General features: G+C 37.2%; 51 protein-coding genes, 2 pseudogenes and 1 riboswitch (1 of these 54 running past the window's edge). Of the genes and pseudogenes, 12 read left to right on the plus strand and 41 right to left on the minus strand.

Features of this window, described 5'->3' with window-relative positions:
* Window positions 1-251: 251 nt before the first annotated feature.
* Window positions 252-479 (minus strand): hypothetical protein, encoded by a 228-nt coding sequence (locus C7Y47_RS17590; RefSeq protein WP_142509947.1) that lies wholly within the window; start codon window positions 477-479, stop codon window positions 252-254.
* 336 nt (window positions 480-815) lie between these two features.
* Here C7Y47_RS17590 and C7Y47_RS17595 point away from each other — a divergent pair, with 336 nt between their 5' ends.
* Window positions 816-1,376, plus strand: coding sequence for a GNAT family N-acetyltransferase (locus C7Y47_RS17595; RefSeq protein WP_142509948.1), 561 nt, complete (start codon window positions 816-818; stop codon window positions 1,374-1,376).
* Window positions 1,377-1,417: 41 nt separating this feature from the next.
* On the opposite strand, the gene C7Y47_RS17600 is transcribed toward C7Y47_RS17595, so the two are convergent.
* Both C7Y47_RS17600 and C7Y47_RS17605 read right to left on the minus strand, forming a co-directional pair.
* Complete coding sequence (locus C7Y47_RS17600) at window positions 1,418-2,413, minus strand: S66 family peptidase (RefSeq protein ID WP_142509949.1); 996 nt, start codon at window positions 2,411-2,413, stop codon at window positions 1,418-1,420.
* Between the two features lie 18 nt (window positions 2,414-2,431).
* The gene (locus C7Y47_RS17605; protein ID WP_142509950.1) at window positions 2,432-2,929 is read right to left on the minus strand and encodes a GNAT family N-acetyltransferase; all 498 of its coding nucleotides are present in this window, start codon (window positions 2,927-2,929) and stop codon (window positions 2,432-2,434) included.
* Between the two features lie 80 nt (window positions 2,930-3,009).
* Here C7Y47_RS17605 and C7Y47_RS17610 point away from each other — a divergent pair, with 80 nt between their 5' ends.
* The gene (locus tag C7Y47_RS17610) at window positions 3,010-3,372 is read left to right on the plus strand and encodes a hypothetical protein (RefSeq protein ID WP_142509951.1); all 363 of its coding nucleotides are present in this window, start codon (window positions 3,010-3,012) and stop codon (window positions 3,370-3,372) included.
* Between the two features lie 262 nt (window positions 3,373-3,634).
* On the opposite strand, the gene mprF is transcribed toward C7Y47_RS17610, so the two are convergent.
* The 3 genes from mprF to C7Y47_RS17625 all read right to left on the minus strand — a co-directional run bounded on the left by mprF (window position 3,635) and on the right by C7Y47_RS17625 (window position 8,782).
* Entirely contained in the window at window positions 3,635-6,157 is a 2,523-nt protein-coding gene (gene mprF, locus C7Y47_RS17615; protein WP_142509952.1) for a bifunctional lysylphosphatidylglycerol flippase/synthetase MprF, read from the minus strand.
* 318 nt (window positions 6,158-6,475) lie between these two features.
* Complete coding sequence (locus C7Y47_RS17620; protein WP_142509953.1) at window positions 6,476-7,180, minus strand: response regulator; 705 nt, start codon at window positions 7,178-7,180, stop codon at window positions 6,476-6,478.
* Window positions 7,181-8,782, minus strand: coding sequence for an ATP-binding protein (locus C7Y47_RS17625; protein WP_142509954.1), 1,602 nt, complete (start codon window positions 8,780-8,782; stop codon window positions 7,181-7,183). It lies immediately after the preceding gene.
* 416 nt (window positions 8,783-9,198) lie between these two features.
* On the opposite strand from C7Y47_RS17625, the gene C7Y47_RS17630 reads away from it, so the two are divergent.
* Window positions 9,199-10,461, plus strand: a complete 1,263-nt coding sequence (locus tag C7Y47_RS17630; protein ID WP_142509955.1) for a dicarboxylate/amino acid:cation symporter — start codon at window positions 9,199-9,201, stop codon at window positions 10,459-10,461.
* A gap of 324 nt (window positions 10,462-10,785) precedes the next feature.
* Here the strand turns inward: C7Y47_RS17630 and C7Y47_RS17635 are convergent, their stop codons facing one another.
* The 4 genes from C7Y47_RS17635 to C7Y47_RS17650 are packed head-to-tail and all read right to left on the minus strand — an operon-like array spanning window position 10,786 to window position 14,502.
* Window positions 10,786-11,691, minus strand: coding sequence for an ABC transporter substrate-binding protein (locus C7Y47_RS17635; RefSeq protein WP_142509956.1), 906 nt, complete (start codon window positions 11,689-11,691; stop codon window positions 10,786-10,788).
* Between the two features lie 4 nt (window positions 11,692-11,695).
* Complete coding sequence (locus C7Y47_RS17640; RefSeq protein ID WP_142509957.1) at window positions 11,696-12,712, minus strand: FecCD family ABC transporter permease; 1,017 nt, start codon at window positions 12,710-12,712, stop codon at window positions 11,696-11,698.
* A complete protein-coding gene (locus C7Y47_RS17645) occupies window positions 12,713-13,705 on the minus strand; it encodes a FecCD family ABC transporter permease (RefSeq protein ID WP_142509958.1) in 993 nt (330 codons plus the stop codon).
* An 11-nt stretch (window positions 13,706-13,716) separates the two neighbouring features.
* A complete protein-coding gene (locus C7Y47_RS17650) occupies window positions 13,717-14,502 on the minus strand; it encodes an ABC transporter ATP-binding protein (RefSeq protein WP_255505240.1) in 786 nt (261 codons plus the stop codon).
* A 243-nt stretch (window positions 14,503-14,745) separates the two neighbouring features.
* Here C7Y47_RS17650 and C7Y47_RS17655 point away from each other — a divergent pair.
* Window positions 14,746-14,931 (plus strand): annotated as a pseudogene (locus C7Y47_RS17655) (IS1595 family transposase); the annotation flags it as partial.
* Window positions 14,932-15,091: 160 nt separating this feature from the next.
* Here C7Y47_RS17655 and C7Y47_RS25770 read toward each other — a convergent pair.
* The 5 genes and pseudogenes from C7Y47_RS25770 to C7Y47_RS17680 all read right to left on the minus strand — a co-directional run.
* A pseudogene (locus C7Y47_RS25770) lies at window positions 15,092-15,543 on the minus strand (transposase); the annotation flags it as partial.
* A gap of 47 nt (window positions 15,544-15,590) precedes the next feature.
* The gene (locus tag C7Y47_RS17665) at window positions 15,591-16,070 is read right to left on the minus strand and encodes a hypothetical protein (RefSeq protein WP_142509960.1); all 480 of its coding nucleotides are present in this window, start codon (window positions 16,068-16,070) and stop codon (window positions 15,591-15,593) included.
* Between the two features lie 6 nt (window positions 16,071-16,076).
* Window positions 16,077-16,739, minus strand: coding sequence for a potassium channel family protein (locus C7Y47_RS17670; RefSeq protein WP_053483642.1), 663 nt, complete (start codon window positions 16,737-16,739; stop codon window positions 16,077-16,079).
* A 459-nt stretch (window positions 16,740-17,198) separates the two neighbouring features.
* The gene (locus tag C7Y47_RS17675; protein WP_053483465.1) at window positions 17,199-17,651 is read right to left on the minus strand and encodes a TlpA family protein disulfide reductase; all 453 of its coding nucleotides are present in this window, start codon (window positions 17,649-17,651) and stop codon (window positions 17,199-17,201) included.
* Window positions 17,652-18,213: 562 nt separating this feature from the next.
* Window positions 18,214-18,756 carry a peroxiredoxin gene (locus tag C7Y47_RS17680; RefSeq protein WP_142509961.1) on the minus strand — a complete coding sequence of 181 codons (543 nt, stop codon included), beginning with the start codon at window positions 18,754-18,756 and terminating at the stop codon, window positions 18,214-18,216.
* Between the two features lie 406 nt (window positions 18,757-19,162).
* Here C7Y47_RS17680 and C7Y47_RS17685 point away from each other — a divergent pair, with 406 nt between their 5' ends.
* The 7 genes from C7Y47_RS17685 (at window position 19,163) to thiW (ending at window position 25,693) form a co-directional block, all read left to right on the plus strand.
* Window positions 19,163-19,705, plus strand: coding sequence for a helix-turn-helix domain-containing protein (locus C7Y47_RS17685; RefSeq protein WP_132357730.1), 543 nt, complete (start codon window positions 19,163-19,165; stop codon window positions 19,703-19,705).
* 17 nt (window positions 19,706-19,722) lie between these two features.
* Window positions 19,723-20,829, plus strand: a complete 1,107-nt coding sequence (locus tag C7Y47_RS17690) for an ABC transporter ATP-binding protein (RefSeq protein ID WP_142509962.1) — start codon at window positions 19,723-19,725, stop codon at window positions 20,827-20,829.
* The gene (locus C7Y47_RS17695) at window positions 20,819-21,631 is read left to right on the plus strand and encodes an ABC transporter permease (RefSeq protein WP_142509963.1); all 813 of its coding nucleotides are present in this window, start codon (window positions 20,819-20,821) and stop codon (window positions 21,629-21,631) included. Before C7Y47_RS17690 ends, C7Y47_RS17695 begins: the two co-directional genes overlap by 11 nt.
* Window positions 21,628-22,425 carry an ABC transporter permease gene (locus C7Y47_RS17700; protein ID WP_142509964.1) on the plus strand — a complete coding sequence of 266 codons (798 nt, stop codon included), beginning with the start codon at window positions 21,628-21,630 and terminating at the stop codon, window positions 22,423-22,425. The genes C7Y47_RS17695 and C7Y47_RS17700 overlap by 4 nt, the downstream gene beginning before the upstream one ends.
* Window positions 22,422-23,495, plus strand: coding sequence for an ABC transporter substrate-binding protein (locus C7Y47_RS17705; protein WP_142509965.1), 1,074 nt, complete (start codon window positions 22,422-22,424; stop codon window positions 23,493-23,495). Before C7Y47_RS17700 ends, C7Y47_RS17705 begins: the two co-directional genes overlap by 4 nt.
* Before the next feature lie 211 nt (window positions 23,496-23,706).
* The gene (locus C7Y47_RS17710; RefSeq protein ID WP_142509966.1) at window positions 23,707-24,903 is read left to right on the plus strand and encodes an MFS transporter; all 1,197 of its coding nucleotides are present in this window, start codon (window positions 23,707-23,709) and stop codon (window positions 24,901-24,903) included.
* A gap of 64 nt (window positions 24,904-24,967) precedes the next feature.
* Window positions 24,968-25,075: riboswitch (TPP riboswitch) on the plus strand.
* Window positions 25,076-25,192: 117 nt separating this feature from the next.
* On the plus strand, window positions 25,193-25,693 hold the full coding sequence (gene thiW / locus C7Y47_RS17715; RefSeq protein ID WP_142509967.1) for an energy coupling factor transporter S component ThiW: 501 nt from the start codon (window positions 25,193-25,195) through the stop codon (window positions 25,691-25,693).
* Between the two features lie 62 nt (window positions 25,694-25,755).
* Here thiW and C7Y47_RS17720 read toward each other — a convergent pair whose 3' ends face one another.
* From C7Y47_RS17720 to C7Y47_RS17825, 21 genes are all read right to left on the minus strand, one after another.
* The gene (locus tag C7Y47_RS17720) at window positions 25,756-26,235 is read right to left on the minus strand and encodes an EVE domain-containing protein (RefSeq protein ID WP_255505241.1); all 480 of its coding nucleotides are present in this window, start codon (window positions 26,233-26,235) and stop codon (window positions 25,756-25,758) included.
* A gap of 15 nt (window positions 26,236-26,250) precedes the next feature.
* Window positions 26,251-26,574, minus strand: coding sequence for a hypothetical protein (locus C7Y47_RS17725; protein ID WP_142509968.1), 324 nt, complete (start codon window positions 26,572-26,574; stop codon window positions 26,251-26,253).
* Between the two features lie 227 nt (window positions 26,575-26,801).
* On the minus strand, window positions 26,802-27,224 hold the full coding sequence (locus C7Y47_RS17730) for a MarR family winged helix-turn-helix transcriptional regulator (RefSeq protein ID WP_142509969.1): 423 nt from the start codon (window positions 27,222-27,224) through the stop codon (window positions 26,802-26,804).
* Window positions 27,225-27,975: 751 nt separating this feature from the next.
* Complete coding sequence (locus C7Y47_RS17740; RefSeq protein WP_142509971.1) at window positions 27,976-30,573, minus strand: VWA domain-containing protein; 2,598 nt, start codon at window positions 30,571-30,573, stop codon at window positions 27,976-27,978.
* The gene (locus tag C7Y47_RS17745; RefSeq protein WP_142509972.1) at window positions 30,557-32,302 is read right to left on the minus strand and encodes a vWA domain-containing protein; all 1,746 of its coding nucleotides are present in this window, start codon (window positions 32,300-32,302) and stop codon (window positions 30,557-30,559) included. The genes C7Y47_RS17740 and C7Y47_RS17745 overlap by 17 nt, the downstream gene beginning before the upstream one ends.
* An 11-nt stretch (window positions 32,303-32,313) precedes the next feature.
* Window positions 32,314-33,189: a DUF58 domain-containing protein gene (locus C7Y47_RS17750; protein WP_142509973.1), complete on the minus strand. Its 876-nt coding sequence runs from the start codon at window positions 33,187-33,189 to the stop codon at window positions 32,314-32,316.
* Window positions 33,186-34,181: an AAA family ATPase gene (locus C7Y47_RS17755; protein ID WP_142509974.1), complete on the minus strand. Its 996-nt coding sequence runs from the start codon at window positions 34,179-34,181 to the stop codon at window positions 33,186-33,188. The genes C7Y47_RS17750 and C7Y47_RS17755 overlap by 4 nt, the downstream gene beginning before the upstream one ends.
* A gap of 11 nt (window positions 34,182-34,192) precedes the next feature.
* Window positions 34,193-35,653 carry a hypothetical protein gene (locus tag C7Y47_RS17760; RefSeq protein ID WP_142509975.1) on the minus strand — a complete coding sequence of 487 codons (1,461 nt, stop codon included), beginning with the start codon at window positions 35,651-35,653 and terminating at the stop codon, window positions 34,193-34,195.
* A 12-nt stretch (window positions 35,654-35,665) separates the two neighbouring features.
* Window positions 35,666-36,511: an ABC transporter permease gene (locus tag C7Y47_RS17765; protein WP_132357759.1), complete on the minus strand. Its 846-nt coding sequence runs from the start codon at window positions 36,509-36,511 to the stop codon at window positions 35,666-35,668.
* Window positions 36,508-37,443 (minus strand): ABC transporter ATP-binding protein, encoded by a 936-nt coding sequence (locus C7Y47_RS17770; RefSeq protein ID WP_142509976.1) that lies wholly within the window; start codon window positions 37,441-37,443, stop codon window positions 36,508-36,510. Before C7Y47_RS17770 ends, C7Y47_RS17765 begins: the two co-directional genes overlap by 4 nt.
* Entirely contained in the window at window positions 37,443-39,827 is a 2,385-nt protein-coding gene (locus C7Y47_RS17775) for a DUF7408 domain-containing protein (RefSeq protein ID WP_142509977.1), read from the minus strand. The genes C7Y47_RS17770 and C7Y47_RS17775 overlap by 1 nt, the downstream gene beginning before the upstream one ends.
* Window positions 39,828-40,313: 486 nt before the next feature.
* Entirely contained in the window at window positions 40,314-41,207 is an 894-nt protein-coding gene (locus C7Y47_RS17780; RefSeq protein ID WP_132357897.1) for a LysR family transcriptional regulator, read from the minus strand.
* A 70-nt stretch (window positions 41,208-41,277) separates the two neighbouring features.
* Window positions 41,278-41,718, minus strand: a complete 441-nt coding sequence (cbpB, locus tag C7Y47_RS17785) for a cyclic-di-AMP-binding protein CbpB (protein ID WP_142509978.1) — start codon at window positions 41,716-41,718, stop codon at window positions 41,278-41,280.
* Between the two features lie 246 nt (window positions 41,719-41,964).
* Complete coding sequence (locus tag C7Y47_RS17790) at window positions 41,965-42,204, minus strand: hypothetical protein (protein WP_049668244.1); 240 nt, start codon at window positions 42,202-42,204, stop codon at window positions 41,965-41,967.
* A gap of 206 nt (window positions 42,205-42,410) precedes the next feature.
* Window positions 42,411-43,178, minus strand: a complete 768-nt coding sequence (gene fadH / locus C7Y47_RS17795; RefSeq protein ID WP_142509979.1) for a 2,4-dienoyl-CoA reductase — start codon at window positions 43,176-43,178, stop codon at window positions 42,411-42,413.
* Window positions 43,179-43,989: 811 nt separating this feature from the next.
* A complete protein-coding gene (locus tag C7Y47_RS25030) occupies window positions 43,990-44,199 on the minus strand; it encodes a hypothetical protein (protein ID WP_185903526.1) in 210 nt (69 codons plus the stop codon).
* Window positions 44,192-44,473 (minus strand): HIT family protein, encoded by a 282-nt coding sequence (locus C7Y47_RS17805; protein WP_142509980.1) that lies wholly within the window; start codon window positions 44,471-44,473, stop codon window positions 44,192-44,194. The genes C7Y47_RS25030 and C7Y47_RS17805 overlap by 8 nt, the downstream gene beginning before the upstream one ends.
* Window positions 44,474-44,623: 150 nt before the next feature.
* Window positions 44,624-45,808, minus strand: a complete 1,185-nt coding sequence (locus tag C7Y47_RS17810; protein ID WP_142509981.1) for an iron-containing alcohol dehydrogenase — start codon at window positions 45,806-45,808, stop codon at window positions 44,624-44,626.
* A gap of 16 nt (window positions 45,809-45,824) precedes the next feature.
* A complete protein-coding gene (locus C7Y47_RS17815) occupies window positions 45,825-46,586 on the minus strand; it encodes a 3-hydroxybutyrate dehydrogenase (protein ID WP_142509982.1) in 762 nt (253 codons plus the stop codon).
* 82 nt (window positions 46,587-46,668) lie between these two features.
* Window positions 46,669-48,189, minus strand: coding sequence for a CoA-acylating methylmalonate-semialdehyde dehydrogenase (locus C7Y47_RS17820; protein ID WP_142509983.1), 1,521 nt, complete (start codon window positions 48,187-48,189; stop codon window positions 46,669-46,671).
* Window positions 48,190-48,204: 15 nt separating this feature from the next.
* Window positions 48,205-49,128, minus strand: a complete 924-nt coding sequence (locus C7Y47_RS17825; RefSeq protein ID WP_255505242.1) for an NAD(P)-dependent oxidoreductase — start codon at window positions 49,126-49,128, stop codon at window positions 48,205-48,207.
* 568 nt (window positions 49,129-49,696) lie between these two features.
* Here C7Y47_RS17825 and C7Y47_RS17830 point away from each other — a divergent pair.
* Window positions 49,697-50,311, plus strand: a complete 615-nt coding sequence (locus tag C7Y47_RS17830; RefSeq protein WP_142509985.1) for a TetR/AcrR family transcriptional regulator — start codon at window positions 49,697-49,699, stop codon at window positions 50,309-50,311.
* A gap of 478 nt (window positions 50,312-50,789) precedes the next feature.
* Here C7Y47_RS17830 and C7Y47_RS17840 read toward each other — a convergent pair whose 3' ends face one another.
* The 5 genes from C7Y47_RS17840 to C7Y47_RS17860 all read right to left on the minus strand — a co-directional run.
* On the minus strand, window positions 50,790-51,176 hold the full coding sequence (locus C7Y47_RS17840; RefSeq protein WP_142509986.1) for a spore coat protein: 387 nt from the start codon (window positions 51,174-51,176) through the stop codon (window positions 50,790-50,792).
* A 453-nt stretch (window positions 51,177-51,629) separates the two neighbouring features.
* Window positions 51,630-53,633, minus strand: coding sequence for a putative bifunctional diguanylate cyclase/phosphodiesterase (locus C7Y47_RS17845; protein ID WP_142509987.1), 2,004 nt, complete (start codon window positions 53,631-53,633; stop codon window positions 51,630-51,632).
* Between the two features lie 29 nt (window positions 53,634-53,662).
* A complete protein-coding gene (locus C7Y47_RS17850) occupies window positions 53,663-55,819 on the minus strand; it encodes an RNA degradosome polyphosphate kinase (protein ID WP_142509988.1) in 2,157 nt (718 codons plus the stop codon).
* Window positions 55,809-57,362: a Ppx/GppA family phosphatase gene (locus tag C7Y47_RS17855; RefSeq protein WP_142509989.1), complete on the minus strand. Its 1,554-nt coding sequence runs from the start codon at window positions 57,360-57,362 to the stop codon at window positions 55,809-55,811. Before C7Y47_RS17855 ends, C7Y47_RS17850 begins: the two co-directional genes overlap by 11 nt.
* Window positions 57,363-57,656: 294 nt before the next feature.
* Window positions 57,657-57,671, minus strand: the 3' end of a protein-coding gene (locus C7Y47_RS17860; RefSeq protein WP_132357787.1) for a chemotaxis protein. It continues 888 nt past the right edge of the window; 15 of the gene's 903 nt are visible here — the last part of the coding sequence; the start codon falls outside the window, past its right edge — the gene reads right to left on this strand; its stop codon occupies window positions 57,657-57,659.

The raw sequence follows: 57,671 nt of genomic DNA on the forward strand, positions 1-57,671 counted from the left end.
GCACGAAGCGAAGCGTAGGAGGAGGCTCGGCGCTCGCCCGCGGAAAGCGAGCGGAATGCTTCGGAAAACAACAGTAGAGTCACAGTGCCAAATGAAAAAAGCGAGCTATTCAACGATTTAATCGTTGAATACCTCGCAATGTGAAAAGATATAGACTTTTTCAGCCCTCCCATTGAAGGAGGCCCTTTTTTCTATGTTTTGAAGAAACACTATTGTCTATGACTCATTAGCATAACGTAGGTTGATTTCCGTTACGGTTGAGCGCTTTCCTGGTAGCTTCCGATGAGCCGCTCTAGTTGTTGCTGTCGCTTCGCTTTCGCACAGAAAAAACCATGTTGCTGTCGCTTCGCTTTCGCACAGAAAAAACCATGTTGCTGTCGTTTCGCTTTCGCACAGAAAAAACCATGTTGCTGTCGTTTCGCTTTCGCACAGAAAAAACCATGTTGCTGTCGTTTCGCTTTCGCACAGAAAACATCCATTGCGCTCCAGGATTTCGGGCCAACAAATGTTTTTTGCGCGAAAGCGTAGTGCAACGAAGCGACAGCAACAGCACAATGTTGGTCACGAAGGCTTTATCACAGGGCGTGATGGTTTTAGCCTTCATTCCTCTATCGCTTATCCCTAAGGCGTCGCCCAACCTCCACTCCAATCAAATGTAAATCCCCTAATAGTGCATTGCTTTAATTTTTTCATTTTTCTCCCTTTAACCTTAAAATATCCCCTCTCAAACTCTAATGAATAGCTTCACAAGAATTTATAAATCTGGTTATAATTAGATAAACTTTAATGATTACACAAAATGAAGGGGGAGTTTTGTGAGCAATAACATTTTTAAACAAGCGCCACCTGTTTTAAAAACAGCACGATTAACGTTAAGGCCGATTTCATTAAATGATTCAGAAGCAATATTCAACTACACTTCTAGTGAAAATGTAGCACGCTATGTTACATGGGAACCCCACAAGAGTTTAGACGAAACAAAAGAGTTTATTGAATTAGTTTTAAGTGACTATAAACAAGATAATCATCTATTATGGGGCATCGAATTTGAGCAAAATTTAATTGGCACTATCGATTTTGTTTCTATTACTGACAAGCATAAATGTGCGGAGATAGGCTATGTTCTATCTGAAGATAATTGGCATAAAGGGATAACGACTGAAGCAGTTAAAAAACTAATCGACTTTGGCTTTAACGAATTAGGATTAGTGCGAATTCAAGCGCGATGCTTTGAAGGGAATATTGGATCCCAAAAAGTAATGGAGAAATCAGGGATGCTTTTTGAGGGGATTTTACGAAAAAGTATGTTTGTTAAGGGGAATCATCAAAATGTTAAAATGTATGCTATTACAGATAATGACTATGTTAAATCATAATTGGACTAAGCCCTGCAAAAAATCCGCAGGGCTTATTTAATCTATAACCATTGCTCAATACAATAGACTTTTTTAGCCGTTGCATCTAATCTTACTTGTTTTCCTATAGCAATTGGATGCATCGGATGTGTATGACATATATCGAATTCTGCTAAAATCGGAATATCAATGCCGTCTATCTGTTCAAGCAGTATTTCATATGGTTTACGTCCAGTCTCTAAATCATCATAGCGTTCATGCTTGCCTAAAATAATGCCACTTATTTTTTCAAATACTCCGTGTAATTTCAGCATCGCAAAATTTTTCTCAACGATAGCTGTATTTTTAGCGCAATCTTCTATTAATAAGATATCTCCATCATGAATTTCCGGGAAATAAGAAGTACCAATAAATCCATACATAGCATTTACATTGCCACCAATTAATCTACCTTCAGCAACTCCTTCTTGAATCGTCAACCATTCATTCTTATATAACTTTTTTTCCACCGTTTTTTCTAACCAATTGACGGGTTCATCTGACCAATATGTAGGCATTGGAATTTCGTAAGGTAATGATTGTGACTTAAAGAAGTAGTTCTCGAAGAATTGATATGTATCATTGACTAATGGTTCAAATTCCCCAAAGGAAGGAACTAATGCTGGACCGTAATATGTTGTAATTCCTGTTTTTGCGTAAAGTGCCAGTAAAATTGCCGTTGCATCAGAGTAACCAACGACGATTTTTGGATTGCTTCGAAACGCCTCATAATCAATATATGGCAGCATGCTATTTGAATTTGTACCACCGATTGTCGACATGATGATGGGGACGTTTGGATTTCGTAATAATTTATTTAACTCTTCAGCACGCTCTCTAGGAGTACCAGAGCGATAAATATCGGATTTACCAGTTAGACTTCCTTCAATTAAGTTAATATTTCTTTGTTCAAGGAAAGCTTTTGCACGCTTATATCGAGAAAGGGCACTGACGGATGCTGGAGATGATGGTGAAAAAATACCGATATTAATACTTCTAGTGTTTCTTCTAGAATTCATATACACACACCCTTTGTATTACAATAATTTTGACATAAAATATTCATCAATGTACTCACCATCAACATATAAGGAATGTCTCTTGGTTCCCTCAATTTCAAATCCCATTTTTTTATATAAAGCAACACCTACAGTATTGTTCGCCATTACTGTTAGTTCCAAGCGATGCATACCCTTTCCTTTTGCCCAATCGTCAAGGTGACTAAATAATGCCGTACCTATTTTCCGACCTCTATAATCACTATGGATACCTATGACAATATAGGCTCGATGTGAAACTCTAGATGGCATATTATTACCCTGAACAATTAAATAACCAACTACTTTCTTTTCTATTTCAGCTATCAATAAAGCCGAATGGCTGTTATTGTAAATATTCTCAATAAATTTAGTAAATTGTTCAGTCTCTAACTTTCGTTCACCTGGCCCGAATAACATTAAATTAGACTCTTCCGCATTTTTTATGACAGCTATGATCTGTTCAGCATCTTCACGTTTTGCCTCTCTTATTAACATTTTTATCGAACTCCTTTCTATGGCTCGTCATTCTATTTCAGCGGATGTGTGGGGCACCCGCTGAAATAAGTTAAAATTTGATGACATGTCATTTTGAATTTCTATTATTACAAAGCGCTAATGGAAAATCAAATATAAAATTACAATTTTTCCATAAACTTTATTTCATCATGAATCAATCAGCGATTTCGGTTCACTTATCAGCGATGTTTGTTACTTTATCAGCGATTCTGGCTCTTTTATCAGCGATGTTTACTATTTTATCAGCGATTCTGACTCTTTCAAGTTTTAGCGGCGTTCCTTGCTTGGTTAGCGGCGGAATTTCGTGTTTTAGCGGCGTTCTTCCTTTGGTTAGCGGCGCAACTCACACTTTTAGCGGCGAATTCCAACATAACCTGGACAATTTGACAAAACTAAAGTCAGAGTTGAAGAACATTGTATAGAATTTTACACAATATTAAGGACTTGACTCTCTTTCATCAGCGATGTTTGTTACTTTATCAGCGATTCTGACTCTTTTATCAGCGATGCCCTGCGTTCCGGTCCTTATCATTTTTCTGACTATAAAAATTCATAAAAAAGATGCATCGCAAAGTAATTTTGCAATGCATCTTTTTTGTATTGGCTTGCGACGAATGCGTTTCATTATGCTGACAGCACAACTTCTTAAATTCACACTCTTCTTTATAGTAAAAACTTAGTTACTTATTTTCTCTTTTTACCAATTAATAACGTGACCTGTGCCATTGTAAATGGCAGTGAGGATTTCTTTCGATATGCTATATACTTTGGCTCCCAAAAATCTGCATATTTTAATTTAAAGTTTCTTAATCCTTTAAAATGATAGAAGTACTGCCCATGTAAAAATATTTGCGCTGCAATTTTTTCACTTAAAAAGGAATACCTAGACTGTCCGACATTTGACAATGGCGACATCCCCATGTTAAAAACACGGTAGCCTTCTGCTTTTGCCCATTCAAAGAGCGATAGGAATATGAAATCCATCGTTCCAGATGGCGCTCCCGGCTTAAAACGCATGAGATCTACTGAGAGTCTTTCGCCATTATCGTACATTGGCATGAGACTAGCAAAGCCAATAACTCCTTCTGCTCCACGTAAAACGGCAATGTTTGAAGTGTTTAAATAGTGTTCATTAAAAAAGCCAAGAGAAAAGCCTTTTTCTGACCTTCCCTGCAACCATTTCGTTGATACTTCTTGCAATTCATTCATTAATTCCTGTGAGTAAGGAGGGCTTACTATTTCAACTGTAAAATGTTCTCGTTCAAATTTATTTTTTACCGCTCGACGTCCCTTCATTCCCTTACCAGCAAGTGTAAACTTATCCAAATCTACAAAAGCTTCTTCACCAAGCTTAAAAAAACTATACCCATGCTCATGTAAAGAAGGGAAAATTTTATTGTTAATTTCATAAAAGACTGGTGTATAACCATGCTTATCTGCCAATTCTAAAAACTCCTGAATAGCTGATAAAAAATCAGATTCATCTCCCACTGGATCCCCCAGTACAACAATCTTATCGGCATATATTTGATAAGAAAATAAAACTGTACCTTGTTTATTCCAATGTATAAATTTATCATGTAAAAAAATTAAATGTGAATACTCCGTCCCTTTATAGGTCATCAAATGATCTTTAATTCGCTCTTCTTGCTCACTTGATAAAAGCTTTTCCATTTTCTTATGTGCACGGATAAAATAACCTATATAAAAAATGACAATTGCTATTAAAATGCCTATTACTGCACTATAAAATAGGTCTCGGTAATCCGTAATGATATATTCCTGCAAAGCGACTGGAATATGAATTTTGGAAGTAGGTAAATTCACATAACCAATCAATACATACATCGCTGTAATGATTGTCACTGCAGCAAGATCAATCAAAACGATTCCCCATGTGAGAACGTTACTTTCACGGTAAAATTGTTTTTTTGAGGCAATTAACAGCCCTGCGACAACCAGTAAAAAAATAGCTTCTTCATAATCCAAGCCTTTAAAAATTGAAAATAGTGCAGAACTACTTAGCACAATGAGGCAAAGCTGATAGGCCCTTTTCACTTTATATTTAATCCCTCTACATAAACCTAAGAGAATAAAGCCAGCTGCAACAGTCATTTGATGAGAGACATGCATAATCGGCGAAGATAAAAATTCCTGAGCTATTTTTAGTCGACTTAAAATACCCGGCACCGAAGCTGATAGCAATAATACAATGCCAGAGAAAAATACCAATATCGTTAATAGCATGTGACTCAGCTTCTGAAGAACGACATTTGGCAAGTCATCCCATGATTGATTCCAACGTTCCCAATATTCTTTTACAAATAAAAGAGAAGAAACTAAAAATGGAAGCACAAAGTAACCAACTCGGTACAAAATTAATAGAAAAAGCACTTTTTCATCAGCGATTCCTAAACTTTGAGTCCCCCATAAAAAAACAAGGTCAAAAGAGCCCACTCCGCCAGGAATCATACTGACAATACCCGCACAGGAAGCAATTAAAAATATGGGAATTAAATCGGATAATTCTATTGGGATCTTCAAAATAAAAGTTAATATCCAGATAACTAAAAAGACTGCAACCCATTCAGTTACGGAAGTGCCCATCAATTGAAGAGAGATCTTTGGCTTTATAGAACCTGCTTTTTTATTGCGAATGAGAAGCATAGCAATAAAAATCGGAACATATAGGCTGACAAGAATAACTGCTATCTTTAACCACCGTACTTCTTTTAGCAATGGGAAGTCCCAAAAGAATATATACATAATCCAAGCTAACAGCGAAATCCCTGTTAAATAAAAGAGTGTTACGGAGGCAATGCTTTTTAACAAGTCTTCCTTATCCTCTTTATATTTCGAATAGAAATAATTACGTAAAAAAACACCAACTAAACCACCAAAGCCAATAAGATTGGAGAAGGTATTTACAACAAAAGAATGATTCAGTAGAAGACGGTTGTTTATTTTGATCCCTAATATTTTCACTAAAATAACATCATAAAAAATCATCGGTGTAATGGCACAGAAGGTGATAAAAAGAATAAATAAGAGCTCCCATATCTGCAGTTCATTCACTTCTTTCCGAAGTAAATGAACATCTATCCCACTTATCGTTTGTAGAATTTCATAAATTGCTATTGCTAAAAGCGCTATTGGAAATAGAATTTTCAAAAATTTAAATAGCGACTCTTTTCGAACGTTGAACATGTGTGTTAAACCTACTCCCCATTAGCTTTCTAAAATCAATTATTTCTTTAATTCCCATAAAAAATCCTCCGAAAAATAACATACCATTATTGTAACGGATTCTCTGCTATATGTATCGTCAAAACAAGTTTACCTATCGGGATAAAGCATATTTTATTCACTCTATTAAGTCTATTTGCTGCATAATGTATTCATCAACCCTTCATATTCCCAAAATCTAATCCATACTTTGGTGAGAAAGCAAATGATACTTCCATATCCCTTTAGTTTCTAAGCTTTCCCTATAAAAGATGTATTAAACAACTTTATAAGACACTCTTAAATATAATATCGATGGATAGGACGGCCCACATTTCCATATTGTATATCCACCTTTAATAGATCTTGTTTTTCTAAAAAATCCAAGTAACGTCGAGCTGTTACACGAGCCGTTCCAATATACATGGACACTTCTTCCGCTGATACGGCTTCGTTACTCTCTTGAATATAGGTAAGTACCTTGTCTAATGTCGCTCGGTTAAAACCCTTTGGTAGCTCGTCAATTATTATTGTCTCAGTGATCGGAGGAACAACTATTTGCTCAGGGATACGTTTCTGCATTAGATGATCCACATCATGCTGTGTTAGATCATGCATACCACTCATTTTCTTTCTATAAGCTTGATAATTCTTTAAAGTTTGTTCAATTCGTTCAAACGTAAAAGGTTTCATAATATAATCATAGACGCCTAGGTGTAATATTCTCTGTACAGTTGACATATCATTCGCAGCAGTTACGGCAATAACATCAACTGGAATATGTTCTTCGCGAATTTTCCCTAGCGTAATAATGCCATCCTGCTCTGGCATAAAAATATCCATAAAGACAAGTTCCGGATTTAGCTGCTTAATCTTCTCTATCCCTTCTATCCCATTGCCAGCATAGCCTATCAGTGAAAATCCTTTAATTTGCTCAATAAATTGCCTGTTCACTTCTCGTACCATTGGGTCATCTTCAATTAATAACACTTTTATTACATCCATCTACTCTTCTCCTATCTCAAATAAGATTAAGAAACTTGTCCCTTTCATAAATTCACTCACTACCTCAATATCACCATTACCTTTTCTTACTATTTCATGTATTAAATGCAAGCCGATACCACGATTCTCACTTGCCTTTGTAGAAAATCCACTTTCAAACATACGAGCTTGCACCCCTTCAGACATCCCAATTCCATTATCAGAAACAGCAATTGCTAGCACACCGTCATGCTCATCTACAGAAATAGCTACATATTTATCATGCTTTGAAAGAACATTTAGTGCTTCAAAGGAATTTTCAATTAAATTTCCTAACAAGACGACAAAATCGTGGTGATCTAATAATGGTGGAAAGCGTTTAAAATGACTTTTTCGATCGATTTCTACTTGTATGCCTAATTCCTTACCATAACTAACTTTACTTAGCAATAATCCTGAAATATTTTCATTATGAAAGCGTTCATTCAAAAACTTCGTTAAAGAAGCTTCATTTTCGGTAGTAGCTGTCACGTATTCAAGTGCCTGCTTTGTATGTCCCAATTGCAGAAGTCCTGCAATAGTATGAAGCTTATTTTTATGCTCATGTGTTTGTACACGCAGTGCTTGAACAAATGCTTTAACACCTGTTACTTCTTCCGCAAGTTTTTTAACTGCTGTTAAATCTTTAAACATAGCAACTGCTCCAACTAGCTCGCCATTTACAATAATCGGGACACGATTACTCAAAATACTATGATGATTGATGTAGAGCTCTTGATTGTATACTGGTGTTGCTGTTTCAACAATTTCAGGCAATCGTGTGTCAGGCAAAACATCATAAATCTTTTCTCCGATACAATCCTCTATCTTTCTAGTAACCCCTAATATATCAGCTGCTTTTTCATTAAAAATTGTAATATTCATTCCTTTATCGACCGCTATAATGCCTTCATGCATAGCATTGAACGTTTCTGTTCGTTCCACATACATCTTGGCAATCTCATGGGGCTCAAGCCCAAACATTTGCTTTTTAATATGTCGGCCAAGTGTATATGCCCCCCAAATACTAAAAACAAGAGATATAAGAATAGTAATAAAAATTTCATGCTCATAATTTTGCAACATTTCTATAAAAGTTGGCATCGAATACCCTACAATGACAATGCCTACTTGTACTTTTTTGTCGTCAATAATAGGGACAAAAGCTCGAATCATTACACCCGTTTCCCCTTGCGCCTTCGTTACATAATAATGCTCACTAAAGGAAGCATTTAAATCCTGTGATTCACTACGCTTCCCTATTTCTTTATTAACTGGGTGAGATAGTTTAATACGATTCATATTCATTACAACGATATACTCTGCTTTATTAACAACACGAATTCCATCTACAATTTTGTTGACATTTTTCGCTGCATCTTTAATATTGTCATTTTTCAAATGCATACTGATTTCTGGCACATTTGATACAGTCCGCGCAACGAGCATAGCACGCTGACCAAACTCCTTTTCTTGCTCAGTTAAGAGGTTTCCAAGTACAAAAATGCCACCAAGTAAAAAGGAGAATGCAATGATTAAAAATGTCACTAGCAGGATTTTGCCGTTTACAGGCATTTTTATCATTTAATATTCCTTCCTTTCCAAATCTGAATGGGACATTTTTTACTCATGCTAAGAATGTCACTTCTATCAATGATATGCTTTTAAGATTATCTTCAAAAAAATCTTTTGACAACAGTTTTAGTTGACATAAGGAGGAGAAAGTCATGAACTTAATGAACAATATTACGAAAAATTGACATAAAACGAAATTTTCTAACATTATTTATTTTTGTATTATAACAATAGTAAGTTATTCACCGAGTATCATAACAGTTTGAGTTATTGAAAACACTACGTTTTATTTAAAATATGGATGAATGTACTTAATGAACGATATGTTTCTTATTTTCTAAATCTCTTTTTCCTTAAAGGATTCGCTATGATAATTCTAGTAAAAACGATATCAAAGAGAAAATTTAGAAAAGAGGTAGCATAAAGTGAAATTACTGAAAAATCTGACCGTTCAAGTTATAGCTGCAATTATTCTAGGGGTGATTGTTGGGGCTATCTTCCCTGAGTTTGGGGCAAGCCTTAAAATCCTGGCTGATTTATTCATTAAGCTAATTAAAATGTTAATCGCTCCTATTATCTTCTTAACAGTTGTAATCGGAATCGGTAGTATGGGAGATATGAAAAAAGTTGGAAAAATCGGTGGAAAAGCGTTACTGTATTTCGAAATTGTCTCTACCATTGCCTTAGCAATCGGTATTGCTGTTGCATTAATCGTTAGCCCTGGGACAGGTTTAGATACTTCAGGTGCTTCCGAAGCCGATATCTCAAAATATACAACTGCTGCAGCAGAGTCTGAGCAAGGCTTAGGTGCTTTCATCTCTAGCATTATTCCTGAAAACGTTGTAGGTGCACTTGCAACAGGACAATTACTTCCTGTGTTATTCTCTGCCATCTTGTTCGGCTTAGCTGCTGCTTCTATTGGCGCACCTGCAAAACCTGTCATCACATTTTTTGAACAAGTGGCAGAAATTTTCTTCAAAATCGTAAATATGGTGATGAAAATATCTCCAATAGGTGCTTTTGGTGCAATGGCCTATACAATTGGTAATTTTGGGTTGAAATCGTTAGCCAACTTAGGTCTATTAATGGCTGCAGTATATATTACAATGTTCATATTCGTAGTCCTTGTTTTAGGAATGATCGCAAAATTCTTCGGCTTCAACATTTTTAAATTTATCGCTTATATAAAAGAGGAGATTTTCTTAGTAATTGGTACTTCATCATCTGAATCTGCCTTGCCATCTATGATGCGTAAATTAGAAAACTTTGGTTGCTCTAAACAAGTTGTTGGATTAGTAGTACCAACCGGTTATTCCTTCAATCTTGATGGGACGTCCATCTACCTATCAATGGCTGCCTTATTTATTGCACAAGCATACGGAATGGAATTGACATGGATTCAAATCATTACACTTCTTGGGATTTTAATGATTACATCTAAAGGAGCCGCTGGTGTAACAGGTTCTGGTTTTATCACATTAGCAGCAACACTTGCTGCTTTCCCAATGATTCCAGTCGAAGGGATTGCGCTATTAATCGGTGTTGACCGTTTCATGTCTGAGGCACGTGCCGTAACAAATTTAATTGGTAACGGTGTAGCTTGTGTAGTCGTATCGAAATCGGAAAAGGAATTTGATGTAGAAATGCAAGAACGTGCACTTCAAGGAAAAAATACTATTGTGTCCTAAGAACAAATGCGCTAAAGCGATGGAGAGCCCGAAGTAAAAGTAAAAGTAAACGCTCCACTACTTCGCCCGAGGGATAGAAGCGACCTCGAAGATGTAGCACTTTAGCCTAGACGCTTACGATGTTCTAGTTTGTCCACAGGCAAAAAATCTAATTTTTCTTAACTACATGGAAGGGTAGTGATCGCAGCTAGGCTGTTTTCACTACCCTTTTTTATTAAAAGTAAAAAAGTAAATTCCCCTAAAACCATTGAAACATTATGGTTTTAGGGGGAAAAGTGAAGGATTTCGCATTGTAAGATGTATTCTTATAAATAGACTATATTTTTATTTTTTTAATTGGTCATATAGTTGATCCATTGCCATTGAGTTCCCAAGAGCTGAATAGTCTAACCAAGGTTGATCTGAAACAACAAAAATTTGGCCCTTTTGAACAGCTTTTAGAGATTTCCATATAGATGATTCAGCAAGTTCTTTGTATACTTTTTCAGCTTCTTCGTTGCTATTTACTACAACAAATATAATATCTGCATCGTAATCACCAATAACTTCTTTTGATATCACTTGATAAGGCTCTTCTGTACCCATTTCTGTAATTCCTGTAGCAGGTTCAAGATTTAAGTCTTTAAATAATATTGGGCCCATTGGTCGTGCTGTTGAGAAAACACGTAATTCTTTATCTGTAACACGGATTGCCATTGCTGTTGCATCTTCACCATATTGTTTAGCAAGTAAAGATTTTACTTCCTCCGTTTTCTTTTCGTAATCTGCAATAAATTGTTTCGCTGATTCTTCTTTTTTGAATTTTTCTCCAAGTAATGTTAAATGATCACGCCATGTTCCTTCATCTAAGTTATATAGTTGAACGGGTGCAATTTTTTTGTAGTGTTCTAAATTCGCTGCTGCAAATTCTTCATCTGCAACGATAACATCTGGTTCGGAGGAAAGTAATGATTCCATATCAACATCTTTTGCAGGGCCATATTTTGTAGCTTCTGTTAAGTATGGAGCTGCTTGTGGTAAAAAATCACCTAATGTACCGCCAACTACAGAACCAACGGGGGTAATATCTAGGGCAATTAAGTCATTTGTTAAGTGAATTGATAAAGAGCCAATACGTTGTTCTTCAACTACTTTCGTTGTTGAATTAGATGTTGTTGATTCTTCCTTTCCACAAGCACCTAAAACTGCTGTTAATAGAGCTAAAGTTACTGGTAAATACCATTTTTTCATATTGTTATACACTCCTGTTGTTTTTTAATAGTAAATAAATAAAATAAGGTCCTCCAATGAAGGATACCAATATACCTGCTGGGATTGGGTTTGCTTCAAATAGAGAACGACCAATCGTATCAGAAAGTAGTAAAATGCCAGCGCCAATCAATGCAGATAAAGGTAGGTTGAGGCGATAGTCACTGCCAACTAATTGACGTGCCAAATGTGGCGCTAAAAGTCCTAAAAAGCTAATATTACCTACGATGGCTACTGAAACGCTTGATAACACCACAGCGAATATCAATGCGCTATTTTTTGTGCGCTTTACATTAATTCCCGTTGTTTGAGCGAATGCCTCTCCAACTTGTAAAAGGTTTAATCGATGCGCTAAGTGATAGGCAAGAAAACTAAATAGAGCAACCCATGGAATTAAAATAGAAACATGAATCCAATGACGCCCCCAAATATTCCCAAGTAACCAACTAGCTGCAAAAGAATAAGTATCTTTACTTAAACGTAATGATAAAAATAGCGTTATTGCATTAAAAAGTGCCGATACAGCAATACCAATTAAAATCAATTTATTTGTATTGATACCGCCATTTTTTGATTTTGCTAAATAAACAATCAAAACGGCGGCCAAAGCACCACCTGAAAAGGCGAATAAAGGTATTAAAATTTCAGCATATAAAAATTTTTGACTGAAAAAGCTCATGAATATAATTAATCCACATGAAGCACCCGCATGGAGACCTAATAAACCAGTATCCGCTAAATGGTTGCCCGTATAGGATTGGAGTAATGATCCTGCCACAGCGATACCAGCACCACCGACTAATGCCATCAAGATGCGGGGTAATCGATACTCAAATAATACGAGTATACTATTATCCTGCCCTTGACCAAATAGGTTATTCACCACTTCTGGTAAAGAAAGTTGATAGCTTCCTGTGTTAATTGAAAAGAAAAATGTTAGAAAAATGAATATCAAAGTGATCGAGATGTATAAAAGAAATGGAATTCTTCGCTTTGGTGCCATTTAAGTTCCCTCCAGTTTCTTCGCTACAACTAGAAAAAATGGCACACCAATAAAGGCAATTAATATTCCTAATGCAAGCTCTTTAGGTGCAAAAATTATTCGAGCTGATAAATCAGCGATTACTACAAGTGTACTCCCTAATAAAGCACTTACTGGAATATTCCAACGGTAATCATGTCCAACAAATTTACGTGAAAGATGAGGGATAATTAGTCCAACAAAACTAATAGAACCACCGACTGCAACTCCAACACCACCAAGTAAAACGATAACACCCATACTTGTGAATAGTAAGAACTTAATGTTAATACCTAAACTCGATGCCATTTCTTGGCCTGTACTTAAAATCGTTAATTGCTTACCAAGTAATGTTGCAATAATGATGGATACGATAACGATAGTAATCAATAAAGGAAGTTGCTTCCACGTAACACCTGCAACTCCACCTGCATACCAAAAAGCCAATTCTTGATTCAAATCAAAATAAATGGCAATACCAGAACTAATTGCATGTAGAAATGCAGCAATCACTGCCCCAGCAATTGTAAATGTAAAAAGGGAAAGATTCCTACGAGCGACTATACCGATTGAAAAGACAAGGAAGGTCGATAGTGCGGCCCCGATGAATGAAAAGAACGTAAGCCAACCGTAGGAAATCGCTGGATAAAATGCAAAACAGATAGTCACAAGAAGTACTGCCCCACCGTTGATTCCTAAAATGCCTATATCAGCAAGGGGATTACGTGTGATTGCTTGAATTACTGTACCAGCGACTGCGAAAGCAGCTCCAACAAATACGGCCCCTAGCACTCGTGGTAATCGAACTTCATAAATGATCTGATGTAAGTTATCCTCTGAGTTGTATTGGAAAATGGATGTCCACACTGTGATAAAGGGAATATTTTTAGCCCCTATACTGATTGCAAAAATAATGGAAGCAAAACAGATAATTAAAAGTACGAATATCGTGATCCATTTGTGCCAAATTGTCATCACATCACCTCTTATAAACTAGTGTCATAAGATAGACAAATTGGTTTTTTAGTATAAGGATCTTCACTAATGACAGCATCTATTTGAAAAACCCGCTTTAAATTATTAGTAGTCATCACTTCATCAACGGTTCCAGCTTTTACGATTTGACCAGAATTCATTGAAATCATATAGTCTGAATATCTAGCTGCTAAATTTAAATCATGTAGTACCATAATAATGGTACGATTTTCTTCCACATTCAATTGTTTAAGAAGTTTCATTAAATCAAGTTGATGTGCAAGGTCCAAATAGGTTGTGGGCTCATCTAAATAAATAATGTCCGTTTGCTGAGCTAATGCTAAAGCAACCCAAACGCGTTGACGTTGCCCACCCGACAATGAATCAACAATAGAATTTTCTACGTCATTTAACTTGGTCTTGGAGATTGCCCAGTTAATAATTTCTTGATCTTGAGAGCTTAAAATACCGAAATTCCCTTGATGGGGATACCTTCCGTAAGCAATAAGTTCACGTACTGAAATGTTAGAAGGTGCAATCTGAGACTGCGGAAGTAATGCCATTTTTTTCGCCAAATCTTTTGTTTTATATGAGGTTAAAGCTTGTCCATCTAATAAAATTTGACCTTTGGAATAAGGCAATATTTTTGTTAGAACCTTTAATAAAGTTGATTTCCCACAACCATTCGGTCCAATAATTGTTGAAATACTATTATCTGGAATATGTAATAATAGGTCTCTAAGAATAATATTTTTATCATATTTTACTTCGATGTCGTGTGCAGAAATTCGAAACAATTTGTTAGTCTCCTTTTGATGAGAATGATTATCATTATCGAATTGTATTCTATTTGCATTTTAAAGTCAATATAGCATTAAAAAATAAGTTATTTAAATATAAGTTAAATTAAACATCGTTTATTCATTTTCATCCACTTATAAAAGCGTTTAAATAAGCTAAGAAAGGTACATTCAGTTTATTCTGCTCTGAACTCTATTCTATTCTTTTCCTTCTAGAACCCCAAAAAACACCATTCCCTAAGTGGAATGGTGTTCACTGATACGGCAACGAATTATAAAAAGTTCGCTAAGATAAAAGGATTACAACACGAAACAGTCAATGAGCGACAAAAGCAGCGTGTAAAGGAGGGAATTTACCACATTCAACACGTTAATAACTTTCATAATCGCTCGAAAAAGTGGATGGAGCGTTTTCAAGGAGTTGCGCAATGTTGGGGTGCTGTACTCTTTCAGCACCTTAATCCAGATGAACTCCAATTTCTTTATACTTTAAATTTAATAAGATTTTTGCTCGAAAGTGATCGAAGCGTCGAAAGCCATATGCATTCCGTTTCATCACTTTTGTTTATTATTAATGCCTTCTAGAGCGCTGTAAATACCACTGTTGTTTCGGTGATAATTTAGATGCACGTTTATAAAATATATGACGCATACGATTACACTTTGTGCGATTGTATTTATCCCATTCTTTTTGTACTTGTCGGCGCACTTCATCCATTGCCCAATAAATATAACGGCTAAAATGAAAGCGGTCTGCCACAATAACAGGTCGACCTAGCGCTTGACGAACAGCTGCTTTAAAACTTGGATTCATATCCATAACCACTATTTCAACATCGGCTCCATGCTGACTTAAGTAATTTTTTATTGTTTCTTTTTTACGATTCGGTAAAATATCGATTGGTTCGCGCGTCTCCGCATTGCAATGATTAGCTGATACGTACCTGCATCTGTATCGCCTTTATACTCATCAATCGCAATCACTTTTGGTAAACGTACACCCTCTACTAATTGTTTATTCGCTACCTTTTTAAAACGGTGCTTAAAATTGTGTGATTACCCCAACAAATATTATAGAACCTTTTTTATTTAACATATTGTTCAAGCAAACGTTGCGTATTTGTTGATTGTTCAAGTGCTTTTTTCTCTTTTGCCCAATAAATCAAATATTGCTGATCCCCAACATTAAAAACCATCTGCTGTAATTCTTCACTGAGCTCAGAGCTAATCGCAACTTTTAAAATATCTACCTCATATAAAGGCTCTCCTTTAATTTCGTAGACAATATGATAAAGTGGTTTTTCTTCAAATATAGCTCGTTCTTTTTTGCTTAGTTTCTTTACATGGCTAAGCGGATAGTTTTCAATATAGGCTTTTGCATCTTGACCTGTTGCACTAAATAAAGATTGCTCCCCTTTAAATAGCTCGATTGCATCAATTTCTGCAGTGTGATCTAAAATACGAGAAATAGCCTCTTGCTCATTTTTGTCGCGAGATTGCCATGTAAAAGCGCCAATAAGAATAATTGCTGCAAATATAACTAGTTTCCATCTTCGTTTATTCATTTTTCATTACCCATTCAATGCCTTTTTGACAAAGCGGTTAATATCTACATCAGCCCCAATGACAAGCATAATATCTCCTAGCAAAATTTTATCACTCGCCTGCGGAGATACGATGATATCTGCACCACGCTTAAGACCTACAATATTAATCCCGTACTTTGCACGAATATCTAGATCCATAACAGAGTAACCTGCAATCGCATCATTGGCTTTAAGCTCCATAATCGAATGTTCATCCGAAAGCTCTAAGTAATCGAGCACTGTATTAGACAACATATTATTGGCAATACGTATCCCCATATCTCGCTCAGGATGCACGACAAAATCTGCGCCAATTTTACGCAGTACTTTTTCATGGTAATCATTCTGAGCTTTTACAGTAATCTGCTGAACACCAATTTCTTTTAAAATAATAGTCGTCAAAATACTAGCCTGAATATCTTCACCAATCGCTACGATAACATGCTCAAAATTACGAATACCTAATGAATTTAATACCGATTCATCCGTCGAATCTGCGATAACGGCCTGTGTGGCAATCGAAGCAAACTCGTCCACCCGCTCTGAGGAATGATCTATCGCCATAACTTGTGCGCCTTGACTCATTAGTTCGCGAACAATGCTTCCTCCAAAACGTCCAAGTCCAATGACAGCAAACTCTTTTTTCATCATTAAAAATCCCTCCGAAAACTACTATACCCTTATTGTAACGTATTCTTTGCTATATGTATCGTCAAAACAAGAGACTATTCTTCAATAAAAGACATCTCTAAGATAATCATTGTAGGAATCCCCTGCTCCTATTCAAGAACACTAGGTTCTTTTTTATACTTGAGGTACTTCTTTGGACGTACGGTTTGATAACTTTTTCGTTCGGGTACTTCGAGAAGTGATCAGGTGAGAGACGAAACTGCTCTCAGCTTGCCCTAAAATGTGATCAGGGTAACCTCTTTTTCGCTCGGATCACGCCTTGATTTGATCGGATTACTCCCTTTTTCGCTCGGGTCGGATTAGGAACGTTACACCCGATTTTTTCCCCAGTAACTAGGATACTCTCCGATTCCCCTCCCGTATTTTTTCAATAAAAAAGACGGGGAATACAATATCCCCGCCTCGTAATCTGCTCTTTTATGCGTTGCGCATTTCATCTAAAACACGATTCACACGTTTTTCTAGCATTTTCATACCGCTACCACCAGCTTGCATGTGACGAAGCTGACCATCTTTATCGAACACAAAATACGCTGGTACGTATTGGTTTTCAAAAGCATCCGTTAGCTTTAATTCGCTATCCACAAAGATTGGTTGAACAATGTCATGCTCTGCTGCTACCGATTTGATGGTTTCTAAATTTGTATCTTCCTCAGAGCGTGGCATATGCACTGCAATAACGTTTAACTCATCTTTGTATTGATCACGGAAATTGTTCACATCTGGCATTGCCTCTTTACATAAATGGCAACTAACTGACCAGAAGTGGATTAATGTTGGTTTTTCGCCTACTAAATCCGCTTTTGTTACTTCACCATTTAACCAAGTCGTTGCGCCTACAAGTTCAGGCATTTGTTCACGAAGTTTCATAAAACATTCTCCTTTTTCCTTTTTCTAGGATCATTATCAAAACGTGTGGTTGATTTCCGTTCCGGCTGGGCGCTTTGTTGCTGACGCTTCGCTTTCGCACAGAAAAAACATTTGTTGCTGACGCTTCGCTTTCGCACAGAAAAAACATTTGTTGCTGACGCTTCGCTTTCGCTACAGAAAACATTTGTTGCTGACGATTCGCTTTCGCTACAGAACACATTTGGTGCTGCCGCTACGTTAACACTAAAAACATCCGCTGCGCTGCAGGGTCTCGGGCCAACACGACGTTGGTCACGAAGACGTTATCACAGGATGTGATGCTCTTAGCCTTCGTTCCCCTATCGCTAATCCACGAGGAGTCGCCCAGTCTCCACTCCAATCAACTTATTTACATAGTAGCGTTTTAACAAAAGTCATCCGCAATTTTTGGTGATGAACCTTTTTCTATATCAAGTTTAAAAAAATCCCCACAAACTTGCTGTGGGGACTCTTTATTTTTAAATGATCAATTTCGCCAAACCTCGAATTCAGTTCAATGCCTGACATAAAAACTCTACTTAAATTATAGAGTTGCTTGACCTGGGCGCCAGTTTGCTGGGCAAAGACCACCAGTTTGTAAAGCTTGAAGTACACGTAAAGTTTCGTCTACATCACGACCGATGTTGTTATCGAATACTGTTTGGTATTTTAATTCACCTTCTGGGTTGATGATGAATAAGCCGCGTAGTGCGATACCTTCTTCTTCAATTAATACACCATATTCTTGTGAAATTTGGTGATTTGTATCTGCTGCTAATGGGTATTTTAACTCACCAAGACCATTTTTAGTGCGGTCAGTGTTAATCCAAGCTAAGTGAGTGTGGATTGTATCAGTAGAAACACCGATTACTTCTGCATCTAAGTCTTCGAACTCATCGTAACGATCGCTCATTGCAGTGATTTCTGTTGGACATACGAAAGTGAAGTCCATTGGATAGAAGAAAAGAACTGTCCATTTGTCTTGTGCTTTAATGTCTTGTAACGATACTTTACCAAATGATTTGTCTGGAAGTACTGCTTCCATTGTAAAGTCAGGTGCTTGTTTACCTACCATGCGTTCTGCCATTATAAATCCCTCCGATTAAATATGTAGTGTATATATTCCATCCGCACCAGCGAACTCGTCTTCTACGATAACAGAGTAATCGTAGTTTTTCAAACAAGTAAACTTCACAAAAGTGCACATATTAAATTGTCTGACAAATTTCCGTCAAATCCCCAAATGGAATAGTTGCTACAGCCTATTTATTAGCTATTTTTAACATTTTTATTCTAGTTTAAACGAAATTTTTCTACGCTACATTTATGTATAATTTCTAAAAATTTCATCTACTTTTTTTTGCTAAAAAACGATTGCAAATTCTTTATTATTATGTATAATTGTAATGGTTTTAGTAAACTAAAAGTTTCGTTAAAGTAAACTTTGTATTTCAAAAGTTTATGATTGCTAAACTTCTTCTAGGAGGGAAAAGATGCAAATTGGAGCAAAAATCAAAGCGCTTCGTTTAAAAAAAGGTCTTACCCAAGAGGAACTTGGAGAACGCACAGATTTAAGTAAAGGGTATATCTCTCAATTAGAACGTGATCTAAATTCACCTTCCATTGAAACTCTTTTTTCATTATTAGAAGTTTTAGGGTCAACACCTAAAGAATTTTTCGATGATGAAGCACCTGAACAAAAGGTTGTATATACAGAAGAAGATCAATCCACTTATACAGACGAAGAAAAAAAATATGAAATTCAGTGGCTCATTCCTACTTCAAATGAAAAAGAAATGGAGCCTATTTTCTTGACACTTGCTGCTGATGGGGAATTCAAACAGTTTGAGCCCTCACTTTCAGAAACATTTATTTTTGTTGTTGAAGGGCGTATTCGTCTCGTTTTAGGAGATGAACAGTACATAGCGAGTAAAGGCAATGCTCTCTATTTTGACGCGACAGATCATCACCAAATTTTTAATGCACATGCTGATGAAACAAAAATTTTACTTGTCGCAACGGATTCATATTTATAGCTTAAGGAGGCGCATCTATGACAACGAATTCGATTATCCGCTTTGAAAATGTTTCAAAGTCCTATAATGACGGCACTGTCGTCTTAAAAAACATTAACTTGGAGCTAGAAAAGGGTAAATTCTATACACTGCTAGGTCCTTCTGGTTGTGGTAAAACAACTATTTTACGTATGATTGCTGGATTCACAGAACCGACTACAGGAGATATCTATTTTCATGATAAAAAAATCAACTCCGTGCCAGCAAATGAACGCCAAGTAAATACTGTTTTTCAGGATTATGCGTTGTTCCCTCATTTAAACGTCTTTGAAAACGTCGCATTTGGACTTCGCATTAAAAAGCTTCCTGAAAGTGAAATTAAAAAACGTGTTGCTGAAGCATTAAAATTTGTTAACTTAGCGGGTTATAGCAATCGTGAAATTTCTGAGATGTCAGGTGGTCAACGTCAACGTGTTGCTATTGCTCGTGCGATTGTAAATGATCCTGAAGTAATCTTACTAGATGAGCCTCTTTCTGCTTTAGATTTAAAACTGCGAACAGAAATGCAGTATGAGCTACGAGAGTTACAACAACGCCTCGGGAAAACATTTGTATTTGTCACACACGATCAAGAAGAAGCACTTGCCATGAGTGATGAAATATTTGTTTTAAGTGAAGGTGAAATTCAACAATCTGGTACACCAGTAGATATTTATGATGAGCCAATTAACCGCTTCGTTGCCGATTTTATTGGTGAATCAAATATTGTACCTGGCGTGATGATTGAAGATTTCAAAGTTGAATTTGCTAGTAAAGTTTTTGAATGTGTTGACCAAGGTATGAGACCAAACGAAAAAATTGATATTGTCATTCGACCAGAGGATTTAGAAATGACAACAATCGATAAAGGCAAACTTGTCGTAAAAGTTGATACTCAATTGTTCCGCGGGGTCCATTATGAATTATCCACTTACGACAAAGATGGAAATGAATGGCTCGTGCATTCATTGAAAAAAGCTGAAGTAGGGACAGAAATTGGCTTAGACTTCGATCCAGAAGCAATTCATGTAATGCGCTTAAATGAAACAGAAGAAGAATTCGATAAACGTTTAGAGGCGTACGGGGACGACGAAGATGCAAACTAAGACTTCGAAATCAGCTTTATTTCCTTATGTTTTATGGATTGCACTTTTTGTTATCATGCCGATTGCACTCGTTGTTTACTATTCCCTACTAGATATACATGGCAATTTCACGCTCGATAACTATAAAGCATTCTTTACTTCTGTCTATTTAAAAATGACATTAAGTTCATTCTGGTATGCGTTTTTAATTACGTTCTTTACGTTACTTGTTTCGTATCCAACAGCCTATTTTTTAACGAAGACGAAACATAAACAGCTTTGGCTTTTACTAATTATTATTCCTTCTTGGATTAATCTTTTGTTAAAAACATATGCCTTTATCGGGATTTTCGGCTTGTACGGCCCAATAAATGCATTTATCGAAGTACTTGGTTTTGATCCAAAGCAAATGCTATTCACTGACCTTAGCTTTGTGTTCGTATCCGTTTATATTTTTATTCCATTTATGATTTTACCGATTTTCAACTCATTGGATCGTTTAAATCCGGCTCTTGTTTATGCCGCACGTGATTTAGGGGCATCGGCCTTTACTACGTTCCGTCGCGTTATATTGCCGTTAACAATGGACGGTGTTAAATCAGGTATTCAAGTTGTATTTATTCCTGCATTATCACTCTTCATGATCACTCGTTTAATTGCAGGAAACCGTGTCATTACACTTGGTACAGCTATTGAACAACAATTCCTTGTGACTCAAAACTGGGGAATGGGTTCAACAATTGCTGTGTTCTTAATTTTATTCATGGTCATCGTTATGTTAATTACAGGACAGAAAAAGGATAAAGGAGGTCGCGTACGATGAAAAAACTATCTGCTACAGCAAGAGTGTATTTAGCGATTGTTTTTATCGTTTTGTATGCACCTATCTTCTATTTAGTCTTCTATTCGTTCAATAGTGGCGGATCGATGAATAATTTTGAGTCCTTTACGTTAGAACATTATAAAGCGGTCTTTGAGGATTCACGTTTACTCGTCATTCTAATTAATACAGTGATCGTGGCATTACTCTCTGCATTGATTTCGACAATCATTGGGACACTAGGAGCAATTGGCATTGTCACTGTTAAAGATTCAAAAATGCGCAACACACTACTTTCTTTAAACAATGTGTTAATTGTGAGCCCGGATGTCATTATTGGAGCAAGCTTTTTAATTTTATTCACAATGGTTGGTATTAAATTAGGTTTTTCTTCTGTGTTAATAGCACATGTAGCGTTCAGTGTCCCAATTGTTGTACTAATGGTTTTACCGAAACTATTAGAAATGAATAAATCATTAATCGATGCTGCATTAGATTTAGGGGCAACGAAAAAAGATGTCATGATGCGTGTTATTTTACCGTATATTCAACCTGGTATTTTTGCAGGGTTCTTCCTTGCCTTAACATATTCTTTAGATGATTTTGCGGTAACGTTTTTCGTGACAGGTAACGGCTTTAGTACTTTATCTGTTGAAATTTATTCGATGGCACGTGCAGGTATTTCCTTAACAGTTAACGCTATTTCAGGGTTAGTATTCTTTGTAACAGTTATCGTCGTAGTTGGCTATTACTTCATTACAAGCCGCGCTAGTAAAAGAACGGGGGGAACTCAATGAAGCAATTAATTCAAGCAACAATCGCAATCCTTGTCGTTTCCGCCCTATTATTCTATACTGCTGACGCCCTAAGTGCCGGTGGTGGAAAAAGTGGTAAAGATACATTAACCATCTTTAACTGGGGAGAATATATTGACCCGGATTTGCTGAAGCAATTTGAAAAAGAAACAGGCATTCACGTCATCTATGAAACGTTTGATTCCAATGAAGCGATGATGACAAAAATTCAACAAGGTGGTACAGCTTACGATATCGCCGTACCTTCTGAATATATGATTGAAAAAATGAAGGAAGAAAACTTACTTATTCCTTTAGATAAAACGAAAATCCCTAATTTAAAAAATATTGATCCTTATTTTTTAGATTTACCATTTGATAAGAACAATAAATACTCTGTCCCATATTTCTGGGGAACAGTCGGCATTGTCTATAATCCAAAGCTCGTTGGAAATTTAGACTTCTCATCTTGGAAGGACTTATGGGATCCTTCATTAAAGCGTAAAGTCTTTTTAGTAGACGGTGCACGTGAGGTGATTGGTATGGGCTTAAACAGTCTTGGCTACTCTCTCAACTCTTTAGATAACCAGGAGCTACGTAAAGCTACTGATAAACTAATCACATTGGCGCCAAATGTTAAAGCCATTATCGGGGATGAAATTACACCGCTGATGGTTAATAATGAAGCCGCTGTGGCACTCACTTGGTCTGGTCAAGCAGCAGATATGTTGTCAGAAAATGAAGATTTGGACTTCGCTGTACCAAAAGAAGGCTCAAACTTATGGTTTGACAATATGGTTATCCCAAAAACATCAAAAAATATTGATGGCGCACATGCTTTCATTAATTTTATGTTGAAAGCTGAATCGGGTGCTAAAAACGCTGATTATGTAGGCTATTCTACTCCTAATATTGCAGCGATGAAGTTAATGGATAAAGAAGTTGTATCTGATAAGCGCTTCTATCCTTCTGAAGAACAACGTAAAACATTAGAAGTTTATAAAAACTTAGGTCCTGATTACTTAGGCAAATACAATGAGCTGTTCTTAGAATTTAAAATGAGTATTCGATAAACTATTTTACCCATTCAAAGCTGTTCTCACGTTACAAACGTTGAGAACAGCTTTTTTTCTTTTATCTGGAAGTAAGCTTCTGTGGAAAAACTAGCCGGCCGTATTTGAGAATCCGCATATCTTTCTAGTAAATCTCAGACTTATAGTCAATAGCAAACGTATAAGTCTTATGGTAGACTGTAGTATATTTGATTAAAGGAAGGGGTATTCGATGACCCAGCAGAAGTCTAATAAGGCGGCTTTGTATATTTTAATGTTTAATATGTTTATCGCAATGGGGAGTATCGGAATTATTATTCCTGTCATGCCTGAGTATTTAAAATTGTTTGGTGCCGCAGGACAAGTACTTGGCATGTTGATTGCAACGTTCGCCTTCGCACAATTCATATTTTCTCCAATTGCTGGGAATCTCTCCGATCAATATGGTCGTAAAAATCTCATTATTTTCGGTCTTATCGTAACAGGACTTGCACAAATTTGTTTCGGGCTTTCTACAGATGTGTGGATGCTCTTCCTGGCACGCTTTTTTGGTGGCCTTGGTTCCGCATTTGTGGCACCTCCTATAATGGCTTTTGTGGCAGACGTCACAACGTATGAGGAACGAGGAAAAGGTATGGGGATGATAGGGGCAGCAATGTCCTTTGGTTTTATGATCGGACCAGGTATCGGTGGATTCCTCTCAAAAGTTAGTTTGCATTTTCCATTTTATACCGCTGGGTTTGCAGCTATCTTAGCAGCTATTTTATCGTTCTTTTTATTGCCTGCTACAAAACCGAATGCAGCGAAAAAAGCGCAGAAGCAGGATAATCTTGCAAAGCAGATGGCCCGTTCAGTCCGAATGCCTTATTTTGTCATGCTAATTATCATGCTTGTATTCTCTTTCGGGATTGCTAACTTCCAAACAACATTATCATTATTTGTTACAGATAAGTTTAATTACACACCTACTGATATCGCCATTATATTAGTTATGGGTGGCGCTTTTGGTGTTGTTGTACAGATGTTTGTTATTACACCGCTGTTTAATCGCTTCGGCGAAATGAAAGTAGTGTTAGTCAATTTATTTATTGCATCCGTTTCGATTTTCTTAATATTATTCGCATCTGGATTTGCACTTATTTTGATTGTAGCGACCATCTTCTCTACAGCTACGACATTGATTCGTCCAGCTGTCAACACACTGATTTCAAAACTTGCTGAAAATGAACAAGGCTTTGCAGCTGGTCTGAACAATGCGTATATGAGTCTTGGTAATATGATTGGTCCAGCTCTAGCAGGTATATTATTCGATTGGAATATGAACAGTCCTTATATATTCGGGGCTATTATTTTAATGGCTTGCTTCTTCCTTGCCCTTATTTGGACAATGAAAAAAGCGCCACACCTTATGCATCCTGATACAAAATAGTCTGAAAAGTTATTGACTATTTTTAATAGTATGCTACATTATTAGGAGAAAAAATTAATTAAATTCTTACCACTAGGGGAGTCTTTAAAAGGCTGAGACGTATATGGTCATATACGGACCCTTTGAACCTGATCTAGTTCACACTAGCGGAGGGAAGTGTCGACACTTGCTTTTTTATTTGTAGATGCAAGGCCGCTTCCTGTTGTTTTTAGGAAGCGGCTTTTTGACGCTTTAGCGGCGATTCTCTCTGTTTTTGCGGCGGTATTAACATTTCAAAGGAGTGGAAATTATGTCAATTCGAAAATTAACAATCATGGCCATATTAGTAGCAATTGCCGTAGCTGGTTCTACCTTCGTTTCAATACCAACGGGAATTGCTCGTGCCTACCCTGTCCAGCATGCCATTAATGTAATCAGTGCTATCATTCTTGGACCAGTGCCTACTGTTATGGTCGCCTTTGTCACAGCTATTATTCGTATTTTAACAGGCACAGGCTCATTACTAGCTATACCTGGCAGTGTTATTGGCGCTCTATGTGCAGCTCTTGCCTATAAATACAGCGGCAAGCAATGGCTTGCAGGTGTCGGTGAAATGTTTGGGACAGGTATCATTGCCTCACTTATCGCAGTACCTTACGCACATTTATTAATGGGGACATCCGTTGCTGCTTTATTTTTCATGCCAGCCTTTTTAACCTCAAGTACTATTGGTGCTGTCTTAGGTATAGTCGTTGCTAGGTATTTGCGTAAGACAGTATTTGTAACTAACCTAAACACACTGCTTAAATAATATTTAATAACGTTACTTTCTTAATGACAATTAAGAAAGTAACGTTTTTTGGCCAATCAAAGTCACCCATACTTCAATGGTAATCCCATTTCATGAGCAATTAATAAAAAGTCCTTTTTGCTTATTTCAAAATGACCAAATCTAAATTTATAGCCATATTTCGATTTGTCTTCTACAAATTCTAAGTAATCTAAGATCCTTTTTATTGGCACAGCTTTTGCATCTTTATAAAAGTCTATATCTCTTCTAAAAGGAATAAAACTTTCTGACATTTGGAACTCGTATATTCGCTCGTCCTTTATTCTTCCTATTGCGGTAAATGCTCTCACAAGCTCATTACTATCTAGACTTTTTTTAGGAGAATAGTAAATAATCCAATCTCCTTTTACCATTCGTTTCAAAGGTCTTTCTTTACCATGACATAACTGACCGAATCCTCCCTCAACCCCTTTTTGCACATGATTAAGAGATACCACGCCAATCCAATATTTCATGTCCCTTTCAGGCGTAGGAAGAGGATTTTTATTAGGATATAATGACATAGTTTCCGTCCCCTTTTATTTTGGAATCATTGCTAACGATTTTATTTTTTCACTTTCTAGAATTAACCTTTCTTCTAAAATCACTGGCTTTGGCAAACCATCCCAAGTAGTTGAAACTGTAGCAATACATTCTGTATCATCACCTTCAATATTCTGGATAGTTAATTTAAAGCCTTTCGGCATAGGCGACGTGTAAAAGTTTTGTATTTCTTTTCTTCTTTTAAAAATTTCACCTTTAAAATTTTTTAATTCTCCATGATCCGCATACATTTCAGATAAATCCTGACCCTCTACTTGCGCTCTTTTCAAATACTCCTTCATAACCTCTACTGCTTTCATATGTCATCACTCTTTCTTTTTTATTGATATGGTTATCAATTATGCCTCGGCATAATTGCGTCCGGATTCGGCTTTATGCTTAGGCCTGCGTGATGCAGGTCAGTTAGCCGTTATCGCATGGATGCGATGATTTTAGGCTAACATCCTAAGTGGACTCCTTTCCGAATCCGTGACATCCGCCGGAGGTTTAACTCCTTTCAGCAGATTGCTAAAAAAGGAGTTAAACCCTATTGACGATTTTCATATACTTTTTTCAATATGCTTTTCAACAGTTCTTTTTCTTCCAACGAAAGTACGTTTAACACTTCATTCTCAGAAATCGAAAGGGTCTTCAATAACTCTTCCGCCAAATTCCCCCCCTGTTCCGTAAGACATATTAAATTCTCTCTTCTATTTTCTGGATTTTTCTCCCTATAAACATAATTTCTTTCTTCTAAACCATCGATAAAAAAGCGGACACTATTTTTATCCAACTTTAAAATCTGCCCTATTTGAATTTGACTAAGTTTTTTTTCTTTTACAGCAATCATGATCCCGACTTCTCTAGATTTCATTTGATATTTTTCACTAATATATTTCTCGAGATTTTCCTCTAAAGCCTCACCTAATTTAAAACTTAGAAAACCAAAAGAATTCATTATATTGGTCATTTCAGATCCTCCAAATTAATAGTACTAAAAAATGATAGTAATATTTTATTACTATATATTCATTATTACATTTATGTTTATTATTTACAAATAAAATTTTACTTATCATAAAAAAGATCTCTCGTTTCACAAAAGAAATCTAAAATTAACTCATCATCATAACGTGTGGTTGATTTCCGTTCCTACTGAGCGCTTTGTTGCTGTCGCTTCGCTTTCGCACAGAAAAAAACATTTGTTGCTGTCGCTTCGCTTTCGCACAGAAAAAAACATTTGTTGCTGTCGCTTCGCTTTCGCACAGAAAAAACCATTTGTTGCTGTCGCTTCGCTTTCGCACAGAAAAAANNCATTTGTTGCTGTCGCTTCGCTTTCGCACAGAAAAAACCATTTGTTGCTGTCGCTTCGCTTTCGCACAGAAAAAAACATTTGTTGCTGTCGCTTCGCTTTCGCACAGAAAAAACCATTTGTTGCTGTCGCTTCGCTTTCGCACAGAAAAAACCATTTGTTGCTGTCGCACAGAGCAAAGCTTCCCGGCGGCGTCCGTTGAGCCACTTCGTTTCACTGAGCAGGGTCTCATCTGTGACGCTGTGATCTTTGCCCAAGTAGTCGCCCAGTCTTCACTCCAATCAACTAATTATTCATGGTATATGCTTTAACAAATGTCACACTAAGCTTTTGATGATAAGTCCAAAATAGAATGACAAAAAAAACGATGGCTCATTACTATAAAGCAATGAACCATCGTTTTAACTTACTAAGATCGTTTTTTCATACCCTTTAATAGCTGGGCAACATTTGTGTCATCTTCCTGTATCTGTGTTCTCTCTACAGGCTGTTCTTTTTTCTTCGGCCTAGTTAAGAAGCGCCAACCAAAGCGTCGGATGGTAATATCAATAAAGAATAGCAACATCCCTGCTAATAAAAGCCATGTCGCAATATTTTGACGTTCTGCACCTTTTTTAGTAAATTCACGGAATACTTCGCTCGGTTCCTTCAAAACAGAGCCGCCTGTTTGCTTTGTTAGTGCTTCGATTAACTTATCATTCACTGGGCGTAATTCATACTCTGCACTATAAGGTACACTTAAGCCTGCCTGGTAAATGGTCTGATCTTCATCGGCAATGCGGAAGAATATGAGTCCTGGTTCTGCTTGTATGACTGCTCGAACTTGTGATGCTGAAATTGTTTCAAGTTGTGTATCAAGTTCTTCACCCGCTTCATTGACAGCAACAATATCTAAGAACGCCGCTTCATTTGTTGGATCAGTGATGACAAATGAGCCGTCTGATTCTAGACGTACATCATAGGCAACATCATTATAACTTGGTAGCATTTTTGAAATAAGCGTTTGCCAAAAAGCGCCCCAATTTTGCCATCTTGCCCAGTCCCCTGTCCATTTTCCTGTCGAATCAGAAGTAAAGGCAAATGTTTTGCCAAGGCCATATTGCCATTCTGCTAGTACTGGATCCTCTTTCTCACTTTCTGCAATAACAGTAGCTCCCTGCTTTGCTGTTGTACCAATATAAGCATTCATTTTAGGTACACCATTTACAAATAACGTATTCCAGCCAGCCGCATTAAATATAGTTGGATAGAATGGGTTATCCTCAATATATGTGCGTGAAATCATGGCAGTTTCACGAGATAAAATGGAGGGGATCGTTTGCTCATCAATAACATCGTAGAAGCGCCCACTGCCCAACTCACTGAGTGCTTCAAGTAAGTTGGCATCAGCATCCTGACCAATTGCAACCGTTGAGAGGGTTACGCCATTCTCTTTTCCTTGTGCAATTAAGTCCTCATAGTTACCTGGCTGAGACTGACCATCCGTTAATAGAATAATATGCTTACGCTGTAGCTTTAAATCAGCTAGATTTTCATAAGCTTTAGCTAGTGATCCATATATTTCGGTACCGCCCCCTGGCGTTACAGATAAAATCGTATCCAACGCATCTTCCTTATTGCCAAGTGGTCCTGTCTCAATAATTTCCCAAGGTCGATCATCAAAGGCTATAAACCCGAGCGTATCCTCATCTCGTAGCATTTCAACTGAACGAGCGGCCGCTTCTTTTGCAAGCTCTAGCTTTGCTCCAGACATACTTCCCGAGCGGTCAAGTACGATAACTAGCCCTAATGATGGCAATTGCTCCTTACCTTTAATCTCCATTTCAACAGGTAGTAAAGTTTCAATTGGTGTTTTAAAATAGCCACCTAAACCAAAGCTATTTTCGCCACCGACCATTGTAAAACCGACACCGAAATTTTTCACTGCTTGCTCAATGACATTCATTTTTGCCTCGCCTACTAAATGCCCTGGCACATTATCAAAAATAATGGCATTGTATTGTAAATAACTAGAAAGTTCATTTGGTAGACTTTTAGCATTTACAACATCATAGGCAATTGATTGTTTGCCTAGCGCCGCTGCAATTGGTGATGCCGTTTCATAGCCATTAACAATTAGTAAATGTGGCTCACTTTGCACCATCGTGACGCTTGTTAATTTATTATTTTCAAAAATTGCATCCTGCTCAACTTGTACGAGTGCCTCATATTTTACAAGCCCTTCAGCTGTTGCTGAATGTTTAAACGTAAATACATTCGAACCTTCTGTAAGTTCCACTGCTTCACGGTGAATAAGCTTATCGTTTTCGTATAGTAATAGCTCACCTTGTTCTGCTACAGTTGCATTTATTTCAGCGACTAACTGCTGCTGCTCACCTACATAAGCAACTTGTGGTGTAACAAAGCTTTTCATGGATACATCCTTCGCAATAGGTTGGTTAAACGACATTACATCAACGCTAATATTTGACCCTTTAAACTTCGATGCAAATTCTAAGGCATCCCCTTTTGTTTCATTGCCATCCGTTAAGAGCACAAGTCGTGTCGCTTTTTTCGGATCTACAATACCTGAAGCGAGCTGTAGACTCTGTTCAATATTTGTTTGATCTGTTGCTTTTATAGCTGTAAACTTCGGCACTTCCTTTAAAAACTTCGATAAAATGGCTTCCGTTTGTAACGTCGATGAAAAAGAATAAATCCCTGCAAGCTGTTCATCTTTTTTCGACTGTAAACTTTCCGCTATAAAATTGGACATCTCATCATCTGTACCATTCATTGAAGCAGAACGGTCCACTAAAAATAATACTTGTTCTTCCTTTACGGGCAATAAAATATAGGGTCCTGCAAGTGCAAAAACCAAACAGCATATAGCCACAATACGAATACCTAGTACGACGATATGGCTTTTTTTTAGTCGCTGACGTTCACGCCAATAGGTCCATCCAAAATACATAAGCAATGGAAGTAAAAGCAACAATGCTAATGGCATATCAATTCGTAAATCCACGACGTCGTTGCACCTCCCACTCTAAAACAAATAATACTAAGATGATAAGGATAAGCCAAGGAACGAACGATGTTTTCGATATTTCTTCCTTACCATTGTCTGGAAGCTCTCCAAGTGTATAGCTTGTCCCTTTTTCAATCACACGCTCTTGTGCTTGAAGCTGTACGATGAAGCGCTTTTCTTCATCATTTGAGCGAGCTGTATAAATTCCTGGCTTCATAGGTGCTGTTAATAGACCATTCGTAATAGACGATAAAAACTCATCTTCCTGCGAATATACACTCCATTCACCTTGCGTTAAAGCAACTGCACGTTGCTCATTTGGTGTAAAAATACCAAGTGAACCAATCGATGCTGAAAGCTCCTGTTCAGCACTCCATAAAAATAATGGGAATGAAGGATGCAACGGCCAATCTGTATCTGCAATATCAGCTAATACAACAATATCTCCTTCAGGTGAACGCTGAATAAATGGCTGATCTCCAACTGATGCAATCGTTTTATAGTTGTCGAATCCAGGATATACGGTACTAACGTAAATATCTTTTAGCTCACTAAATGCAAACAATGCATGACTTGTTGTACTGATTTCCCCTGTAGCTTCAACCTTCTCAACATCATCCCGTCCAAATAATACAATTGACTTGTCCACCTTATCGAGTAGCGCCGTCTGATTTGTCACAATAGTGGCATCCAAATTGTCAGCCACTTGTGAAGATGGAACAATTTTCACGCTACTATTAATCGTTTGTAAACCTTTTTGAATGAGTTGATGCATACTTTGATCGACAACTACTTTTGAAGTAGCTGTTTGTAGCAATACAGGCTGTGAATTATCAACAGCATAATCGTCCTTAACATCTATCTTGGCAGTCATAGTATCTTCAAATGGAAGGTCTTTGAATGTTTTTGTTATAGCTTCATTTGGAGGTAATACAACACTCTCCGCAACTATTTTCTTACCTTTAACATTTTCTATCGATAGTGTAACATTTTGCTCTTGGTCCGTATCATTTTGTAACTGTACAAGCGCCATAGCAGATTGTCCATCTGTAGTAGCAGCAAAACGTGTCATTGCGATATTTGTTAAATCTTTTGCAGATCCTTTTACGATCCACTTCACCGTATCTTTTTCCATCGGTAATTGCTTTTTATCGAGCGAATCTGTAAAGACATAAATAGATGTTGGTGTATTACCGACAAAAGCCTGTGCCACATCTAAAGCTTTATTCATTTGTGCTGTTTCATATGTTACTTGTAACTCTTGAATAGCTTTTTCAATATCTTTAATCTTTGTTTCCTGCTGTAATATAGCTTTTGGCGTATTGCCTGTTGTAATGAGTGTCACAGGTCTTCCGTCAAGTTCATTAACCAATGACAGCATTTCTTTTTTATGTGTATCAAATGTTGACTGCTCTTTCCCTGCTAACATCGTTGCAGACGTGTCTACTATGAAAATCGTCTGCGCACCAACAATTGTTGACTTTTTAACATATGGATTCATTAATGCTAGTACGAGTAAAAGAAGCGCAAGTAGTTGCAAATAAAGCAGTGCGTTTTTTTGTAAGTGTTTTAAGTATGGTGACACACGGGTTTCTTGCATAATTTCCGACCAGAAAAGTGTGGAGGATACAGTTTGATCGGTATATTTTTTTCGAAAGAAATAATATAGAAGGACAATGACCGGGATGATGGCCGTCCAGCTAAAAAGTATTTGACTAAAGCCCAATACGGCTCACCTCACCTAATCCAATGTGCTTTTAATAATTGTTGGAAGATGGCATGCTGCAATCCATCCTCTACTTTAAGCTGTAATTGTCGAACACCGAAGCGCCGACAAATTGCTTCAAATTCCTCTTCATGTAAAAAACGTCTTGCCCTATATGTGTCCAGAACTTTAGAAGACATCGTAACATTTACATCTCTACCCGTTTCACGATCAAGTAAGCGTACGTCGCCCGTATACTCCGGTGCTATTTCTTCTTGCGTAACTATTTGCAAAATACGGACATCCCCCGCAAAGCGTGGTAGCCTTTTTAAAAGTTGCTCCCATTCATCGATTGGCTCAAGTCCGTCTGTCACAATAAATAGTACGGTACTATCTTTAGGCAATGCTTTGAAAGCGCCCTGTGCGAAGCTATTTGTATAAGTTGCTTGCTCAAGCTCTGTGACCACCTGTAAAAAGGCGCGACGATACATGGCACCTTTTCGACGAAACGGTGGCCTCACTTCATCCTGCAGGAAAGAAAAAGATAAGCGATCATCGCGACCGAGCACCATTAGACCAAGTGAGGCAACAATTTGCCGGGCAAAAGTCCATTTTGCTTGATCGCCCATAGATTTAGTTGTATCTAGCAAAATGTGTACGCGCATTTCTTGTTCATCTAAAAAACGTTTAATGAAGTATTTATCAGTTCTCGCAAAGACGTTCCAATCCACTTGACGTACATCATCACCTAAATGATATTCACGAAAATCTGAAAAATCGAGCGATGCCCCGAAGCGCTGCGAACGGTGCGAGCCCTTGTGCTGCCCACGTAATTTGGAGGCCGTTGCCACTTGGAAGCGACTGATTTTCGCTAACCAATCTTCGGGCAATAATAATTTTTGTGTCACCTGCTAACACCTTGTTGTACTTTTTCTAAAATGACATCAATCACATCGTCTGCTGTTTTACCTGAAGCCTCCCCTTCATAATTCAACAGCATTCGATGACGTAACACTGGCTTAGCTACAGATTTAATATCCGCCACAGACACGTGGAAACGCCCATTCATAAGCGCTCTTGCCTTTGCTAATTTGATCAAACTTTGTAAACCTCGAGGGCCGCTACCATACATGGCATATTGCTTGACCTCATCAATGGCGTCCACTCTCTCAGGATGAGTAGCCACAACAAGGTCCGTCGCAAATTCGAGCATTTCATCAGCAACGAGTACTTCCTTAACCATTTGCTGCGCTTCAATCAGTGCTTCTGTATCCATGATCTTTTGTAAACCAATTTCCTTAGCGCCTGTTGTACGCTTCATAATTTCCATTAGCTCACTTTTCTCAGGATACGACACAAGAATTTTACATAGGAAACGGTCCATTTGTGCTTCTGGTAACGGGTATGTCCCCTCCATCTCAATCGGGTTTTGTGTTGCTAATACGAAGAATGGTCTTGCCATCTTCTTTGTATCTCCTAAAATTGTTACAGTTTTTTCACCCATTGCTTCAAGCAGTGCACTTTGTGTTTTTGGTGTTGCTCGGTTAATCTCATCCGCTAATACCATTTGGCTAAAAATCGGACCAGGCTGGAACGTAAACTGCTGCTTGCCATCAACTGTGCGCTCAATCATGCTTGTCCCTGTAATATCCGCTGGCATTAAATCTGGTGTAAATTGAATTCGTGAAAATGATAAATCTAGTACTTCAGAAATTGTACGAATTAACATCGTTTTCCCTAAACCCGGTAGGCCCTCTAATAATGCATGTCCGTCAGCAAGGACTGCGTATAATGTATAATCAATGGCTTCCTCTTGGCCAACGATAAAGCGATGAATTTCTTCCTTTACTTGTTGTAATTTCTTACTCATTTCAACATATTGTTGCTCTGTAAATGCCATACCTTTTCCTCCTACTTAGACTCAATTGACGTGAAATAAGATTGCACGACATTTTGTAAATCTTTCGGTAATTGTAAACGCTCTGAGCTTTCTAAATAGCTATCTTTATAGGAACCTATAACTTCCTCATACGGTCGGATAGAACCTTTAGTAATCGGGCCATTTCCTTGTTGTTCTGAAACATGTGATCCCTCTCCTAATGCTCCACCATCAACTGAAGTCTGACTAGAGCCACCAATTCTTGGTGTCGTTAATAAATCGCGGCCGCCCTGTCCTGTGCCAGCACCTTGACCTGAACGATTGCCCCGACCTTGTCCTTGACCCTGTCCTTGACCTTGTCCTTGTCCTTGTCCTTGTCCTTGTCCTTGTCCGTTCCCTTGTACCTGACCCTGACCTTGTCCCTGACCTTGTTGATTGCTTTGATTCGATCCTTGCTTCTGACCTTTACCACTAGCCTGTTGGGATCCATTTTGAGAATTAGTTTGGCCTTGTTGTCCTGTTTTACCTTGCTGATTGTTCGGCTGTGAATTCCCTGATGAATTTTGATTTGGATTATTATTGTTTTGCTGATTGTTGTTGGCACTATTGGCACTCGCAATAGCATTTTGTAGCGTATTGCTTGCAGGTTTCCCAAGCTTGCTCATAGCTGTCTGAGTAGCATTTGCATTTTGCGTTAGCTCCTGCTGCATTTGGGCAAGCTCCTTCAATTGCTCCACTTCTTCCTTCGATAAACCTTTGTCGTCAGAAGCGCCCTCCTTACTAGCTGTTTGCTTATCCTTTAATTGTTGCTCCTTTAAAGCAAGCTCCTTTTGCTTTTTCACGACTTCCCGTAATGCCTCTTCTGCTGTTTCTGTCTTTTTTAACGTATTTTGCAATTCTTTTAATTGCTCTTTCACTTCTTTTGTTTCTGCTTTTTTTTCTAATTTAGTAACTTCCTTCTTTACGTCTTCAATGACAGCTTTTTCTTTTTCCTCCTCAATTGCTTCAATTTGTGAAGCTGCTGGGAACATATAAAGAATGGCCAGTACGACAGCTGTTCCAAATAAACCAATCAATGCTTTTGGACGAATCAAATTTTTCTTTCGAGTCTTAAAATCAGCAAACGCCCTTTCAACGTTCTCGATTGCTTTCGTTAGTAGAGATTGAACGAGTGGGTCCTTATCGTCCTCGAACGATAAGGCTGTCACAAGCTCATTGTGAGTAAAATAATCATCCAGTGTATGCAATGCTTCCTTTTCTTTTATACGCTTCCACCACATAAACAGCACTGTTGCTAGTATGACAGCGATAAAGATAGCAAGAGCTGTTTGGCGATAATACGGCCAAACAAAGAGCCGTGAAACAAGGAATAGGGCAGCACTCGAAAGCAATGCCAAAAACAAGCCGTTCTGTGCAATTGGAATGCTTCTTTCTACTGTTAAACTCGTCTTTGCACGTTGAATATATTTTCGTAATTGCTTACGACGCTCCATAAGGTTTCCTCCTTATCGATTACTTTTCATATTGGCACGTAATTTTCTAATGGCAATTGTTAAACAAACAACAATGATCAAAGAATAAGCTATTAAATAACTAATCCATACAGGTAATTTCACGCCCGAAACTTGCACTAAAGCATCGCCCATGGATGATGAAGTAAGTGTAAGCATTAATGCACCTGGGTTAATAGCAGCCCAGAAGTAAGCCATATAAGAAGTACCAGTACCTGTGGTATTCCCCATTTGGTGGAAGGCCATCGATAAGAAGAAGAAAAACGCTGTAATACCACCTAAAAAAATGATCGAACCGTACGTAGAAATCATCGCAACAATTGTCCGCTTTGTAATGGTTGAAAACATAACACCAATACTACCAATGGCTACAACTGTTAATAAATAAAATAAAAATATCGAGATTAATTGAGACGGTGATACGCCTCCAAATAAAAATACTAAACTATACAATGGTAACCCTGCGATAAGCATTAATACTAAAAATGCTACCGAGGATAATAATTTTCCAATGATGATTTGGGTAGAGCTTTGTGTCGTTGTTAGTAAAATATTTAATGTTTGCTTTTCCCTTTCGCTACTAATTGCACCGGCAGTTAAACTCGGTGTAATGAAAAGAACAAGAGCCATCTGTAATATTGTTAAGACTGCGAACATCATAAAGCTTGTGTCTGGTCTAAAGAAACCCTTGCCTGTGAACCCAGTTGTTATAAGCAAAAATCCTACGATAAAAATACAAATAACCGCTAAATAAAACATTAAACCTGAAAAGCTTTTAAAAGAACGGAAGCGTAACTTCAATTCTTTTACGAATACCGGATTATAAAATCGTTCCATCATTGATTGTCCGCTCCCTTCGTAATCGCCATAAAGACATCCTCTAAATCTTTTTCTTCTTCGCTTAATGCATAAATAGGTAAATTCGCAAGTATTGCCTTTTTCAATAGTGCTACCTGATCGTCATCTGTTCCTCGGTAATTAAAGGCTATCTCTAAGCGATTATCCATTACATCTATAGAAGAGATCAGTGGATCCTCCTCCAAAAACGCACGTACCTCGTTTAAACGATCCGTTACTTTTACTACGATACGCTTCTCCCCCTGTAGCTGTGCTTGAATGGAAGCTACATTGCCATGAGCGATAAGCTTACCATTATCAATTACACCGATTTCATCACACATTTCTGCAAGCTCAGGCAAAATATGTGAGGAGATTAAAATCGTTTTTCCCATAGCTTTTAAATTCCGTAAAATATCTCGCATTTCTACTCGAGCACGTGGATCCAAGCCTGAAGCAGGTTCATCTAAAATTAATACTTTAGGATCATGGATAAGGGCACGTGCTAAACATAGACGCTGCTTCATCCCACGTGACAATAAATCAACATATTCATGACGTTTATTCGTTAAATTCACGAGCTCTAGTAGCTGTGGAATAAGTACTTTTCGTTCAGCTGCCCCAATGCCGTAGCTGGCACCGTAAAAGTCTAAGTATTCGTCTACTTTTAGTTGATCATAGACGCCAAAGAAATCTGGCATATAACCAATTTGTTTTCGAACTTCCTTCGGTTCCTTAATAACGCTTTTACCATTAATAATGGCGTCACCTGAAGTTGGAGATAGCAAAGTTGCTAAAATCGAGAATGTAGTCGATTTACCTGCCCCATTGGCACCTACAAAACCAAAGACAACCCCTTCCTCCAAAGATAGATTCAAATGATCTAGTGCTGTAAAGGAGCCGTATCTTTTCGTTAAATCACGAATTTCAATCATTATTTCGCTACTCCCTTCAGCTCTACATCTGGTAATTTTGTTTCCTCACCTGTTTGATCCGGTCCGAATCTAATCTCAATCAGCAATTCATCATTATCATTGAAGTATTTTTTTATATTACCTGTAAACACCTGTTTCGCATCTACTAATGGCTCATAATTTTTCGTTTCGTTATTCCAAATCGATAGCTGCATGCGATCAATATCCTTATTTGAAACTGTCAATTCGTTTAATGTTTGAACTGAATTCATAAACTTATCTGGCATCGCGATGGATACTTCATAGGAACCATCAGATAAGCGCCAAGTATTTAACTGTTCATCAACTTTTTCAGCATACGAATTAGGAGATAGTTGGTTTACTGAATACGTAAAGTTGTTACGTTTCATCGTAAATGGACCTGATAACTCTACTTTTCCTTCAAATGGCTGAACAAAATAGGAAATCGGAGACATATTGGCACTTGTTTCTAGCTCAACCCCAGCAATTGCTTGGTCTGCCCAGGCTGTAATGACAGGTTTTTTATCATCTTCTACAAGCGGTAATACCATAGATTTCATACCCTCGATACGTGAAGGATTCACTTCTTCCTTCTTCGCTGGATAATTATTGAAATTGTAACTAGTAAAATTAGATGGTTTTTGAAGAACCGTTGCTTTTAGCTCTGTGTCGACTTTAAGTGTACCGTTCGCTTCTATGTCGCCAAGTTTAATTTCTTTAATGCCAGAAATTAACGTAACATCCTTTAGGGCAAACGGGAAATTGTTCTTAATTGTCCCAGTTAACTTTTCATTATTTAACGTAATATCGATATCCATCTTCCCAAGATTATGTGCCGTTGACTTCCCTGCAAACGATTGCACAGACCAATAGCTTAAATCACGTAGTGTTAACGTTGAACCATTGGCATTTTCCTTAATATAGGATAATTCATGTAAATCCTCCCTTACCACTACGAAATTATTAGAATTTCGTAGCGCGACTGCACTTGTATTCTTATCTGCATTAACAACAAAATCACCACTACGATTTGTTAAAATGGACTCTACATAATAACCACTTACACTACTATCTTCATTTATTTTATAAAATGCAGATTGTTGAATTTGCGGTTGCCCAATTCGATCTTTTGCACCAAAAATAAATAGCGCAATAGATAACACAATTGATATCGCAGGAATGATCCACCATGCATGCTCACGTTTGTCTATTTTCTTTAAAATGAAATATAAAATAGGTCCAATTATTAAAATATATAAAATAATAACTATTAGCATATAGCTAACAGATACTTCAAACGAAGGGAATAATTCATTTATGTTACGCAGATCAAATGCAATTTGATCCATTGGTGACTGTCCATTTGCTATCACCGCTTGTTGTGATATCTTTTGAATATTTATCAATTTTGCCACTAATGCTGGGTAGCCATCCATAGATGCAAGTGGTTGGTCCCCTAAAGAAAAGGCTGTTTGAATAATTTCCCCACTGCCAACTTTTTTCTTAGACGCTAAAATCTTATTGTTATCTGTTAATACAGGAATACTTCCTTTATTTTCAGTTGCCCCATATATAGAAATAGGCTGTGTAAAAGTTCCTCCACCTGATAATTTTGATAGGCTATCTGCAGAAACAGATGTCATTTGCTCGGATAATGCCAGTGGTAAATAATCTTTGAAAATACCTACTGTTGCATTTAGCTGATCAGCAGCTCCTACTATTAATGTTCCACCAGTCTGTACCCAATTTAGTAAAGACTCTTGTTGCTTTTGTGATAAATCAGCAATAGCAATTTCATCGATGACGACAACATTCGCCATCGCAAATCCTTGTGGATCCTCTGGCAGTGTATAGTCCTTGATTTGCTTTAAATTAAAAACTTCAACATTATTTTGAGGAGCTAATTTGGATAACCTCAAAAATGCTGATAAACGATCGCTCTTATCCGTTAATGTATAAATAAAAACTGATGAAGGATCTAAAAAGTTACCTTGTAGCTGTTTTGTTCCTTTATATGCAACCTTTTTTCCTTTTTCAATGCCTCCTTCATAAAATGCAAACACATCTGCATTCCAGGAATCGATACCTTCTAGATATATATCAAATGTTTTTTCTTCTCCCGCAGCTATATCTATTGGAAGCACTTTAGCAGACGCAACTTGATAGGAATTGGCAGTATTAAGTACCATGTCTCCAGAAAAATCTGTACCATTATTTTTTACTGTTATTTGCAGTGGCACAACTGATTGGTATTTTGCTTTACCTGCAATCCCTGCCTTAGCCTGCACGTCCAATGTAGCCGCTGCACTCGCCTGCTTCACAGGTAGAATAAAGCTAATAAGCATGAATAACAGTATAAATGCCGTAATATTCGTTTTTTTCAAAAACTCAACCCCTTTTATGTAAATTGTTGGCTACATAATTATACGATTTAAATTGAATTTTGTTCCAATTCTTACGACATCTTCATGAATATTCATAAACTCTTAAGAATTAACTAATTACCAAAGTTATGCATGTAAGTGGAGTGCAGTCTAAAAAAAAGGATTCACACACAGTTTTGTGTATGAATCCTTTTTTACCATTGGAAGGTGGATGTCGGTAAAATTTAAAAGTTGGGTGATCAAACGTGAAAGTTGGGCGATAAAACGTGGAAGTTTATTGATAAAATTAAAAGGTTGGGCGATAATTCTTGAAAATGTTCCGATAAAATTTAAAAGTTGGGTGACATTATGTTAAAACGGATGACACGATAGTTAATTGGAGCGAGCCGCGTGAGTGAATTGGCTCATCAGACTCGTCCAGGAATTTTTATCGACATTGTTAAAAAAAGCAGCCCCAAGTGAATCGCTTGAGACTGCCTTGATATATTATTTTTTTTTCGTATAATCAAACAAACATCGCGCATGGTCTTGCACTACTTCTACAAAAGCCTCTACTTGCCGTAATTCAAATGAAGATTCATAGCCAATTAACCAAGTATCACGCGTTATACCAAATTCTTTTTCATTATTCGTTAACGCTATTTTATTAATACCATCATGATCATTTAAAGTAATGGAAGGTAAAATAGCATAACCAATGCCGTTCAATGCCATTTGCTTACAAATTTCAATCTGATCAACTAAAATTTGTTTTCTTGGATTTGAAGCGAAATGCTGTTGCCACCATTGTTGAATTTCCTGATAGTAATTGGAATCACTTTTATATTGAATAAAAGGTCGGTCTGTCGTCAAGACATCTTCTATAGTTTTTAGCTCTTGATCTACTAAATAAAGGGTGTCACGAAATAGGTGAATTTTTTCCCCTTTCCAATCAACCTGCCCGCGCACAATCCCTATATGAGCCTCACCTTCATAAAGCGCTTTTACTATTTCAGAACTCCAGCCAGTCATAAGAGAGATTTTTGCATCAGGATATTTCGATACAAAATCCTTTAATATTATCGGAAGCCAGTTTTGGCCGACAATCGATGCACAGGCGATTTTCAATGTCCCGTTTACTTTCGTCGTTAATGATTGGATTGTTTCAAATATCTCTTCTTTTTTGCTGAGCATTTCAGTTGCATAGGCAATAATAAGCTCTCCAGCAGGTGTCGCCGTAAGTCCTTTTTGCGAACGAATAAATAACTGCGCACCCCAGTCCTTTTCAATAGTCTGCAACCGTTGTGAAAGTGCTGGTTGAGATAAAAATAAACGTTCTGCTGCTTTACGCATATTACGTTCCTCTGCTAGTACTTTTAAAATTTCAGCCTCCGTTGCCATCAATCAGTAAACCTCCGATACAAGCAAAGAGGGGGCCTCATGATTTTCATCTGAGTCCCCTCTTAAACTACTACTCTTTTTGATAAATATATTTTTTCAATTGCTTTAATATAACACGTCTCGTTAAAATTCCCGCAAATGTTCCTTCTTCGTCTACAACACATAAAAAGGCGTGATTAATAACTAAGTCGAGCGCTCGCTGAAAAGTATCCGTCAACTTTAATACAGCGATATCTTTCTCCATTATTGTATCCACTTTAATATCGGGTAGCTTTTCATATTCAATATGTTCTAGTCCAAGAATGGATTCAGTAATCATTTTCATACTTAGTAAACCTTGAAGTCGATATTTCAAATCTAAAACAGGTATTGATGAATACCCTGTACGTGTAAGTACTAGGAGTGCATGTTCCGCACTATTTCCAATTTGTACATGCGCAACCTTTTCAGATGAAATAATAAAATCACTAATTGGCATTGCTAATAAGTCTTTGCTGTTAGTTGAAATCATGAACTTCTTCTCCTTTTCTGTTCTCGCTTTGCAGAACAGGATGCTTCCCTTTTATCATATCATAACTATTCCTTTTATGACCACGACAAGGCCGAGAAGAGTTTTTATAAAGCAACGAATTATTTTAGCATTTTGAACAAAACTAAGTATCGAAAGTGCATATATACGAGGGTATTTGAGGGCAATGGAGAAATATCTTCATTCAGCCTCATTTATGCATATGAACTGAATGAAGATATTATTTACTTAATAGCCAGCCTTACTCCAGTAATAAAAAATCATTATTCCTAAAAAGAGTAAAAAAATGATGTATACCCAAACAACTGGGTTGAGCATAGTCGCATACTCTTCAACGGTTTCAGAAATCGGCGTATCGTTTTCTGATTTCCGTTGAGACGTCATTTTAGCAATTTTTAGCGTCGACACAAGCGAAATAGCAGAAATAATCGTAATGGCAATAAGAGCCGGTATTAACCACATACCCATTCGGCAAAACTCCTTTCTTTACCCTTAGTATGCGTCAACTCGGCTCTCCATTATGCAAAGTTTTTGTTATCAATTAGCCTCCCATAATTGCCGCTGCCGCTTCGCTTTCGCGCAGAAAACATTTGCCGCTGCCGCTTCGCTTTCGCGCAGAAAACATTTGCCGTTGTCTCTTTGCTTTCGCTACAGAAAACAATTGCTGAAAGAAGTTAGAATGGATACTGATTAAGCCATTGCCCACCATCAAGTGTCACACATTCACCGTTCATATAGCTTGCTTTATTAGACATTATAAATGTAGCTAAATCTGCAATTTCTTCAGGAGTACCTATCCGGCCTAATGGAACAGAGTCTAGCGTACGAGCAGCCGCAGCCTCTGATTCCCAAAGCTTTTCCGCACCACCTGTACGCTCAATTGGACCAGGAGCAATTGCATTTACTCGAATGCCATATTGTTTTCCCCATTCAACAGCTAACGTTCGAGTTAATGACAATACACCTGCTTTAGCTGCCGCAGAATGAATAACACCAGCACCTGCATTCCATGCATATGTTGCAACCATATTAAGAATAGATCCCTTAATATTATTTTGAATCCAGTACTTACCGACTGCCGAAGAACAAAAGAATGTCCCATTTAAAACAATATCAATAACAGTCTTCCAACCATTTGGTGATAAATCCTCTGCATGCACTATAAAATTACCAGCCGCATTATTCACAAGCCCATCAACTTGTCCAAACTTTTCAACAGCAAATGCTAGCATTGCCTCTGCATGCTCCGGTACTCGAACATCCATTTGGAACGTTTCAATCGCTTTTCCGGCCTCTAAAATAAAGGCTTTCGCCTCTGCTAATCGCTCCTCGTTACGACCTGTAATGACAACATTTGCCCCTTCAGCAACAAATTTCTTTGCCATGTAAAGCCCCATGCCATTTGATCCACCCGTTATAATAATTGTTTTCCCCTGCAACATACGATTTCCCCCTTTTAAAAAATGAATGGTGATTCATATAAATATTACTATATTTTCTCGTATATGTCATATTAATTCTGTAAAACAATAGGGGCAGTCCTGTTAGCAGAGATTCTTAAGTTGTGGGAGTATTTTACTGGCGCTCTATTTTCGCTTCTCTTTCGCAGTTTTTCCATACCGCGCGGGGATCTGCTTCTCTTTCGCGAGTATTTCTCTGGCGCGCGCGGGTAGTAAGAACTCGCTTCTTGATTACTTGCTCTAGTGGCTTCCTTAGCAACATTAACTTTCCAAAAAACGATAGTGGTGCTATCTCTGACACCATTTTTTTGATATTCTTTAACATTGACCAAATGCACTCTTGATCCTCAGCGTTGAAGAAAGAATTATAAATGTTAATAGGGTTTGAATATGGTTCATGGGGCATTCTAGTAAGCCATCTGTGGTTAGAAAAAGGCGATTATCTCCTTTTCTTAATTCTTTAATTCCAACATTGTAGCAAGGGACGTCCTGTTCAAAAGTATTGACTTGTCCTATCCATTCGTAAAATTGCCTTTGATTTAATTGAAACTGACCTAATGCTGCCAATTCTTAATGAAATAAAAAAAGAACACAGTCTCCAACTGAAAACCACCATACATATTTATCTTTTCTTACAACAATTAAACAGCAGTTTCTCCATTAATATTCCTGCAAACAGATAAGAACTCTTCTGCTTGAAATATAGTTAAAATCTTCAAGTCTTTTGAAGGTTCGATGGTTTGTTGGAAATGTTTAATTTCATCTTTATAATAAAAAAATGGCTTGATAATGATTATGTATTATGAGCATCTAGTAAAATGGAAAATTCCCAATCTTGCTTTTCATCGAGCCATACTAAACAACCATCTTCGTTTTTATATTGGCCTGCATCGGAGTTACCATATCGCCCAACAATAACATGGTTAATTTGATAAAGACTTGGGTGATCTATGAAGTTGTCTTGGCTACCTATCCAACTAAAATCTTCTATAGAATCACTCATATGCATTACGCTCCACATATGCTCTAATACGTGTACAAAGTTTAACAACTTCGCTATTGTCACCCATCGGAGCATCTTCCCAATCATATACATCATTTGGTCCCCAAAACTGTTTAGGGGTGTTAGGATATCGGGGAACTAAATGCATATGCAAATGTGGTACTGAATTTCCTGAAGCTAATGAATAAATATGTTCTGTCTTTTCACACTCCATTATTGCCTTACTGACTCTAGCCATAATAACACCAAATGCTTTTGCTTCTTCTAGAGTCATATCTCCGAGAGTAGGGACTATTACAAATAAAACATTTCTCCATTAACCCCCACTCCTCTGTTCAAATTTTCAAAATAACATAATCAATAAAAAAAGTTACAAATTAAATTTGATTTGTAACCCTATTTTAGACAGTTTCTTTTCCAAATCTTAAAACACATAATGAAAGGCCATTTTATAAAGCTCCATTAGCTCTTCCTGTGTCGGAACCTTAGGATTATTTCCAGGGCTACCGCTAGCAATTGCATCAGCTGTCATTTTTGGAATAGCTGCGTAAAAGGCTTGTTCTTCAATTCCCCACTGTTTTAAATTCCCTATATCCATCTTCTTGCACATTCCCTTTATCGAAACAATAGCTAAATCGGCAAGCTCCTCTAGAGATAACTGCCCATTATCTCTATTAAAAAATTTACCTAAATCCGCTAGTCGATCGACACAAGCATCCTTTGAAAATTCTAATACTGCTGGTAAAAGCATGGCATTTGAAATACCGTGGGGCACATGGAATAACGCTCCAATTGGACGAGACATGCCATGTACTAAAGCAACAGAGGCATTTGAAAATGAAAGACCTGCTTGCATTGAGCCTAGCGACATCGCTTCCCGCGCTTCAATATCATTGCCTTGCTCATAAACTTTTAAAATATTATTAACGATTAACTCCATGGCTGATAGTGCCAGTACATTCGAATAAGGATGTGCTAAACGAGATAAATAACTTTCAATAGCATGACTTAATGCATCGATACCGGTCGCTGCTGTGATAGCGGGTGGAGAGGTAACCGTTAAAATCGGATCTACAATGGCGATGGTTGGCATAAATGCAGGTTGCTTAATCATCATTTTCACGTCATTTTTCGTATTCGTAATGACTGTTGCATCCGTGGCTTCTGAACCAGTACCAGCCGTTGTCGGTATCGCAATATGTGGGATCGGTGCTTGCTCAGCTATTTTTGCCATTTTCATATAATCACCAATGTAGCCACCATTCGTTGCAACTACTGCGATTGCTTTTCCTGTATCGATACAGCTACCACCGCCGACGGAAATAATAATATCGCAGCCCTCTGATTGTAAATTATGAAGCCCCTTTGCTACATACGTATCTACTGGTTCCGTTGTTACGCCTAAATATGAAACCGCTTCTAAACCACTAGCTCTTAATAAAGCACTACATTGATTAACAAAACCTAAACTATCCATTATTGGATCACTAATGATCAGAGCCTTAGTCCCCAATTTTTTTGCATAATCGCCTACTTCTTCAAAAGAATCTCGTCCATAAACAATCGTTCCTGGCGAATGAACCGTATAGATTGTTTTTGTTTGAATCATATCTAAACCTCCTAAGCTATTGTGCTGTATAACCGCCATCCAAAAGTATTGCTTGACCTGTTATACCCTTTGCGATATCACTAGCTAAATAAAGCGCAAGTCCTGTAACTTCCGATACATCTAGTAAACGTTTTTGGGGAACGAGTGGATAAAGCACCTGCTCAAGCACTTCTTCTACTTGAATTCCCCTTGTTTTTGCCAAATCCGTAAACTGATTACGTACTAATTCTGTATCGACATACCCTGGACAAATCGCATTCACGGTTATCCCTTCAGTTGCAACCTCTAGTGCCGCCACTTTCGTTAAACCAACTAGCCCATGTTTGGCAGCATTGTAGCCTGCTTTACCTGCAAACCCAATAACGCCATTAATGGATGCCATATTAATAATGCGTCCAAACTTATTTTTCTTCATATGTGGCAAGACATATTTCATTGCTATAAAAGGTGCAACAAGCATCACTTTTTGCATGGATTCGAAGATTTCTGTCGCGAAATCCTCTATAAGAGAAACATGCTGAAACCCTGCGTTGTTAATTAAAATATCTATTGTCTTAAACTTTTTAACAGTAAAGTCAATTGCATCATATATTGCCTGTTCATTCGTAACATCACATGTGTATGCTGTTAATTGCGGATAGTGTTTAATTGCCTCCGCTAAAAGCTGGTCATTAATATCTGTTATCACGACATTCGCTCCCTGCTCAGCAAACGTTAGTGCCATGGATAACCCGATACCTCGGGCTGCTCCTGTAATAAAAACTGTTTTTCCTTTCACGCAATCCCTCCTGGAGTAATAAATCCTATCCATAATTTGAACATTAAAAAGAGCTGTAAAAGAATACAGCTCTTCATTTGTATTAGTCGTTATTACTTGGGAATGCAAATGTAGATGCTGTCGAAGCATGCCCTGTCATCCAACGCTCTGATATTGTTTTTGTTTTTGTGAAGAAGCGTGCTTGATCTGGACCAAACATATGACCTTCTCCAAAACGGGAGCCTTTAAATCCAGCAAAGTTATGGTAGCCTACCGGGATTGGAATTGGGACATTCACACCAACCATTCCAACATCGATTTCTGTTGTAAATTTACGAGCTGCTAAACCATCATTCGTAAAAATGGTTACCCCATTTCCAAGCTCATGCTTATTAATAAGTTGGATTGCTTCGTCCAATGAATCAACACGTACAACATTTCGCGCTGGACCAAATATTTCTTGTTCATAAATTTCCATACCTGGTTTTACGTTATCTAACAATGTTGGCCCTACAAAGAATCCTTTTGAATCTTTGACAATATCAAGTTCACGACCATCACAAACAACTGTTGCCCCTTCAGACTCTCCTCGATTGATCGCAGCAATAATCGCTTCCTTCGATTGCTGTGAAATGACAGGGCCAAAGTCTGTTTCTGGATTTGTATATGAGCCTACCTTCAAATTAGCGATTTTCTCCTTTAATATTTCAACAAGACGATCTGCAGTATCCTTTCCCACAGGCATAATCGTAGAAATAGCCATACAACGTTGAGAGGCTGCTCCATAAGCTGCTCCAATAAACGCATTTGCTACCTGATCAAGATCCGCATCAGGCATAACAACCATATTGTTTTTTCCTCCACCAAGTGCTGTGACACGTTTACCGTATTTCGAGCCCGTTTCATAAATATATTTGGCAACTGGTGTCGACCCTACAAATGAAATTGCTTCCACACTCGGGTTTTCTAATAGTTCATTAACTGCATCTTTATCTCCATTTACTACCGTCCAAATACCATCTGGTAACCCAGCCTTTTTCCAAAGCTCGCTAACAAATAAAGCAGTCATAGGAACACGTTCGGAAGCTTTTAAAATAACTGCATTACCGACGGCAATTGCCATACTTGTTTGCGCTAAAGGCACCATGATTGGGAAGTTAAACGGCGAAATAGCCGCTACAACACCTAATGGATATTTTGCAGAGTAGGCATTAATGTCACCACCAACATTAACGGAGTACTCTCCCTTCATTAAATGAGGTGCATTGATGGCTAAGTCAACCGACTCTAAACCGCGTGTAATTTCACCTTTCGCATCCTCAATTGTTTTACCGCTTTCCGAACAAATAATTTGTAAAAGCTCCTCCATATTTTCAGTTATAAGATTACGGAACTTTAATACAATCTCGGCACGTTTAGCTACTGACGTATCTCTCCATTGTGGAAATGCTGCCTGTGCCTTATCGATTGCCTCTCGAGTTTCTTCTACAGTAGCAAGTGGCACCTTGGCAATGACCTCACCCGTCGTAGGATTAAATACTGAACCGAAGCGTCCGCTTTTCCCTTCTACTAGTTCCCCACCAATAAAGTGCGTTAAAGTTTTAATGTCTTGTGCTGTTGTCATACTTCTAGTCCCCCTTTAAATTTGTTCAATCTTACATTTTTCTTTTAAACTTAAATAAGTTGCAGACATATCATTTTCTCCATAGCCCTGCTGAGAAATATCACTATAAAGCTCCACTAATTTTTCCCCGATTCGAAGTGGTACCCCTGCTTCTTCTGCCATATCTTTCGCTAGCTTCAAATCTTTTAATAATAGATTTGTAGAAAAGCCTGGCTGATAGTTGTCGTTTTTCATGTACTCTAAATAATTACGTTCATAAATACGGCTTTGACCATAACTATTACTTAATACTTCATACAGCGTATCAGCATGAATACCCATCTTTTCACCAAGCACGATTGTTTCAGCGATTGCTTCTGTATAGAATCCAATCATTAAATTATTGAGTAATTTAATACGTGTACCTACACTTGGGGATGTACCTAGATGGTAAATATTTTTTCCTACTATTCGAAATATTTCAGATCCAGTTTGATAATTTTCCTCTTCACCACCAACCATTATCGTAAGTGTTACATTAATAGCCCCTATAACACCCCCACTAACAGGTGCCCCAAGATAACGTAATCCCAATGATTGTGCTTCCTTATGTAAGGAATCATTCAATTCGGGATTTACCGTACTAAAGTCTATTAATAAACTTCCTTTCTTAGCATGGTGCATTATACCCTGTTCAGATCTATATACTTGTTCCACTACTTGTGGTGTCGGCAAGCTCGTCATGATAATATCACTTTGCTCAGCAACCTCCTTTGCTGTTGGAAGCCCAACTCCACCTTCTTTTTTAAATTGCTCCACCGCTTGTGAATTCGTATCAAAGCCATATACCTTATAGCCAGCCTTTAATAAATTTACTGACATCGGTAACCCCATATTGCCTAAGCCGATAAAACCTAATTTCTCCGTCATTATTGACCTCCCCCTAACTTGAAAATTCAATGAACACTAGCCAAACTCTACTCTTTTATCGTAACATTAATAACGAGATTCTTTAATTGACCATAGTCATTGACCGTGGTCAATTAAATCATAATCAAAACAAAACCATCTCGTCAATTAAAAAAATTTATATTTTCAGAATATTTTCCGTAGAAAATATCTTAAAATACTTAAAATTGGCTCATCATCATAACGTGTGGTTGATTTCCGTTCCTACAGGGCGCTTTAGCTGCTGCTTTACTTTCGCACAGAGCGAAGCTTCCTGGGGGCGCCCGATGAGTCGCTTGGAGCAACAGATGTTTTTTGTGCGAAAGCGAAGTGTAACGTAGCGACAGCAACACGATGTTTTTTGTGCGAAAGCGTAGTGTAACGTAGCGGCAGCAACACGATGTTGGTCACGAAGGCTTTATCACAGGATGTGATGCTCTTAGCCTTCGTTCCTCTATTGCTAATCCCCAAGGAGTCGCCAGTCTTCACTCCAATCTACTAATATACATGGCATATGCTTTAACAACTGTCATCCACAACATTTGGTGATGAGCCTTAAAAATGGAGGTAAAATCGAAATATGAATTCATTAACTAGTCGACAATTAAAGGCATTAGAAACACGTGAAAAATTACTCAAAGTATCATTAGATTTATTTAATAAACATGGATTCGAACATATATCTGTTGAGCAGATTACTAAAGCGTGTAATGTATCAAAAGGAACATTTTACACACATTTTCCATCCAAGTACGATGTTATTTTAGAAAAATTTAAAGAGCTAGATAGTTTTTATGGCTCTGTGAAAAAAAATATTGATCGTACATTGCCGCCAAGTGAAAAAATTTTATTGCTCTATAAAGAACAAATGCAGTATTTAACAAATGTTGTTGGCAAAGATTTATTACGAACAGTGTATACTGCCGCAATGACAAATCAAGTGGAACAAGATCATTATTTAATAAATCCACAAAGAATGATTTTCCAAATTATGAACACTTATATCGAAGAAGGTATTCAACTTGGCGAGTTTCGTCAAGATTTAGAAGTTAGTCAAATTCAAGCAATTATTCAGCGTTGTATGCGTGCAAATGTCTATGATTGGTTAATCCATAATGAAGACTTCGATTTATCAGCAGAAATGGTGCAATTTACAGCTATTGTGTTAGATGGATTGAAAGTAGAAAATAACTAGCTAAATTTAAAAGAGTTTGCTAATGTGGAAACTTATTCATCCCGAACATCATGTAAGTATGTCACTATCTATTTTGCAAAAATTCCTTGAAGATATTCAACGATATGAGTATGAGATAGCTCCCGATACCCATTTTAATCTTTTTGCAAAGGCTTTTAATTGTGATATTAAACTGTTGTTCATTGAAAATCTTCCCTTTCGTTATTATGAAGTATAGGCTAACTATGTGAAAAGGGAAATAAAAACTAATGAACAATATGAGAATCGTGTCAAAAAGAAGGTAAGAAAATATGTCTAGAGTTTATGACGACCGTACAAATAATTGCTTTATCAAAACAAGTAAAACATAAGTGTTAAACATTCATAAAAATACCTTCAAAAAAAACAAGCAACCAATAAAATTGATCGCTTGTTTTTTGTACAGCAGTTTGCTAAATATAACCCACTATTGAGGGGGTATATAACAATACCCATTTATTTAAATGAAATTTTGAGGAACACATTCACGAACACCAGAATTTCTCAAGGAGTTAAATAAAGCTGCACTGATTCTTAATAAAACATTGTTATCAGTGCCATTTTCTAAATCATAGATTACAAAATATGAATTATCTACTGAAAAAATACATTTTCGTTCTAATTTAAATCCAGGTGGTACAGGAGGAAGATTAAAACGTGGTACAATCACAGGTGTATCTCCTTCAGCTCTGATAAAATTGAAAGTTTGTTGGTCAATCTCATAGATATTAACTGGATCAATCTCCACACCATCAGCTGGAATTGTAATTTCATCTTCAACTAATAGGAAAAAGCGTTCGTTTCGAAAATTGAAAAGACTTCTCGCCCCAATTACAAATGATGCCATTTTTATATTCACCTCCTTTTCTATACAATATTTTATTCATATCGAATAAAGTTGTTTGGACAAAAAGGAAGGTGGAGTGAAGAATAGTTTCTGGACTGAAGTCATTAAAAGCTAATAGTAAGGGTGAGATTGGATTATCAGATATGCATTAAGATTAACTGAACAATAGGAGGAAATTTATTAATAAGGTGTGATCCGCTTTTTATAGCAAATTTCTAAGAATTTGTGAAGAATCGCACTTAAACTCCCATGAAAGAACTTAATCATCTTTCATTTTCTGTGGTGTAGCGCTGGTTTTTGAGCTACATGGATGGCTAACGGGTGCATTAGTTAAATAAGAAAGGGCATAACATATTTTATATGACTAATATGTTATGCCCTTTAATTTATTTATCTTTTTTCAATTTAGGTCTTGATAAGTTACACGATGAAGTGCTACTTGACTTGTTTACATTAGCTGACAAAATATTTATTAACAATGGTTTCTACAGGTAATGGCTTGTTATATAAAAAGCCTTGGCCTTTTTGGCAACAATGACGTTTTAAGAAATCAACCTGTGATGGCTCCTCGATCCCTTCAGCAATTACCTCTAATCCCAAGTTATGAGACATTGAAATAATGGCCTTAATAATTGCCTCATTTTTATCATCTTTCGTAATATCAGCTATAAATGATTGATCAATTTTTATGATATCTATCGGATAACGCTTTAAATAGCTTAAAGATGAATAGCCTGTTCCAAAATCATCAACCGAAACATAAACACCTAATTGCTTCAATTCAGTTAAAATTGAAAATGTTTCATGAACATTCGTCATGGAGCTTTCGGTAATTTCCACCTCTAATAATTCAGGTGGCACATTATACTTTTTCAAGGCCGTTTTAATTTTCCGAGCAAAGTTCTCTTTCCTAAATTGTTTTGGTGAAATATTGATGGCAATTCGCACTGGTCGATAGCCCTTCATCTGCCACTCTTTTTGATAGCGACATACCTCGTCAATAATCCAATCACCGATTTCAATTATTAAGCCGGATGCCTCCGCAATAGGTATAAACTGTGCAGGAGACACAAAGCCAAATTTTCGATTATTCCATCGTAATAACGCCTCAAAACTATTGATGCTGTTATTCATTAAATCCATTTGTGGCTGTAAATGGATACTTAGCTCATTAAATTCGATAGCACGACGTAAATGGGCCTCCATTAGCGCTTCATTTGGAAAAATAGTTGTCATATCTTCACGATAGTAACGGTAGTGTGAACGCCCATGCTCTTTTACAGAAAACAATGCTTTATCCGCTTTACGTACAAGTGTTTCTAAATCCTTGCCATCTGCTGGACTGAGTGAAATACCAATTGACACGCTAATAAAGTATTCCTGCCCATCAATCATAAATGGTTGCTTTAATGCGTCTAAAATAGCATTAGCCGTAAGTTCAATTTTGTTAACGGTTGCATCTTTTAGCACAAAAATAAATTCATCGCTATTATAACGATAAAGCGAGCATTTGGAGTAACAGAGCTCACGAAGTCTATAACTAAACATTCGCATAAGTTCATCACCCTTACTTTCACCAAGGGATTCATTAAACTTTTTAAAGCGATCAATATCCACTAAAATAATAGCCGCTTGCTTATTATGCTTTTTACCATTTAAATGCTGAAGCCAATGCTCCTTAAAAGCCTTGCGATTCCAAATACCCGTTAATTCATCCATTAATGCTAGGTAATAAAAGGCCTCATGATCATTCATAAATGAAGTGGCTTCTTTCACAAATAAGTGTACACCTATAATTTCACCATTAAAATACGTAGGATGCGTTCTTAAATAAAATGGTTCTTTACTTAGCAATTGACCTTTAAACATACATTGGGGCATACCAAATGCTGAGCCCTCAATAGTTTTTGCAAATAATAATTTAAATTCGTTGATATACTTACTCTCTAATAATGAAAAAATATTTTGACCTATCAAGCTTTGATGTTCTTTTGACAATAGAGAAGTGGCAACAACGTTTTGGTGAATAATGCGACCTTGTAAATCAGTTGTTAATACCGGACTTACGTGCTGTTCCACAAATTGCAAATACGGTACTACCTCATTCTGTTTCTCCCGTAGAATAACGGCTATAACTGATTTTTCTAAGGGCAGTACACGAACAACAAATGTTTTTACTGTGTGCTCCGTACTTTCCTTTAGATTTTGGTCTTTATTACATTCTTGTTGTAATATATTTGATAATTGTAGCCAACATTGCTCCGTAAAAAATTGTTCTGCGTTGGTGGCTTTCACATCTTGTAGCTTAATAAATGACGGTAGCTTTTCGTTAAAATTTACGACTTCAAACGCTTTTGTATCAACTTTTTTCAAACATACGATTGCATCAAATGGGTTGAGTTGTATGAATTGATGATAGTCTGCAAATTGCGCTACACTCTCTTTATATTTTTTCATTATATCCCTCACTAAGTAGCGTGTTTGCTTTATTCTTCGTCTAGCGTAGGTTTTAGTGCATCCTTTAGGAAAATTTCCTGACTATTAATCGGATCTTCACCACGGTCAAACTCTTTATAATGATATTTTCCATTGGAGTCTTGAATCCGAGCTTTTGCTGTATCCTCAAGTTGTGTATTCATGATGTTAATAATACGAGCTTTTGCTTCGCTTGCATATACAGGGAATAAAATTTCCACGCGTTTAATCATATTACGAGTCATCATATCTGCAGAAGATAAGTATACTTTATTTTCCCCATTATGATGGAACCAATAAATACGAGAATGCTCAAGGAAACGACCAACAATACTCGTTACTGTTATGTTTTCACTAATTCCAGGGATGCCTGGTCGAATGCAACAAATACCTCGAATGATAAGCTCTACTTTCACCCCTGCAATAGACGCCTCATACAGCTTCATCATTAAGTCTTTGTCCGTTAGTGAATTCATTTTAGCTCGAATAAAACCATTCCCATGCTTTTTATGACAAGCAATTTCTTCATCCATTAATCGAATAAATTCATCTCGAATATCAAATGGCGCCACGACTAAATGATTAAAAGTTGGCTTTTCTGTATAACCGCTTAAATAGTTAAAGAAGTTAGTAGCATCAATGCCAAATTCCTTATCTGTTGTTATTATACCCATATCTGTATAAATTTTTGCAGTCGCATCATTATAATTTCCTGTCCCAAGATGTACAAAACGTTCAATTTTTCCATTTCGACGACTTACAACAAGCGTTATTTTCGAGTGTGTTTTTAAGTTATTCATACCGTAAATGACCAGGCAGCCAGCTTGCTCAAGTTGCTTTGCCCAATGCACATTATTTTCTTCATCAAAACGTGCCTTCAATTCAACTAACACTGTTACCTGTTTACCATTTTCCGCAGCGAACTTTAATGCTTGTATAATAGGCGAGTTCCCACTAACACGATACAATGTTTGTTTAATGGCTAAAACGTTCGGATTAACTGCCGCTTCTGAGATAAAATCTACAATTGGCGCAAATGACTCATATGGGTGATGGAAAAATATATCTTGTTGCAGAGTTTTTTCAAAAATATTTTCATCCGATTGCAAATCTAATGGTGGCTGTGGAATAAAGCTTTCATATTCTAAATGTTCCCGACCAACCGATATGCCTTTTACAAACGAGAACATAAATGTTAAATCTAGCGGTCCATCTATATGAAAAACATCTGTTTCTTCAATTTCAAATTCTTCTAGTAAATATGTAAGAACTTCCTCGCTCATCTCGCCCTCACGAACTTCTAGACGGCTCCCTACACCCCATTTACGTTTTTTCAACTCTTTTTCAATTTCTACAAGTAAATCTCTTGCTCCTTCCTCATGAATCGTTAAATCAGCATTACGCGTCAAACGGAAAGCCTGTGCTGATTTGACACTGTAACCATAAAAGAGCTTTTCGATATGCGCTACAATCACGTCTTCTAATAAGACAATAACTGTCTCTCCATCTGCTGATGGTACTTTAATATAACGATCTAAGACAGATGGAACTTGTACGATCGCTACCTTTTCACGATTTTCTAAGTCGGTTTCATCTTGCTCTAATAAAACAAGTAAATTTAAAGTTTTACCAAGCAAAGTTGGGAAAGGACGATAAGCATCTACAGCTACGGGTGTTAAAACAGGGAAGATAGTTTCTGCAAACATTTCATTGACGAATGCTTTCTGTGTGTTATTTAAGTCTTTCATGTCTGCAATATGTACATTATGTTGTGGTAATAAATCATATATTAAATGTCTATAAACTTCAGTTTGTCGGCGCACTAATGCCTGAGTTCGCTCTGCAATTTTTGCTAATTGTTCTTTTGGTGTTAAACCTGACTTATTTTCAGGCTTATGGAATCCTGCACGTACCTGATCCTGTAGACCCGCAACACGCACCATAAAAAATTCATCTAGATTCGAGCTAAATATCGCCAAAAATTTCAATCGTTCTAGCAGAGGATTGTTGATATCCTCTGCTTCCTCTAAAACTCGTTCGTTGAAGGCTAACCAGCTTAATTCACGATTATTATAGTATTGCGGCTTAGCGATTTCCTCTAGTAAACGACCTTGTGCTTCTGTTAAATTCCCTTCACCTAACTGATTATTCGTAACTTCAGTTGTCATAATTGTTCAACCCTTCTTCAATAAAGTTTATTTTTATAGGTATTTTTAGTGCGCGTTCTAGATGTTTTTTATGTCGATTTGCTTGATATTTTTCAGCGGCCGCATTATGTTTTACATAGATGTTAAGCTGAACATAATCCTCTTTTGTTTGCATCTTAATGGTACGTACTATCTTTCTTTTAGATACATTTAACGCATAGACAAATTTTAAAAGTGCGCCAAAGTCTCGTATTTTACGATACTCCTCACGACTCATCCATTCTGTAAAAGGAGCTGCGAATAGCTGAAAATAATCTTTATTTTTATACGAGGCTAAAAGTGCTAATTTCACACGCTCTTTATGATTTAGCCCATCGATAGATTGGTTCGCAATTAAATAAAAGGTATGCTGACTCGCCGAACTTAACTCAATATACTCCCCTATATTAAAAACCTTCGCTGCTTTCGCCAATAATTGCAAATCTTTTGGATTATGTTGTAAACAACCGAAGCGACAGCATTCACGGTACAATTGATCCGTTAAACGCGTCAAATAGTCCACTTCTTTTTCAGTTCGACCATACTGACGAGCCAATCTTTTAGCGTTTCCCTCAAACACATTGTATTTATCAAACGCACTTTTATCTGTTTGCAAAATACGCTGTATAATGAGTCCTTCTCGCAAACCCTTCTTTGTTATTTGGAACAACTTACTGCTGACAACCTCCATTAACACATTGAAAACCTCTAGTGCAGGAGCGATGATGTCCGCACGATCTGCCGAAAGCCCATCTAACTGCTTCAATTCATTAAAACTTAAACTACCTAAAAACACACTGAGCTCAACTAAATTTTCCTTAGTCATTTCGTAGCCATGTACACTTGCTATTGGATATGCATGTTTTTGCTGATGAATTTGGGCAATATTTCGAGCACTACCACCAATGGCGATAATCGGTAAACCGATATCCTGAATCCATGGGAGTGATGTGAACTGTTCTTTAACAAATGCAATGAGTTCCTTTTTTTCACTACCATTCATAATCTCGCCCTTTACAAAACGTTGCTTTAAAGAAACTGTACCAAAAGGAAAACTATAAGATTTCTGTAGGTCTTTATTTTCAAAAAGCGTTATTTCTGTACTACCACCACCAATATCAATAGTTACAGCGGACTTCGTGCCTATTGAATGCGCTACAGCAACAAAGCCATAATATGCCTCTTCTTCTTCAGATAATAGCTCTATTTGAATGCCTGTTCGTTCTTTCATTAAGGTAATAATTTTTGCTCTATTTGTTGCCTGACGGATTGCAGCTGTTGCAGCAGCTTTAACATCAGTCACTTCAAAATCATCGAGCATTGCTTTAAAAGTCAATAATGTTTCTGTTAATACTTGTATACCTTCTTCAGACATTTCACCAGAGGGCTGTAAATATGTACGTAAACGTGCAACTGTTTTAATATTTCCAATCTCACGAAGTCCCTCTTCTTTATCGTATTGATACAATACTAATCGGATGGTGTTAGAGCCAATATCGATGATAGCCGTTTTTAAATCATTCAAATAATCACTTCCTTAACGCATACATTCATACTATTTACTAATCGTTTAGCCTCTTCGGTCTGTAGATACAAACCTGTGGGCTCTTAGCTTGCCAGTGTCAGGATACTCACGTCAAAGTTTTATAGACAAGTTGGCCCTTATTATTTTGTTCCTAGCATCATTGATCTATACAAAAAAGCCGGAGCCTAAAAGGCATCCGACTTCTTAAAATTATTAATATACTTTCAGGATACCCATTATTATTATTGTGAAGTACCTTAATCTCTATTGTTAAACCCTAATAAAAACTTATTTTTATAAGATAAGTTG

This window comes from Lysinibacillus sphaericus (genome assembly GCF_006864135.1).
In the GTDB taxonomy this organism is placed as follows: Bacteria; Bacillota; Bacilli; order Bacillales_A; family Planococcaceae; genus Lysinibacillus.

What these genes read in the sequence shown, in the direction of transcription:
- thiW (WP_142509967.1), top strand. Translation starts at nt 25,193, where the DNA reads ATGTCAATTCGAAAATTAACAATCATGGCCATATTAGTAGCAATTGCC.
- C7Y47_RS17645 (WP_142509958.1), bottom strand. Translation starts at nt 13,705, where the DNA reads ATGACAATTTGGCACAAATGGATCACGATATTCGTACTTTTAATTATC.
- C7Y47_RS17635 (WP_142509956.1), bottom strand. Translation starts at nt 11,691, where the DNA reads ATGAAAAAATGGTATTTACCAGTAACTTTAGCTCTATTAACAGCAGTT.
- C7Y47_RS17790 (WP_049668244.1), bottom strand. Translation starts at nt 42,204, where the DNA reads ATGGGTATGTGGTTAATACCGGCTCTTATTGCCATTACGATTATTTCT.
- fadH (WP_142509979.1), bottom strand. Translation starts at nt 43,178, where the DNA reads ATGTTGCAGGGGAAAACAATTATTATAACGGGTGGATCAAATGGCATG.
- C7Y47_RS17810 (WP_142509981.1), bottom strand. Translation starts at nt 45,808, where the DNA reads ATGATTCAAACAAAAACAATCTATACGGTTCATTCGCCAGGAACGATT.
- C7Y47_RS17600 (WP_142509949.1), bottom strand. Translation starts at nt 2,413, where the DNA reads ATGAATTCTAGAAGAAACACTAGAAGTATTAATATCGGTATTTTTTCA.
- C7Y47_RS17705 (WP_142509965.1), top strand. Translation starts at nt 22,422, where the DNA reads ATGAAGCAATTAATTCAAGCAACAATCGCAATCCTTGTCGTTTCCGCC.
- C7Y47_RS17665 (WP_142509960.1), bottom strand. Translation starts at nt 16,070, where the DNA reads ATGAATAAACGAAGATGGAAACTAGTTATATTTGCAGCAATTATTCTT.
- C7Y47_RS17720 (WP_255505241.1), bottom strand. Translation starts at nt 26,235, where the DNA reads ATGTCATTATATCCTAATAAAAATCCTCTTCCTACGCCTGAAAGGGAC.
- C7Y47_RS17780 (WP_132357897.1), bottom strand. Translation starts at nt 41,207, where the DNA reads ATGGCAACGGAGGCTGAAATTTTAAAAGTACTAGCAGAGGAACGTAAT.
- C7Y47_RS17640 (WP_142509957.1), bottom strand. Translation starts at nt 12,712, where the DNA reads ATGGCACCAAAGCGAAGAATTCCATTTCTTTTATACATCTCGATCACT.
- C7Y47_RS17805 (WP_142509980.1), bottom strand. Translation starts at nt 44,473, where the DNA reads ATGACTCTAGAAGAAGCAAAAGCATTTGGTGTTATTATGGCTAGAGTC.
- mprF (WP_142509952.1), bottom strand. Translation starts at nt 6,157, where the DNA reads ATGTTCAACGTTCGAAAAGAGTCGCTATTTAAATTTTTGAAAATTCTA.
- C7Y47_RS17620 (WP_142509953.1), bottom strand. Translation starts at nt 7,180, where the DNA reads ATGGATGTAATAAAAGTGTTATTAATTGAAGATGACCCAATGGTACGA.
- C7Y47_RS17590 (WP_142509947.1), bottom strand. Translation starts at nt 479, where the DNA reads ATGGATGTTTTCTGTGCGAAAGCGAAACGACAGCAACATGGTTTTTTC.
- C7Y47_RS17845 (WP_142509987.1), bottom strand. Translation starts at nt 53,633, where the DNA reads ATGAAAAAATATAAAGAGAGTGTAGCGCAATTTGCAGACTATCATCAA.
- C7Y47_RS17625 (WP_142509954.1), bottom strand. Translation starts at nt 8,782, where the DNA reads ATGATAAAAATGCCTGTAAACGGCAAAATCCTGCTAGTGACATTTTTA.
- C7Y47_RS17730 (WP_142509969.1), bottom strand. Translation starts at nt 27,224, where the DNA reads ATGACCAATATAATGAATTCTTTTGGTTTTCTAAGTTTTAAATTAGGT.
- C7Y47_RS17670 (WP_053483642.1), bottom strand. Translation starts at nt 16,739, where the DNA reads ATGAAAAAAGAGTTTGCTGTCATTGGACTTGGACGTTTTGGAGGAAGC.
- C7Y47_RS17755 (WP_142509974.1), bottom strand. Translation starts at nt 34,181, where the DNA reads ATGGCATTTACAGAGCAACAATATGTTGAAATGAGTAAGAAATTACAA.
- C7Y47_RS17680 (WP_142509961.1), bottom strand. Translation starts at nt 18,756, where the DNA reads ATGGCAGAACGCATGGTAGGTAAACAAGCACCTGACTTTACAATGGAA.
- C7Y47_RS25030 (WP_185903526.1), bottom strand. Translation starts at nt 44,199, where the DNA reads ATGAGTGATTCTATAGAAGATTTTAGTTGGATAGGTAGCCAAGACAAC.
- C7Y47_RS17830 (WP_142509985.1), top strand. Translation starts at nt 49,697, where the DNA reads ATGAATTCATTAACTAGTCGACAATTAAAGGCATTAGAAACACGTGAA.
- C7Y47_RS17675 (WP_053483465.1), bottom strand. Translation starts at nt 17,651, where the DNA reads ATGAAACTTCGTGAACAAATGCCTGAACTTGTAGGCGCAACGACTTGG.
- C7Y47_RS17605 (WP_142509950.1), bottom strand. Translation starts at nt 2,929, where the DNA reads ATGTTAATAAGAGAGGCAAAACGTGAAGATGCTGAACAGATCATAGCT.
- C7Y47_RS17765 (WP_132357759.1), bottom strand. Translation starts at nt 36,511, where the DNA reads ATGATGGAACGATTTTATAATCCGGTATTCGTAAAAGAATTGAAGTTA.
- C7Y47_RS17850 (WP_142509988.1), bottom strand. Translation starts at nt 55,819, where the DNA reads ATGACAACTGAAGTTACGAATAATCAGTTAGGTGAAGGGAATTTAACA.
- C7Y47_RS17685 (WP_132357730.1), top strand. Translation starts at nt 19,163, where the DNA reads ATGCAAATTGGAGCAAAAATCAAAGCGCTTCGTTTAAAAAAAGGTCTT.
- C7Y47_RS17760 (WP_142509975.1), bottom strand. Translation starts at nt 35,653, where the DNA reads ATGGAGCGTCGTAAGCAATTACGAAAATATATTCAACGTGCAAAGACG.
- C7Y47_RS17700 (WP_142509964.1), top strand. Translation starts at nt 21,628, where the DNA reads ATGAAAAAACTATCTGCTACAGCAAGAGTGTATTTAGCGATTGTTTTT.
- cbpB (WP_142509978.1), bottom strand. Translation starts at nt 41,718, where the DNA reads ATGATTTCAACTAACAGCAAAGACTTATTAGCAATGCCAATTAGTGAT.
- C7Y47_RS17610 (WP_142509951.1), top strand. Translation starts at nt 3,010, where the DNA reads ATGACATGTCATTTTGAATTTCTATTATTACAAAGCGCTAATGGAAAA.
- C7Y47_RS17690 (WP_142509962.1), top strand. Translation starts at nt 19,723, where the DNA reads ATGACAACGAATTCGATTATCCGCTTTGAAAATGTTTCAAAGTCCTAT.
- C7Y47_RS17710 (WP_142509966.1), top strand. Translation starts at nt 23,707, where the DNA reads ATGACCCAGCAGAAGTCTAATAAGGCGGCTTTGTATATTTTAATGTTT.
- C7Y47_RS17725 (WP_142509968.1), bottom strand. Translation starts at nt 26,574, where the DNA reads ATGAAAGCAGTAGAGGTTATGAAGGAGTATTTGAAAAGAGCGCAAGTA.
- C7Y47_RS17840 (WP_142509986.1), bottom strand. Translation starts at nt 51,176, where the DNA reads ATGGCATCATTTGTAATTGGGGCGAGAAGTCTTTTCAATTTTCGAAAC.
- C7Y47_RS17695 (WP_142509963.1), top strand. Translation starts at nt 20,819, where the DNA reads ATGCAAACTAAGACTTCGAAATCAGCTTTATTTCCTTATGTTTTATGG.
- C7Y47_RS17770 (WP_142509976.1), bottom strand. Translation starts at nt 37,443, where the DNA reads ATGATTGAAATTCGTGATTTAACGAAAAGATACGGCTCCTTTACAGCA.
- C7Y47_RS17820 (WP_142509983.1), bottom strand. Translation starts at nt 48,189, where the DNA reads ATGACAACAGCACAAGACATTAAAACTTTAACGCACTTTATTGGTGGG.